This is a genomic window from Nitrospirota bacterium, from assembly GCA_013388455.1.
Lineage (GTDB): Bacteria > Nitrospirota > Thermodesulfovibrionia > Thermodesulfovibrionales > SM23-35 > JACAFF01.
Map to the genome: position 1 here is coordinate 57,672 of JACAFF010000040.1, position 57,671 is coordinate 115,342.

Sequence of the window (57,671 nt, forward strand, 5' to 3'; positions counted from 1 at the left end):
GATTATCCAGATCTAAAATAAGTTGGAAGTCATTTTTAAGGAGTTCAATATTCTTAGATACGTTTTCATCATCAATTTGTAAAAAATGTTCGAATCCTTTAATTTCTCTCATTTCAATTATATATTACTATAAACTTGCCCAAAATAATTTAGAGAAATATTTTTTCATATTGCGTTATCATGACAATAACAACAAAATAGAATCGTATGAAAATTGTGCTAACTCTAATTCTTATCTTTCTATTAATTCCTGAACTTTACGCTGAAGAATTTCTCTCACAAAGGACACGAGAGGTAGAGGTGGTCTTTACAAGTCATTTGAAAGATATATCTCAAGAGGTTTTAACAATATACCCTTTGGTGCGTGATGAACTCGAAACAGAGTTAAAGTTGAAAATAGATATTCTTCCTATGGTGGTTCTTACTAATAGAAATGACTTCAAAAAAATAGTTAGCAGTGATTTTATTATCGCATTTGCCATGCCTGATAAAAAACTTATTGTTATTGACACTTCAAGAGTATATACAAAGCCTTTCACTCTCAAAACCACACTTCAGCATGAATTATGTCATCTTTTACTACACAGACATGTTGAAAAAAAGAATCTACCCCGTTGGCTTGATGAAGGTATATGTCAGTGGGTAAGCGGAGGCATCTCTGAACTTATGGTTGAGCATCAGGAAAGGACTCTTTCAAAAGCTGTCGTCTCTAATAGATTAATCGATATTAATACGCTCGAACGATTTCCCACAGATGAACAAAATCTGGTGCTTGCCTACGAAGAAAGTAAAAGCCTGATCGAATTTATAGAAAAAAAATACGGTAAAGAGGGGATTCTTTCGATGCTCGGATATCTGAAAGAAGGCAATTCAGTCAATGAATCAATAAGCAAAGCTCTTGGATTAACAATACATGAACTTGAATCCTTATGGCATGCAGACCTGAAAAAGAAACACACGTGGTTCTTATATCTGAGCAATAACATTTACACGATACTTTTCGCTTTTGCAACCCTTGTAATGATTTATGGTTTTATACGTTTCTTAAAAAGAAAGAGGGAATATGTTGATGAGGAGCAAGACATCAACGATAGGAACATAAGATGATAATTTTTCTGGTCGGGGCGAGAGGATTTGAACCTCCGGCCCCCTGCTCCCAAGGCAGGTGCGCTATCCAGGCTGCGCTACGCCCCGAACGTGTGTATCTAATATTTCAGGATTTCCAGATAATCAGCAATAAATTTTTCTTCTTCTGCCTTAGCACGAATTTTTCTATTTCTCAAATCTTCGATTGCCTTGTCTCTATTTCCCCTGTACATGGGATCGAGTTCTATCGCACGACTTATTGCAACAGCAGCATCGTCATATTGTCCTTTCATATTGTAACAGAGAGCAAGCCCGTAATAAGAAAGATAGAAATCAGAATTCCTTTTTAGAGACTCTTTAAAGGCATCCATCGCATCATCATATCGTGCAAGTTTATAATATAACATCCCGATATTATATAATGCCAACGCCGTATTATGATATAGTGGATTTTCTATAGCAGCTTTATAAGATTCTATGGCCTCATCATGTTTTCCAATTTTTTCATAAGCATTCCCGAGGTTATTGTATACTTCTGAAAAGTTCTTATCTAAATTTAGTGCCTTTTTGAAATGAATGATTGCATTTGAATAGTCCTCAAGTTTTGTTAGATAAATTACCCCGATCATGTTATGTGCTTCCTTGTTATCAGGATCAAAATCTATAGCTTTTTGAAACTCAACAAAGGCTGGCTGTATATTATTGTTATTAAGATACGACAATCCCAATTGGAAATGTGCATCGGACTGCTGGATATCTCTTTTAGTTTTGACTGTTACACAGGAGCAAAAAAGGCAGATAAACAATAAAAAAATATAAAATAAATTTTTCAAAATCTATTCTCCTTAGAGATAACTGACTTTATTAAAGTTATCAGAAATACTCAGACAAGTAAAGGGGTCATCCTGTTTAATTCTTCCAATATCCTTGAAATTTCTTGATAGATTTCATGCCACCTCTTCCCCTTCAAGAAAAATTCGAAGCCGTCCTGAAGAAATCTTATCCTGAGATTTTCCGATTTTGCTAATGCAAATATATAATTTGGTTCAACTTTAGTTTCTGGTGAAAAGTTCACTGCTACCCTACCATGCATCTCATGCAATTTTATTATACGCAGATCCCGTGCAATAATTTTCAATCTCATAATATCGAAGAGATGTTTTACTTCATCCGGCATGATACCAAACCTATCCTCTATTTCTGATTTGAGAGCTTTTAGAGACTCGTGAGTCTTTGATGATGCAACCCTTCTGTATAAGCTCAACCTAAGTGTCACGTCTTCAATATAATCTTCCGGGATAAAAGCCTGAACATGCAAGTTTATAACCGGGTCAAACTCTTCCTCAATTTTTATACCCTTGATATCAGCAATTGCCTTCTCCAGCATTTCCATGTATAGGTCAAAACCAACTGCCTGGATATGTCCTGATTGTTCAGAACCAAGAAGATTCCCTGCTCCACGGATTTCGAGATCTTTCAAAGCAAGCCTGAAGCCTGCTCCGAGATAACTCATTTCCTGAACTGCCTGCAATCTTTTCTTTGCTTCCTCGGTAATTATATCTTCTCCGGGAATAAGAAAATAGGCATAAGCCCTAACCTTCCCTCTCCCCACCCGACCCCTTAATTGATAAAGGTCTGCAAGTCCCATCATGTCTGCTCTATTAATAATGATTGTATTGGCTGTCGGTATATCAAGTCCTGATCCAATAATAGCAGTTGATACAAGCATGTTGATTTCACCATCATAAAATTTACGCATTACATCCTCAAGTTCTCGTTCAGCCATCTGTCCGTGAGCAACAGATATTTTTGCTTCAGGGATGAGATTAATAAGATAATTTGCAATCTTATGGATGTCTCTTATCCGGTTATGTACAAAAAATATCTGACCATCCCTCCCTAACTCTCTTTTTACTGCATCTTTTATAAGTGAATCATCAAAGATAGAAACAAAACTCTTAACTGCAAGCCTTTCCTCAGGTGGAGTCTCGATCAAGCTCATATCTCTTATATCTGAAAGAGCCATAGATAATGTTCGCGGGATTGGAGTTGCAGTAAGTGTAATAACATCAACCCCTTTTTTCACTTCTTTTATCTTCTCCTTCTGGCTTACACCAAACCTGTGCTCCTCATCAATAATAAGTAAACCCAGATTTTGGAAATGAACTCCCCTGCTTAAAAGGCTATGGGTGCCTATTATGATATCAATCTCTCCGTTGGCTAAAGCTTTAATCGTATCCTTCTGCTCTCTTTTAATCTTGAATCTACTCAAATAATCAATATTTACAGGAAATGCAGAAAAGCGTGATTTAAAAGTCCGGTAGTGCTGTTCACAGAGTATAGTAGTAGGCACTAATACAGCTACTTGCATCCCATCGTATACAGCTTTGAAAGCTGCCCTCATGGCAACTTCTGTTTTTCCATATCCAACATCACCGCATATAAGTCTATCCATTGGTTTTTCAGATTCCATATCACGTTTTATATCTTCTATTGCCTGAATTTGATCAGTTGTTTCATCATAACTAAAGAAACTATCAAATTCACTATGTAATTCGGTATCAGGACTGAATGAAAAGCCTTTTCTAACTTTCCTTTCTGCATAGAGGATAAGCAGTTTTTCTGCCATCTTTTGTATCTTCTTTTTGACTCTTTCTTTTGTCCTCTGCCAGCTTTTCCCACCAAGCTTATCAATTTTAGGAACAATGCCTTCTTCAGAATGATATTTATGAATACTCGTAATGCGCTGGACAGGTAAATAAAGCCTTCCATTTTCATAGTTAATGAGAATAAGGTCTTCATTCAGCCCCTCAGTAGACTGGCGAACAAGTCCACAGAATTTTCCAATACCATGATCTTCATGTACAACATAGTCTCCAGCTCTTAGATCTTCAAGAGATGTAAGAAGTCTCGTAACCTTTGATTTTTTGATAGGCCTGTAAACCAGCCTATCCCCAAAAATTTCTTTTTCTGTCAGAATAAGGAAATTAGGAATAAAAAGATAAGATGATAACTCACCGATCGTTATTGCAACATTCCCCTTATATTCAAAGATCTCATTCTTATAGATTATCGGTGCAATTACATCTCCATCTCTCAGAATTTTTTTTATCCGCTCAGCCTGTGTATTTGAAGACGTCACTAACACGATTTTATTTTCTATCTGTAAAAACCTTATTTTTTTTACCAGATCTTCCAGATTTTTACGTTCCTTAGGCAAAATGCCCATACCCTGAATCGAAAAAACTCCTGCATCATAGCCTGAACCATCAAAGGGATAATGTGAAAGATATACAGCGTCTACAGAGATTCCCTCTTTTTCCTGTATCGAGTCTGAAATGAAAATTTTTCGGTCCTCCATAAGTTCGATTAATGGTTTCCCGTAAGGCTGCTCCTCAGATGGGAAAATAAGGAAATCCGATATTTCATCTCCTGATCTCTGGCTGTCAACATCGAAAAATTTGATTGTCTCTATTTCATCTCCAAAAAATTCAAGTCTGAGTGGTTTTTCTGAAGTAGATGGAAAAATATCCATTATCCATCCATTTCGTCTGTATTCACCTTTTTCGGTAACTATGGGAACACTTTTGTATCCAAGACCATAAAGTTTTTTTTCTATTTCAGTCCTGCCTAATGTCATTCCTTTCTGGAGAAAAAAAAGACTTCTCCGAAGTTCTTCCTGAGACAGAAAAGGTGATGATAAATTTTTAAATGAGGTTACAAGAGAATCATGGGCTCTGAGTGAATAAATAACACTTGCTCTCTCACCAGAGAGGGACGGACCATCGGGATCGGGAAGAAAGAAGACACTTTCCTTTTTCAATGCATCTCTATAAAAGTTAATATCTCTCCAGAGTTTTTGTGCGTTTTCTTCGGTTGTTTCAATATACAGGAAAGGTTTTCTACAGAGTGCAAGTAATAATGCAGATGATGAACCCTTTAAGTTAAATATTCGTTGATAATGTGTATCTTGTTCAATAAGATTTTCAAAGGATTTAAAATACATAAAAAATATGATAGATTATATAATTCATTATATCATATATTTTTAATAGCATAATTAATTGAAAGGATATAATATGAAAAGGTTATTGCGACTCGGACTCCCAAAGGGAAGCCTCCAGGAATCAACAATGAAACTCTTCAGAAAGGCAGGGTACCACATTCTCGTTTCAAGCCGTTCATATTATCCGTCGTTCGATGACATTGAGATCGAGGCAATGTTGATCAGGGCACAAGAAATGGCAGGATATGTTGAGAAAGGTATCCTTGATTGCGGACTTACAGGAAAGGATTGGATATTAGAGCAAAATGCTTCTGTTCATGAAGTTGCAGAACTCATTTATGCAAAAGAGGGCTTAAGACCTGTCAGATGGGTTATTGCTGTCCCAAATGAGTCAAAAATAAAGACATTAAAAGATCTCAATGGAAAACGGATTGCAACAGAGCTTGTTGGTTTCACCAAAAGATACCTGAAATCAAAAGGTATTAGTGCTGAAATTGATTTTTCGTGGGGTGCAACCGAAGTCAAACCCCCACATCTGGCTGATGCGATTGTTGAACTTACTGAAACAGGCACCTCTTTAAAGGCTAATAACCTCAGGATTATTGAGACCATCCTTGAGTCAAGCACAAGGTTTATAGCAAACAAAAAGGCCTGGAATGACAAGTGGAAGAGACAGAAAATGGAGAACATCGTTATGTTACTGAAGGGAGCACTTTCTGCTGAAGAGAAAGTTGGATTAAAGATGAACGTTCCCCAAAAGTCACTAAAACGCGTAATGAGTCTTCTATCTGCTATGCATTCTCCAACAATATCCCAGCTTTCCGATATTAACTGGTATGCTCTCGAAGTCATTATTGATGAAAAAATCGTACGTGATATAATCCCTAAGCTCAAGATGGCTGGTGCTTCAGGAATTGTTGAATATCAGCTAAACAAAGTTATACCATAGTTTTCCTGAACAGAAAAGGAGGAAAAGGCCTTTTTAATTTAAATGAAATTTTCGTTGACAAAAGGCCTGATTTTTGTTAATTCTTAAATAGAGGTTTATGATGAAAAGGATGAAGTTTATTCTACACTCTGTTTTAATAGTCATTGTAGTCATAATATCTATACTGTTCTGTAATCAAGTTTTTGCTGAAGAATCTCTAAAAGATATCATCGCTCAACAATATGCAATTGAGAAAGATATATGTCCTGTTGTAAAGAAAACTATACTTCAGGGTCTAAATACAAAGGATATAATCAAAACATGTGTTCAGATGGGGCATGATGTCTGTATAATTGTGAAATGTGCTATTGAGGTTAATACTAATCTTGAGCAGATTATTACTGGTGCAATTGAGGCTGGTGCTACCTCAGACGTTGTTTCGAGATGTGCGATTGACGGAGGAGCCGACCCAAAGAACGTTGCTAAAGTTTTAGAGACAGGTCTTGGATACAGCCCTCCTTTAGCAATCGGGCTTACACCTGTCGAAATCAGTTTCCCCGGGGGCAGTCCTGGTGGTGGGACTATCAGCCCATCAGCACCCTGATTATCTTCATTCTTTTAAATGTGTCTCCACATATTGTGCAAGAACCTCGTGTATTTTAGAAGGAGTTGAAATACCATAATAATGGTCTATAACTACATGGGCTATTTCATGAGCTAATACCCCAAGTTCTATATCCCTGATCGAGAGATATATAGTTTTATCTTTTGGTGAATAAAAGGCTATGTAGTCAACATCTTTGCCATATTTGTTCTTGAAGATGTTCTGGACATCTTTCTCAGAAGCCATAAATACCATATTAAATGTTAAATCTTTGGAAAACATTTCAAGAATTGTCTGCACCCTTTCTACTATTACATCAATTTTGTTTTTTACCTCATCTTCAATGCTAAGAGAATGTTTATTTTTTAAAAGGTAAGATAAGCTGCCGAGTTTAACTTCTTTATTGAATTTTTTTAAAACAGTTTCATTGTCATAAGTTACTAAAGCATATTTTGTCTTTAGTTCAAATCCTGAAGAAATCGATGTAAAAATAAAAAAAATAAAACTTATTAAAAAAACTCTGATAAGAAAAAAGTTCATATCTAAGTATCATGCTTGATCTGAAAATGGGAAAGTATTTCAGTGAGTTTTCTTTGTGAATCATGTATTTTCTGTAAGTTTGCTGAAATTTCTTTGCATCCTTCTCTACTATTTATCAGATTTGATATATCTGAAATCTGCACTTGAATTTCATCTGATATAAGTCGCAACTCTTTTATTCTGGAAGACATAATGCTCAGGAGTTGGTTCATCAGATAGGCTAATTCTTTACCCTCATCTTTTTTTCTTAATCTGACCTCAAAGTTGAAATTACCTTTTATCATCTCTTCGACCGATTTTTCGAACCTATATATAGGACCTGCAAAACGGTGTGTAAGGAACATTGATAAAATAACTACTGAGAAACCTGTTGTTACAATGAATATCCAGTGTGATTCAAGGATTTCCATCAGAAGAACAAGCGGCGTCTTGCCTATCTGAAGATTATAGTCCTTATAAACTACGGTCAGAGTATTGTAGGAAAGAAGGCTGAAAATGAGCGTGAAAATAATACTTCCACCGATTACAAAGATAAAGAAATTAAATATATATTTGCCCTGGAGTTCTTTTTTGATAAAATAGTTTCTCCTTCGCCAATGTCTTTTCATTTTCTATTTCCTCCGATTTTGACCGTTAACATAAATGTTAACTATAGCTTTTTCCCTTAGAGCCGCGACCCAGTCATTTATCATCTTGCTCTTTTTTTTCTCAATCAACATCATCCTGATCTCTTCCTTTTCCTTTGGGGAAATTATCTGTGATGAAACAGGCATCGACCTATCGAGTCTGATAACAACAAATTTTTCTCCTATTTTTATTGGCTCTGTCATATCTCCTTCATTAAGCGAAATAATATCGAATTGTAGCTCGTTGGAAAGTTCATCGAAAGAGATAATTTTTTGCTCTCCATTCTTATATTTACCTTTCTTTGCTTCCTCATAATTATTAAAATTGAAAAAAGTCATATATAATTTTCTACCCCGAAAAGAAATATATTTTTTTAACTCATCATCTTTGATGGTAAGATCAAATGATGATAACTTCCTGTCCATGAGCAACTTAATAAGAGATTGTTCGTAGAAGTTCTGGATGGATTTTCTGAAAGATTCCTCCTTATCAATACCTTCCTTCTGTGCCTCTTGAATCAATAACTCTTTTGTAATCAAAGAATTGATAAATTCCTCTTTATCCTGATAATATGGTGACCTGGTATCATAAAGTTTATTGAATTCATCATTTGAGATTATTCTTTCGTTGATTTTTATTGCAGCGTCTTCTTTTGAAGCAGGTTTAACACTTAATTGATAGCCTATGATGACGGATAAAATGAGTGATATAATAATTATGTAATAAATATAACGCATTTCATAACCTCCTTTGAAAAAGTATATCAGGGAGTCTGGAAAAAGTCATCTGGATATCTGGATATAATGCGTTGTATTAAAAAGCTTTTTCTATATTTTTTCTTGACAATTATTAAATTATATATATATTATTTTAAGTAATTTATATGATATTTAGAAAAATGCTCAGGACCAACTAACTGAATGAGCAAAAAATACTTACTGTTACCAGTAATTATTTTTCTTCTCATACCACGTATTTTATATTCATTTGATTATTATGCCCTTGGCTGCAGACCTGCTGAAGAGGCTAAAAAAAAGAAGCAAGCAATAACGGAAGAAACACCAGCACAAATCCCTCTGCAGCCAGCTGAAAAAGTTATACCCCCTACTCCTGATAAAACAAAAAAGGTCTCTCGATGCGAAATCAAGAAATATAGACAAGCTGGTATTTTCAAGACAAGAAAGGAAGCTGAAAGGTATGCAGAAAAATTAAGAAAAAGCGGTTGCAATACGATTGTCCGAATTGGCTTCACAAAAAGTAAAAAAAAGATATACAGGGTTTACGCAAAAAAATCTGTTTCTAAAACGAAAATGGTAATTTCATCTGCAAAACCACCTGTCGCAAAGGAAACCACAGTTTCTAATGTTCCTGTAAAAGAGGAAAGTCATCCCAGAGATATTGCCCCAACAGAAACAGTTTCGAAATATGTCAGTTCAGTAGAAACTCCCGAAAAGGAATCAGTTTCCATAGCAACGCTTCCTGCTGAACAGGAAAAGACCGTTCAACCGATTAAGCCAAAAGATGAAACACAATATAAGACCGTAGCAGAGAAGAAACCTCTTGAAGAAATGCCCATTGGAAGGGAAAAACCTTCATGGGATATCTTTGGCAGAAGAAGCGGCTATTTACATCCTTTTATTTCCATCACTGAATACTATACAGACAATGTCTTTAATACAAATGATGCTGAAGAAAACGATTTTGTGACCATAATTTCTCCAGGGATATGGATATCAATACCTCATATTTATGACAAGTTACTAAAGATAGAGACCTCTAATATATCACCTGGTGGCTATACACTTAGTAGGTATAAACCAGAGTATTTCAGGCGTTATCAAACATATATTTTTTATAATGCGGATATCGAGGAATTTTCAGAGTTCACTGATGAAGACACTGTAAATCACAGGTTTGAGGGATTTTTTCAATATAATTTAAAGGGTGGTCTTTCTTTCGAGGTTGTTGATCAGTATTTAGATTCACACGATGTTAGAGGCACGGGTATTTCTCAGGAACTGGATACATTCAAGACAAATCTATTCCATGGAATAGGGGTATATGATATAAGTGAAAGATTCAGGCTGCGATTTGATTATTCTCTTTTCTCTGTCAACTATGATGAAGAAAGAAATGATTTTAGAGATCGTAACGACAACTCCATCTATGGATATGTTTTCTATAAATTTCAACCTAAAACAGCACTATTTATAGAATATGAATATCTTGATATTGATTATAAAAAAGAACAGACGTCAAGCAGTATAGAACAACACTATTTTGCAGGTATCCAATGGGATGCAACTGCTAAATCAAAGGGAAGTATAAAGGTTGGATATGGTGTAAAAGAATTTTCGTTTGATAACGAAGAAGATAGTGACTTTATTCTTGAAATTCAGATTGATTACAAATTCACTCCCAAGACTTCCCTCCTTCTTCGGGCATTGAGAAGAACAACCGAAACGAATATTGCAACAACGGATTTTATTCTTTCTAATACATTTGAAGCTGAATATATTCAAAAGGTTACAGGAAAAATTACAGCTGATATAAAACTTGTTTATGAAAATGACAATTACAACGGGCTTTTGACTTTTGCAGGTGAAACAAAAGAAAGAGAAGATAATTATTTTTCGGGAATGTTTTCAATTCAATATGATTTCAGGGAATGGCTGAAAACCGCTATCGGATTTATTCATACAAGAAGGGATTCAAATTTCTCTTCTTTCGATTATAAGACCAATTCAATTTTTTTCAGAATCACAGCTGCCTTATAACCTAACAGCATCCGGGTTACCTTTCGTATATATAAATTTCAATTTGATTTTTTTTATTCTATAATATAAGTTGATGGTCACAATAGAGCGATAAGATGAAAAAATATCACTTTGTGATAATCTTTATGGGTGTTCTCATTTTATCAAATCCCTTTCATTCGTATTGTCAGGATTATATTATAGGTGAAGGAGATGTCCTCAAAATAACCGTTTATGACCATGATGATCTGACAACTGTAACACGGGTAAGTGGTGAAGGAACAATTATATTTCCATTAATTGGTAAAATTGAGGTCAAAGGCTTAACTCTCATCCAGATAGCTGAAAAAATATCAAAACTTCTTGCAGATGGATATATCATAAATCCACAGGTTAATATTTTTATCCAGGAATTCAGAAGTAAAAAGGCATTTATTATGGGAGAAGTCAACAAACCCGGGCTTTATGTCCTTCCTGGACAAACCACATTTCTTGCGCTACTATCTGAGGCAGGTGGATTGACAAAAGATGCGGGTGATAAGGCTATTATAAAAAGAAAAACAAATCCCGACAGTTCAGCTGAAAATATTATCACAGTTGATCTAAAAATGCTTATAGAAAAAGGAGATACTTCGCTCGATATCCCCATCATGGACTCCGATAGTGTATACATTACAAAGGCCGGGGTTTTTTATGTGACAGGTGAGGTAAAAAAACCTGATGCATACAAGTTCGAGGAAGATACAACTGTTATAAAAGCAATAACTATGGCAGGTGGATTTACCGATAAAGCTTCAAAAAGTAGGGTGAAGATTATCCGAAAATCAGAAGGGAAGGAAAAGGTAATAGAAAAGGCGAGTATGGATGAACCTGTTTTACCCGATGACGTGATAGTAGTTCCAGAGAGTTTCTTTTAATAATGGAAGAAAAAGAGATTCATTTAAGAGATTATCTGAAAGTTATTTATAAGAGAAGGTATACTGTTTATACCTTTTTCATCATAGTATGTGTTGTTGTAATCATTGGTACTCTGTCATCTACTCCGCTTTATAAAGCAACTACAAAAGTTCTTATTGAAAAAGTTGAGCCTTATAATCTATCAATGATGTATCCATATTATATGCCTTATGATCCAGAGTTCTATGAAACCCAGTACCAATTAATAAAAAGTAAGTCTGTAGCTGAAAAAGTAGTCAAGATGCTTTCACTCGAAAATACTTATGAGAAGTATTTCAAGGATGCAAAGAAAATATTTTCTGATGATCAAAAAACTTCAAGGACAGAAATTTTAACCAATATAATAAGCAGTGGAATCATTGTTACTCCTGTAAAGAACAGTAAGATAGTAAATATCAGCTTCCTGTCAACGAATCCTGATTTTGCTGAAATTGTTGCTAATACAGTTGCACAGGCATATATTGATGAGATTCTCGAGATGCGGATGAATGCTTCTCGATACTCTCTGGAATGGATGACCAAGAAGGCAGAGGAGGAAAAAATAAAGCTCGAAAAATCGGAGCAAGCTTTACAGGATTATATGAAGGCAAACAATATTGTTACCCTACAGGATAAGATTGCTATAACTCCTGAGAAACTTTCAGAATTTAATGCCCAATTAATCAAGGCAGAGACAAAAAGAAAAGAAATAGAATCGCTTTATTATAAAGTAATGAATTTATCACCTGATTTAAAAGATGCTGAAACAATACCTGCAATCGCATCTGACAATACAATTCAGTCACTGCGCAGTCAGATTCTGAAGGCAGAACAGAATATTGAAGACCTTTCAAAAAAATATGGACAAAAGCATCCTTCCATGATACGGGCACAAGAAGAATTAAAAATACTTGAGCAAAAGAAGGAACAGGAGATTAAAAGGGTCATAGGCACTATAAAAAATGAATACGAATTAGCCAGGGCAAACGAGGCAAATCTTCAAAGAATGCTTTCAAATACAAAAGCTGAAGCCCTTGATCTCAACGAAAAGTTTATAAGGTATGGAGTCCTGACAAGAGAGGTTGAGACAAACAGACAGCTCTATGATGCACTCATTAAAAGAATTAAAGAGCAGAGTGTTACCGAAGAGATACGAGATGTTAATGTGTGGGTTGTTGAAAAGGGAGAGAAACCTGTAACTCCTGTAAAACCGAGAAAAACTCTCAATATACTTTTAGGAATACTGGTAGGTCTTTTCGGTGGTGTTGGAATAGCATTCTTTTTTGAGTATCTTGATAATACCATCAAAACACCTGAAGATGTTGAAGCAAAATTGGGGGTCCCAGTTCTTGGCACAATCCCTCTCTTAGGAGAAAAAGATGATAATATTACAGACATAATCCTGAAAGAACCCCAATCAATTTATGCAGAGAGTTATAAAACTATCCGCACATCCATTTTTCTTTCGTCTTCTGATAAACCACCGCAAAATATACTGATCGTCAGCACAGGGCCAGAGGAAGGGAAGACCGTCACATCTGTGAACCTTGCGGTAACTATTGCAAGGTCTGGACATTCTGTTTTACTCGTTGATGCTGATTTAAGAAAACCTCGCATCCATTCAATCTTTGGATTAAATAATTTAAGTGGATTGAGTACTTATCTTGCAGGAGCTACCCCTGACATAAATACTTTATACAAGAGACCTCTTTCAAATTTTTGTGTTATCTCTTCAGGTCCGATTCCGCCAAATCCTTCCGAACTCCTTGGTTCTAAAAGAATGCAAGATTTTATAAGAATTGTAAATACAGAATTCGAAGTCATCATCTGGGATTCACCACCTCTAATGACTGTCTCAGACACTCTTATTTTAAGCAGGATCACCGATGGAACTATAATTGTAGCAAGAGCTGGCAAGACAACCTACGATATTGTGAGAAAAGGGTTAAATTTACTTCAGGGAAGACGGGAAAATGATATTCACTCTCATGTGCTCGGGATTGTTATCAATGCATTTGATATTAAAAAGGCTGATTATTATCATAAGCTTTATAACTACTACACATCAGATAAAAAAGAAATAAATGTATAATCAAAAACAAATGTCTATTAATAGATAAAAGATTCAGTTTATTTAATGAATATAGATAGACTTGAATCAGTCATTTTTCATATCTATCTTTTCCTCATAATTTTTTCTCCCATTGCTTTTGGAACTGTAGAGCCCTGGTCATTGGGGATAATGGTTTCTTTAACCATCCTTGCACTGATTTTACATCTTTATAGATGTAAGATAGAAAATAACAGATTTCTCTATAGTATACCCGGCATAATACCTTTGATAATATTTTTAGCCTATATTTTTTTTCAGGTTATACCTTTGCCTTCTGACATTATAAGATTCATCTCCCCTGAAACCTATAATATCTACAAAGATACAGTCTTTGCATACAATCCTGACACATGGATCTCCTTTTCTATCAATAAAAAATCCACTTTAATGGAATTTTTCCGAATCTTATCATATGCATCTTTCTATATTCTCAGTATTCAGCTCCTTTCAAAAAAAGAAACATTAAGAAAAACAGTCTCTATAGTAATTATTTTTATCTCAGTGCTCTCTTTCTTTGCTATACTTCAGCACCTTATTTCAAATGAAAAAATCTTTTGGTTCCGGAAATTGACACAGGGTGGAACTCCCTTTGGCCCATATGTAAACCGAAATCATTATGCAGGACTTATGGAAATGATATTTCCAATAGTTGTCAGCATGTTACTTTTTTATAAACCATATATACCTGAAAAATCATTTCGCGAGAAAATCAATGAGATATTCAGTTTGCAGAAAACAAACATATATATGCTATTAGGTTTTTCTTCGATCCTTATCGCTACATCCATTTTTTTGACTCTTTCAAGAAGTGGAATCGTAAGCCTCTGCTTGTCAATGATATTCTTTGGCTTATTATTTATTTCAAAGGGTGTTAGCAGACGGAGAGCAATTATAATAATCATCCTCTCCATTCTTATCATTCTTTCAGTTGGATGGTTCGGATGGGAACCGATATTCGAGAGATTCGAGAAGATTCGAAACCAGCAGGGTAATATAGCAGATCTCAGATTAAAAATCTGGGAAGATAGCAGAAACATTATAAGAGATTTCCCCATAACAGGAACAGGTTTAGGAAGCTTTATCTCTATTTATCAGAAATATCGAACAATACCAGGGGATAAAATTGTTGATCATGCTCATAATGATTATGTAGAAATTTTTGCTGATGGGGGATTGATAGCAGTCTTATTATGTTTCTGGTTTCTTGTCATCATTTTCTATAAATCATATAGAGTTTTCCGGAGAAGACGTGAAGTCTACTCAATATACCTATTTATCGGTAGTATTTCAGGAATCATTGCCCTGCTGATGCATAGTGTTACAGATTTTAATCTCTATATCGGGGCAAATGGGTTATACTTTTTCCTCCTGTGCAGCTTTGTTATATCAGCAGGTCATACCAGATTGAGAGAGGGATTTAATAGCACATATCTGAAAAAAATAAGGATACCACCGAATTTCTTAATTATAGCATTGGGTGTTGTTCTCGTTGCGAGTTTTCTCTTTTATGCTGGAACAATTATTGGAAAATATTATTTTTCATCAATAGAAAAAGAGAATTTACAAAATGAAAAATCAATTGAGAATCTCCAACAAATGAGCAAAAAAGCTTATAAAGCATCATTTTTTGACCCTCTAAATAGTAGATATCATTATGCTATCGCTAATATAGAAAAACTTTTAAAAAATAATCCTGCTGCAATGCACCATTATAGCATCTCAGTAAAATTAAATCCTGTCAATGGTGAATTCCTGCAGAGATATGGACTTCTTCTCTCAGAAATCAATATGTCTGCTGCTGAAACACTTCTTCGTTCAGGAATCAAGTATGAAGCTTATAATCCAGATAGGCAAAAAAGATACGCAGTATGGCTCCTGTCAACTGGACGAAAACAAGACGGAATGAAAATTATTAAAAAGGCCTTATCTATGGAACCAGAAAAAACGAGGGAATATATAACTCTTCTGATACTTCATGGACTAAATGATAATGAAATATTTAATATACTACCAGATAAAGTTGAACCGAATCTTATGTTTGCAGACTATCTTTATAAAACAGGCAAGCAAGATGCTGCTGAGAAAGCATATCTTCATTCCATCGAATTAATAAAAAAACAAGACAATATTAAATCTTCATATTTCTATCCAGTTTATAACTACTATATAAAATCAGGACGTTATGAAGATGCTCTAAAAATCTTAAACATTGCGGTAGAAGAACTGCCCCATGATATTCGGCTGAAGATAGCAAAAGGCGATGTATTAGAAAAGATCGGTCTCTTCGACAGAGCAATTGAAGAATATAAAAAGGCTTTAGATATTAGTCCTGAAAACAAGGAAGCCCAAAAAAAACTAAAAAATATTTTATCAAGGGAGCAAAAAAATTGAAATTGTTTGTTCTTTTCATTTAAATTTATAAATAATGAACCTCAATGGAGGAGTAAATTATCATGGCTGAACTTGGAAAAATAGAAAAACCTTCTGCAGAGAGTTTCTTAAACAAGCGAAAACTTTATTGTGTTGCAAATATATATTCTATTGAAGATGCTCCTGATGAATTCAAAACATTAGTTAATAAATACTGGGATGAAGTTATTCAACAGATTGATAAAATGGAGTCAGCAGGAAAGATAAAAAAAATATTCTGTGAAATTATCTATCAAAATGGAGAAGAGGCACTGAATATACTTTCAAAGATTAATGAACGCATTCCGACGTTTATTAAAAAGAAACTTGAAGAAGGAAGTACCCTATTACCATTGGAAAAAAAAGAAATTTTTGGACCTTATACAGACTGGGGTAATTGCCTCAGGGTTGTGATAACACATGAGGTATTCAAGCAGGTCTTTGAGTTTTATACTGAGTTCTCAGAGAAAAGACTTCAACATATTTTAAATGTTATAGATACAAACCTCTCAGAAACAGATGCAGGACTTCTCATTATGAAAGATGATGACAGGGCTAAACTTCAATTTCCAAAAGATATAGAGGTATTTTTAATAACACCCCCATCTTATGATGATATCATAAGGTGGTTAAGAGATAGTTTCCTGAAGAAATAATCTGCATTATTCTAATTGCATTTTTCGGGTTAAATACTATGTCCTATCTATAAAAAATATTATGTAGGTGAAGAATGAAGATTAGGGTTATTGGCTGTTCAGGTTCTGAGTTCCCGGGGCATAATACCCCTGCTTTTCTTCTTAACAGCGAGATTTTGCTTGATGCTGGAAGTTTTACGTCTGTTCTTAATGAAAGAGAACAGATGAAAATAAAGCATGTCTTTATTACACATGCTCACTTTGACCACATACGTGGTATTCCTTTTTTTACTGATAACATAATCGTCGGTAAAAAGAAACGCAACATTACGATATACAGCATCCAGCCTGTCATCAAAATAATCAAAAGACATCTCTTTAACAGCGCTGTATGGCCTGATTTTACATTGATTCCTGATTCTGACAACGCGATTTTAAACTTCATGAAGATGAAAACAGGTAAATCTCTGGAGATTAACAGTTATAAAATAACCCCCTACAAGGTTAAACATGCTGTTCCTGCAGTTGGATATCTTGTCGAAGATAGAAGAGGAAAATGTTTGTTTTATACTGGAGATACTGGACCAACAAGTGATACATGGCGCAAGCTTGGAACAAGGAAAATACATTGTCTTATCATAGATGTCTCCTTCCCTGATAGCATGCAGAAAATTGCACTCACAACAGGACATCTTACTCCAAGCCTATTAAATAAAGAACTATTCAAATTCCGAAATAAACCAGAAAAGATATGCATCACCCATATAAAACCTCAATATTACAGTGTCATAAAAAGAGAACTCGAAACCTTACGAATAAAAAATCTTAAAATCTTGCATGAAGGAGAAACTCTTATTTTATAGTGTTTATGTTACTCAGAAGTGTTTTCTTTTATTCTATCAATTAATTTCTTAATCAGCATTTTCTGTTGTTCATTCAGATCTATAAACATAATGCCCATCCCAATTCCTGGCTGACAGTATTGAACTTTTGCTTTTACTGTTATATTCTGTTCCCCAAAGGGTATAGTAATTTCAATAACATTCCCTTTTTCAAAAATCTGCATTGCAGAAACATACAGACCACCTTCACTAATATCCATGGTTGTACAATGCTTTGAGCCATCTATAATAATATCTTCATGGAAAGCATATCTTTTATATCTTCTGCGCTCTACTTCATTCTGGATAAGCATAATTATCCCTTAAAAATATTTTGAATTCCGAATTGAGAATATTTATTTTTTGCATACAAAATAACAATATACGATTGTTTTAACTTAATTAATTATACTTTCATTTTAAAATCTTTGCCATACTGAACTTGATTCAGAATCTCTATCGGCAATTTTGTGTTAATATTAAAAACAATTGCATTTTGTAGAAACATAGAGGATGGTTTTGGGAATCAGACATCGAAAAATTAGAAAACCTAAACCCAAAAAGCCGGAGATTGACAAATCAGTTGCTGAGATTGTTCGTGAATTAAAAGCAGATTCATCTGCTTCCTTAAACTACAGGGAACAATCTCTGAAAATTCACGGGCTTGTCTGCGCAAAATGCGGAAGGGAATTCAATTTCAAAAACAGGCATCTCCTTACAGTGCATCATAAAGACGGTAACAGTCAGAACAATCCTGCCGACGGCTCCAACTGGGAAAATCTCTGTGTTTATTGCCATGAAGACGAACACAGCAGAGGGCTCCTTGGGGATTATCTGACAGGAAAGAGCGAGGCACATTGAACAGAAGCAATAAATTTAACTCACTCTTTTAGGTGCCTGTAAAATTCTTCTGGTTTGAGTTCCCTGAAATCTCCATTAAGGGCAAGGTGTTTCCTGATATCCATGCAAAGATGGCATTTTGAGAAATAGCCATCTTCTATTTCTTTGTAACCTGAAGACTTTGCGAATTCGAAAAGCCCTCTCATATTGTTATCCATCAGTAAACCGAGGACAGGATATTGTTCAGTATCTATCCCCTCTTGAAGCAGTTTGTCCAGTTCCCTGCAGTCCCCGAATGATATACCTCCGCAGAAACCAGGTATATAGTTGCCATAGTTATCGAAATGGTTGTGCCAAACACGAAGAAATGGGGTTATACATTCCTGACTGAAAAAATGGTCGGCTGGATATTGAGTTGAATATTCTTTCAAAATATTTTTAAGTTTATAAGGTGCTCTTCCCATAATAAAAAATTCAACATCTCTGAGCAGGTCTTCCTTCTTCTCCAGTTTCTGATATTCCTCAAAGGGCACTCTGTCCTTTATGCCAAGATGGAGAAACCTTTTATAATATTCGAGCTGATAGACCATCGTATTACTTCCGAAGACATCAAGGCTTATACGTATCGTCCTTTTTGTCCTCTCAAAAGGGACGTATTCGAGATAGAATGGGTTAACTGAAATCATAATGCCCCTTAAACCTTTTTTCTTCAGCAGCTTGAGCTTCTCTTTCGTGGTTGCATCGTCAACAGCCCAGAAACAGTTAGTCTCTACAAAAGTTGAAGGGATATTAAGCCTGTCAGCTATCTCCACTGCCTTACACAGCAAATCAAAATACAGAAACGGCTCACCACCTGTAAAGTGGAGACCGTCACTCAGACCAACCTTCTTCGGGCCAAAAACACTCGGCATTATCTTTCCTGAAAGCTGTTTGAGTATCTTTTCGAGGTCATCTTCAGAAATAGGGTCTGCTTTCCATTTTTGCGAGCAGGCGTATATGCAGTGCCTGCACTCTGCAGAACATTTATAGGAAAGAATCAGTCCGCCGGAAGTCGGTTTTGGTATCTTCTTTACTGGCATGAAACTATTTTAGCCTCCAATTTGAAATTTTCCAACCCTTGCGCATATTTCCTGAAAGTTAAAATGCCATTTGCTCTGCTTAATTAACCTCTGCCTATCCAGTTTCTACAAGGAAAACACAAGGGGTAAGGTAAGATGAAAAAATTAGAAAACTATGGAAAAGTTAAGACACATATGCGACATTAAGGGGTGATTGTTTCTGGGGTCGCACCTTGACAAAAGACAAAGTGACCTTACGTAATCCCTTTTACTCAAAGATATAGATTGGAGAATATTTCAGTAATTTAAGTTATTCTGCAGTAGCAAAGATATATGAACGGTTTAAAAGAAGATTGAAAGAAGACACAAGATTAAGAAGAGAGGTAGAGAAAATAGAGAGACAATTGTTCTATGTCAAGGTGTGACCCCAAACAAAGCAGACCGAATTCTCACAGAACTCTTCGTGCCTAAATAATCTATAATTTTGCCTATTTCTTTTGATATTGTGGAATCATCTTTCAAATATCTGGTGATAACCGATGGGTCTTTTTGAAGATAAGATGCTATTTATTTACACTTATACCCAAATTCCCTTGCTGTAATAAATGCCCAACAGTCCTGTATCTCCTGTTGTAATACATTGTGTAAATCTGGTTTATACCCTGAAGAATTTTTGAGGGCTGATATATTTCTGAAAATCATCATCCCCTTTGAATACCCTCTGGAGTTGATTCCCACGGGTGATGACATGATAAAATGCTCCTTCATACTCTATCCTTGGCTTCCTTGCCATGCATCAAGATAGCATATCATCTGTTATCATCTATCAATTCGCAATAAACAAGTCTGACCCCATTCTTTTCACCTCCCAACCTCTATCACTTCCTGAGAGGGTTAATTGAGGAAGCTATGACTGAATTTTTCGGTTGCTACTGAAAATATTATCTGTTTGTGTATTACTTCTTCAGGCCAAACGCTATGTCTTACACCTTACACCATTTGTCTAAACCAACGGGATCAAAAACGTTAAAGAAAAGTTAAAATATGATATAATTTTTGAAAATAAGGTAAAAAGTGGAGCTATGTTTATATATTTCTGCATCAAATAAGAAACCATGAAACTTGCTATTTTCTGCGATATACCACCCAGAGAGAAATAATCGGTATTTTTAAAATGGGATATATATGGGAGAATCTTTAGAGCCTATTTCCAAAAAGTGGAATGGGATTTTTTGGTTTTGATTTTTAGGAGACCAATGCAACAGAGGGGATTCACTTTTACCAAGAAACCCTTTCTTTACAAAGGATCGATAAATTCCTCCTTGGTAATCTATCCGATAAATGATAATGGACAGAGAACAGGTACAATGCTTTTTATTGACAACAAAACAATAAAATTTATAAAGAATGCTATTAAAGAAAAAGGCATAATTCAAATGGGTGCTTGTCGTGATAATCCGCCACCTAATTCACTTGGGAAAATGCTTCAGGGGATGGGTAAATCTCCTCAGTTTCTAAGTTATGTCTTGCCTCTTTTAGAACAAGAAGGTTTTTTAACCTCTTATAAGGAAGGAAAAGCTTTTTGGGTTAAAAAAACTGCTTCTAGAGAAATAAATTCTATAAATAAGACCCAGATAGATGGAAAAGGTGATATTGAAATTCCTGATAAAGACGAATTCATAAAGGGCTGTAATGCTTTTAAAAAGCGTGAGAAGCGTGATTCTATGTATAAAGTTGCCACATTCTTAGTTAAACATTTTTGGGGTAGTCCAAGAGATATGTCCGATGCATTAGGAATTTTATTATTTACATGGAACCACGCATTCTATAGATATGGCTTGTTTGACTATGACAAGCTCGAAAAGTGTATAAAGAATAACATCCCAAAACTTGAAGAGTTCAGAAATAGAAATATTTTTAATTTAAAGAGAGATGACGAAAGAGACATCAAAAACCTTTTCAATAACTTTCATAAAGCGTTACAAATAAGTGAAGGGAGATTAAAAGGCAAATCAAGCCCGGTAGCAGTCTCAAAAGCTCTGCACCTATTAGCTCCTGACTTTTTGCCTCTTTGGGATAATAAAATAGCACAAGCCTATGGATGTTACTATTCTGTAAACCCTGCTGAAGAATATGTTAGATTTTGTAGAATAGTAAAAGCTATTGCAGAACAAGTAAAAGATTTCATATCTCCAACTGATAAGACTATTCTCAAGTTAATTGATGAATACAATTATTCAAAATACACTCAGGAATGGATTTAAAGGTGAATAAAACTAACTTAGACGTAAGCACCCTTGAAAATTGGTTATGGGAGGCTGCTTGTAAAATAAGGGGTGAAATTGATGCTCCTAAGTATAAAGATTACATTCTACCTCTAATTTTCCTCAAACGCCTTTCGGATGTTTTTGAAGATGAGATAAACAACCTTAAAGATGAATACGGAAATCAACCCATAGCTGAAGAAATAGCTTCTGAAGACCACTCAATTGTCAGATTCTTTCTACCTGTAGATGCAAGATGGACGAACATATCAAAACAGACAACAAATATCGGTGAATACCTGACAAGTGCTGTCCGTTCTATTGCTAAGGAAAATCCAAAACTTCAGGGTGTCGTTGACATAGTAGATTTTAATGCTACAGCAGCAGGGCAGAGAATTATCAGCGATGACAGACTAAAGGCTCTAATAGAAGTTTTAGGAAGATACAGGCTCGGTTTGAAGGATGTAGAGCCTGACATATTGGGAAGGGCTTATGAATATCTTTTGAGAAAATTTGCTGAAGGCTCTGGACAGAGTGCTGGAGAATTCTATACGCCCAGAGAAGTTGCAATATTAATGTCTTACATCTTAGACCCTGAACCAGGAGATGAAATTTATGACCCTTGTTGTGGCTCTGGAGGACTTCTTATCAAAAGTTATTTGCGCTTCAGAGGGAAATTTAAAAATAATTTCTCAGTTACACCTTTGAAATTTTATGGACAGGAAATATTACACACCACTTATGCTATGGCAAAGATGAATGCTTTTATTCATGACATGGAAACAGATATCGCGCTCGGAGACACTATGAATAACCCAAAGTTCCTCAATTCTGATGGTTCTCTCAAGAAGTTCGATAAGGTTACTGCCAATCCAATGTGGAATCAAGATTTTGCACAATCTACTTATGAAAAAGATGCATACAATCGTTTTATTTATGGGTATCCCCCTTCTTCAAGTGCAGACTGGGGATGGATTCAGCATATGTTTGCTTCTTTGAACGAGAAAGGGAAAATGGCAGTGGTCTTGGACACAGGAGCAGTTTCAAGGGGAAGTGGTAATCAGGGTGCAAATAGGGAAAGAGATATACGGAAAGCCTTTGTAGAAAAAGATTGGGTGGAAGCAGTTATCCTGATGCCTGAGAACCTGTTCTATAACACCACAGCCCCAGGAATCATTTTAGTCATAAATAAGAAAAAGAAGAAAAAGGGTGAAATTATTCTTATCAATACCTCAAAGCTCTTTTCCAAAGGCAGACCCAAAAACTATCTGACTGATGAGAACATTCAGAAGGTTTATGAAGTTTATTCAGGGTGGAGGGATGAGGAAGGTATCAGCAAGGTTATCAAGAATGAAGAAGCAATAAAGAATGACTATAACCTCAGTCCTTCAAGATATGTTTCACAGAATGGTGGAGAGGAAGTTTTACCAGTAGAAGAAGCAATAGTTTTGTTAAAAGAGGCAGAGGAAGAAAGGGCAATCGCTGATAAGAAGTTAAAAGACATTTTAGAAAAGATGGGATTTGAAATATGATTTCATTAATAGCTCCCCTCGTATTTTAGGAAGGGGTAGTAACCTGATGCATTATTTTATTTCTAAACAACCACCCCTGACCCCTCCTTAATCAAGGAGGGGAGTTTGGAGAAGGCTGACTCAAAATGAGAATGGGACGAAATGAATAATTCAAACGGCTTCAGAATGACAGAGATAGGATTATTGCCGGAAGACTGGGAAGTGAAGAAACTGAATCAGTTGTTTGAAATACAGCAGGGTAAAGCATTATCGCCAAAACACAGAAGGGGTATATCACCGTATCCATTCTTAAGAACATCAAATGTTTATTGGGGCAGGATAGATTTAACAAATTTAGATTACATGGATTTCTCTACAGAAGAAGTTGATAAAATGGCATTAAGGACTGATGATTTGCTTATTTGTGAAGGTGGTGATATAGGGAGAACAGCAATGTGGTCAGGTCAAATTAAAAAGTGCTGTTATCAAAATCATCTTCATCGCCTGAGACCTTTAAGAAAAAATGAAGCATTCCCCAAGTTTTTTATGTATTGGATGCAAGCCTCTATGTTACTGCTTGGATTATATGTTGGTGCAGGAAATAAGACAACAATTCCAAATCTTTCAAGAGCGCGATTAGGAGAGTTTCAGCTACCATTACCTTTCTTCTCCGAACAACAAAAAATTGCCTCTGTTCTTTCAGCCGTACAGGAAGCAAAAGAGAAAACTGAAAATGTCATTAAAGCATTAAAGGAATTCAAGAAATCCATGATGAAGCATCTTTTCACCTATGGACCTGTGCCTTACCCCCCTTCATCCCCCCTTAATAAGGGGGGAATAGAGGGGGGTGTGCCTTTGAAAGAGACAGAGATCGGGATGATTCCTGAGCATTGGGAAGTGAGTATGCTTGGCAAATATTGCAAGGTCTTAACTGGTGGAACTCCAAAAACTAAAGTTAAGGAATATTGGCTTCCTGCTGAAATCCCATGGATGAAATCAGGTGAAATTCAGGGTAGTGTTATAACTAAAATTGATACATATATATCAAAAAAAGGGTTAGAAAATTCAAATGCAAGGCTTCTACCTAAAAATACCGTTGTGATTGCCCTAGCAGGAAGGGGGAAAACAAGAGGTACAACGGCTATTCTAAAGACAGAATGTGCATGTAATCAGTCTGTAGCTTGTATGATCTCTAATGAACAACTCCACTATTATTATCTTCATTACTATCTTTCTTTTATTTACGTTTATATAAGGAATCTTACTGGTGATAAAGACAGAAGTGGTTTGAACCTACAGATAATACAGAGAATACCTCTTATTCTTCCTCCTCTCACTGAGCAACATCAGATTGCCGAATCTTTATCAGCCATTGATAAAAAGATAGAAGCTGAAAATACCAAGAAGAATTCGTTAGAAGCTCTTTTTAAAACTTTGCTTTCTCTTTTAATGACAGGTAAAATTAGGGTCAAAGACCTTGATATATAAGGGTGAATTAAAAAGAGAAACTGAATGCTATTTGTAGATTACGAAGGAAGGAACATAAGATTATCTGAGGAACGGTGGAAACATATTCAAGAAAGACATCCCGAAACAGTTGGCAAGGAAAAATTTATTGAAGAAACAATTTCGATGCCTGATTTCATACAGGAGGGAAATAAAGGGGAATTGATAGCAATCAGAAAGTATAAAAAAACCCCAATTACTGAAAACAAGTATTTTGTTGTAGTATATAAATTACAAAAGACAGATGGTTTCCTCATTACATCATATTTCACAAGGAGACCGTCTTTCAGGAGGAAATTGATATGGAAAAAATAAAACTTCCACAGGGTAAAACTGTAAACAGCTACTACGACGAGGAGGCAGATGTTCTTTATGTGTCCTTTGGAGAACCTAAGACAAGTGAAACTCTGGACACAGGAGAGGATTTGTTGATTCGCTTTGATCCTGTTACAGGGGAAATTACAGGGTTTACTATTCTCAATTTTTCAGAGTTCGGGCAGGAAATTGAAGAATTGGTCAGTGCAACTGCAACACGTTAGAATACTTTAAACAATGCCGTTAGGCAACGAAAGACAATCTGTTCAAAATCCCCTTATAAAATACACTGCCGAAATCAACTGGACTTACATAACACCCGATGATGCTCTGAACTGGAGATGTGGAGAGACAGGGCTTGTCTTCAGAGATACCTTTATTACCCAACTACAAAAGCTCAACGCTTTCATGACCCAGAGCCTTTCTGAGGAACTGCTAAAGAAAATAGAAACACTCCCGTCAAACATTGAAGGCAACCTTTCAGCATGGGAATACCTCAAGGGGTTAAAGCAGGTCTTTGTCCCCGATGAAAAGAGAGAAAGAAATGTCAGGTTCATAGATACAGAAAATATATATAACAACACCTTTCATGTCACCGATGAATTCAGCTTTACTAATGGCAGGAAGACAATACGGGCAGATATTGTGTTCCTAATCAATGGTATCCCAGTCTTTATTGCAGAAACAAAATCAGCTCATAAGATTAATGGCATTGCAGAATCCCTTGACCAGATACGGAGGTACCACAATGAAGTCCCTGAGATTATGGCTATACTGCAGATATATGCCCTTACTCATCTAATCCGTTATTACTATGGAGCGACTTGGAACACCATAAGAAAGGGTCTTTTCAACTGGAAGGAAGAACAGGAAGGAGACTTTGAAACTCTCGTAAAATCCTTCTTTGACAAAGAAAGGATAATCAGAATCCTAAATGACTTTATTCTGTTTACAAGGCAGGATGATGAACTTAAAAAGGTAGTTCTAAGACCTCATCAGATGAGGGCAGTGCAGAAGATTATTTCACGTGTTGAAGATAAAGCCAAAAAGAGAGGCTTAATATGGCATACGCAGGGGTCAGGGAAAACTTATACCATGATTGTAGCTGCCAAAGAGATAATCGAAAATCCACTGTTTGATAATCCCACCGTCATCATGCTTATAGACAGAAATGAACTTGAATCACAGTTATTTGGAAACCTTTCATCTGTTGGTTACACACAGAAAGAATTGGAAGAAATAGAGATACAAAGCAAAAGAGATTTACAGAAAGCCCTTCAGGAGGATAAAAGAGGTCTGATTGTATCAATGATACATAAGTTTGAGGGGATGCCAGAGAATATTAATACGAGAGATAATATTTTTGTCCTTGTTGATGAAGCCCATAGAACTACTGGAGGAAAATTAGGTAATTACCTGATGGGAGCTTTGCCCAATGCTACCTATATCGGATTTACAGGAACACCAATTGATAAGACATCATATGGTAAAGGCACATTCATAACATTTGGCATAGATGATCCACCAAAGGGCTACCTTGATAAATATGGTATAGCTGAATCAATAGAGGACAACACCACCGTTCCCCTTCACTATACCCTTGCACCTAACGAGCTTCAGGTGGATAAGGAAGTCCTCAACAGGGAATTCCTCGAGCTTGCCGATGCAGAGGGAATAAGTGACATTGAGGAATTGAATAAAGTCCTCGAAAGGGCTGTTAATCTGAAAAACATGCTCAAGAAAGAAGAACGCATGGAGAAGATAGCCAAATACGTTTCAGACCATTTCAAAGAATATGTAGAGCCAATGGGATATAAGGCTTTTCTTGTTGCTGTGGATAGAGAAGCCTGCACTATATATAAACGTATGCTCGATAAACATCTCCCAGTTGAATACTCAAAAGTTATAATCAGTCCAGGTTTTAATGACCCTGTTGAATTATCAAGGTTTCATCTAACTGAAGAAGAGGAGAAGAGAATAAGGGTCGCATTTAGAAAACCTGATGAACTACCCAAAATACTTATCGTAACGGAGAAACTTTTAACAGGCTTTGATGCTCCAATTCTTTACTGCATGTATCTGGATAAACCTATGCGTGACCATGTGCTCTTACAGGCAATAGCACGGGTAAATAGACCCTATGAGGATGGGGAAAGCAGAAAGAAACCTTCTGGATTTATCCTTGACTTTGTAGGAATATTCGATAATCTCGAAAAAGCCCTTGCATTTGACTCGTCAGACATTAAAGGAATTGTTCATGACATTGAGATTTTAAAGACAAGGTTTGCCGAACTAATGGAACAGGCAAAGAGTAATTATCTGCGCCTTATCAAAGATAAATCACAAGATAAAGCAGTTGAGGTAGTTCTCAATCATTTTATGGATGAAGAAACAAGGCATGAGTTTTATACTTTTTTTAAGGAAATAGCAGATATCTATGAGATACTATCTCCTGATGCCTTTTTGAGACCTTACATAAATGATTATGAAACATTAACGAGGTTCTACAGAATATTGAAAGAGGCATATGATCCAGGTATTTCTATCGACAGGGACTTCTTAAGGAAAACAGTAAAGCTCGTTCAGGAACATACTGAGAGTGGAGCAATAAAACCAGCCCTTGAGATCTATGAGATTAATGAGGAAACCTTAAAGAAGATTGAAGAAAGCAAGGCATCAGATACAGAGAAAATATTTAATCTTATAAAAAGTATCACAAAGACTATCCAAGAGAATGTTGATACTTCACCATATCTTATATCTATTGGTGAAAGGGCGGAAGAAATTGCAAGGCTTTTCAAAGAGAGACAGCTCACAACGCAGAAAACTCTGGAAGAACTTAAAAAGATTATAGAGGAGATTAATTCAGCAAAAAAAGAACAAATAGATAAGAATATGCCTGTTGAGGTCTTTGCTACTATGTGGCTGTTCAAAAAAGAGGGTGTCGTCAATGCTGAAGAAAATGCGATACAGATGAAAAAGGCTTTTGAGCAATACCCTCATTGGAAAACAAGCGAGGCTCATCAGAGAGAGATTACTAAACAGTTTTATAAAATCTTGGTCAAAGCAGGTATAAAGAATTGCGTTGATATTGTTAAAAAGGTAATGCGGATATTGACAGGGAGGACAAGATGATTACCCCTAATGAATTGAAACAGGAAGTTCTGCAATGGTCTCAACGTATAGGGGTTAAGCCTGTTGAGATACATATTCGTAAAATGAAAAACAAATGGGCAAGTTGCTCAATCAGGGGAAGAATTACCTTGAACTCCGATATTCTGAAGCTGACAAAAAAACGCCTCGATGAAGTCATAGTCCATGAGCTCCTTCATCTAAAATATCCAAATCACGGGAAGATGTTTAAGGCATTGATAAGGAGTTATCTGAAGTGATTGTTTAATCCAATAGCAATGGATGTCATTGTGACCGGATCAGTTAACATTATCTTTTATCTTCTCTTATACAAACCTATAATCTGAGTTTGTTCAATGATATGACCTTTCATTGCCTTCTCAAGGTCAGAAGTACCCGCTTCGGCTAACCAACCAATTTGTCAAACTCCTCAACAGTTATCGCAGGGAATGTTGTGAAGGAAATGCCAGTGGATTTAGTAAGGTCAACTGATACCTTCATTACTTCGGAAATCCCTGGAAAATCAACTATAAAAGCTAAGTCATAAATTCCTATTAGGGAATACATCGAGTTTACCTTTCCTCCGTTTTTCTCAATGAGACTGACTACCTTTTTTGTTCGTGTTGGAGTAATCCCCTATCTTGTTCATTTCTCCCAAAGAGGACGGAAGACATAATTCCTTTAAAGTTACGATTTAATGACGATGGAAGATGGTCTGCTGAACAATCAATGTAAGTGCTTGTTTATATGGTAGGCGCGAAGGGGATTGAACCCTTGGCCTCTTCCGCGTCAAGGAAGCGCTCTCCCACTGAGCTACGCGCCTATTATAGAGTAATTAAAATAACATTTTTAGACTCAAGTCTGTCAACCTCTAAAATTCCGGAAAAATTTGACTAAATTTTATCAATTTTTTATATTCTATACACCATGGCACAGAGCATGACAGGTTTCGGTAGTGCTTTAAATGAAGATTTTCTGGTAGAAATTCGTTCATTAAATCACAGGTTTATTGATATATCTATAAAAATGCCCCCTTCGATGAATGAACATGAAATTATTCTCAGAAATATCATTAAAGAACGGTTTAAAAGAGGCAGATTTGATGTCTCTATAACATTCGCTAACAATAAGACTCCAGTTCTCAAAATAAACAAAGAGCTGGCAAAAGAAATCTATAATGCCTACAGAGAATTACAGAAAGAATTTTCAATAGGAGGAGAAATCGGTATAGAGATACTCACAAATTACAAAGATATAATTATGGAAGAAATACAAGAATATAAAACAGAAAATCTTTTAACAGCTTTTCAAGAAGCTCTTTCGGATATCGAAACTATGAGAAAACGTGAAGGTGATCTTCTACACGATGAAATGAAGAAAAGGGTCAAATTGTTAATGAAAATGAACGATGATGTTAAAAAAATAGCTGATACTGAAGTTGTGAAATGGAAAGATAAATTTACTGATAGATTGAAGCTTATAATTGATGAGAGAATGATTGACCATGAAAGGATCATCCAGGAAGCTGCAATAATGGCTGATAAGTTGGATATTTCAGAAGAATTAAACAGAATTGAAAATCATTTAAAGCAATTTCTTGAGGTAATGAATAATGATAACAGCATTGGGAAAAAACTCGAGTTTATTTTACAGGAAATAAGCAGAGAAGTGAATACAATAGGTTATAAATCAGGAGATTATGCCATTTCCACTCTTGTTATTGAAATGAAAGCAGAAGTTGAAAAAATCAGAGAACAAGTTCAAAATATTCAATGAGAGGTAAAAAAATATGAAAAAGGGCGATCTAAGTCCAGTACTCGTAAATATAGGTTTTGGTAATGTAGTTTCTGCCTCAAAGGTTGTAGCAATTGTTACACCAGGCTCTGCACCTATGAAAAGACTCCGTGAAGAAGCAAAAAAAAGTGGGAGATTGATCGATGCAACAGAAGGACGGCGGACTCGTTCAATAATAATTACAGATAGTAATCATGTGATATTGTCCGCTATTCAGGCAGAGACAATCACACAGAGGTTTTACGAAGGGAGAGAATCTTTTGCAGCAGAAGAAGAGTAAAGGCAGTCTCTTCATTGTCTCTGCACCCTCTGGAGCAGGCAAAACAACCCTCTGCAAAAAAATTATCTCACGACTACCTAATCTGAAATTTTCTGTTTCCTATACAACACGCCAACCGCGCCCTGGAGAAATAAATGACAAAGATTACACTTTTATTTCCAGGAAAGAATTCAGAAGTATGATTGAGAGGGATGAATTTTTAGAATGGGCTGAGGTTCATGGAGAACTTTATGGAACTTTCAAGAAAAGAATTCAAGATTCACTTTTATCAGGCAATGACGTGATTCTCGATATTGATACTCAAGGAGCTATGAAGTTAAAGAAAAAAATTAAAGAAGCTGTTTTCATCTTTATACTACCTCCTTCTCTTGATGTATTGAATGAGCGACTTGAAAAAAGGATGACTGATTCACCAAAAGCATTAAAGAAACGGCTTGAAAGAGCAATTTATGAAATAAAGACATATTCTAAATATGATTATGTTATAATTAATGATATCTTTAAAGATGCAATAAGACAGTTAGAAGCAATAATCATTGCACAAAGAGCGAAAAGTGAAATGATTAATTCTCAGTGGATAAAAGAAAATTTCTTAAATCAGGGGGCAAAATAAAATGGATATAATTTCACTTCCAATAGAATATGACAATAAAAAACTGGATGGAAGGTTTAGGATTATAGCAATAGCATCACAGAGAGCAAAGGAACTTGCTGTTGGTGCCAAACCAAGAGTCAGAACAAAAGCAAGAAAAATTACTACTATCGCACTTGAAGAAACAATTAATAATACCATTGAATTTTTAACTGGCCTCGAAGCAAAAAAGGCAAGAGAAGAGGCAAAGAAATTTGACTACAGAAAACTTCTCGAAGAAAAAAAGAAAGAGATTACGACTGAAGATCTTTCAGAATTTGAAAAAGATCTAAAGGTTTATCTCCATGAGAAGGAATCAATGGATAAAAAAGCAATTGAGGGACTCTTCGCTGAAAAACGAGAGGAAGGTGCTGAAGAATAAATCCATACTTCTTGGAGTTACCGGTGGAATTGCTGCATATAAGTCTGTTGATTTAATTAGAAGACTTAAAGAGAAAGGCGCTAATGTAACTGTCATAATGACAGAAGCCGCCAAAAAGTTTATAACTCCTTTGACTCTCGAAGTTGTTTCACAGAATAAAGTGTATTCAGAACTTTTCACAGATCCCCTTTCCCATGTTTCTCTGTCTGCCAATACAGACGTAATGGTTATTGCACCTGCAACAGCAAATATTATTGGCAAGCTTGCGAGGGGTATCGCAGACGATCTATTAAGCACATCTTTTCTTTCATTCAAGGGCAAAATAATTATCGCTCCTTCAATGAACTGGAGGATGTATGAAAATCCAGCAGTTCAGGAAAACCTGAACATTATTTTATCCCACGGCATTATACAGGTTGGACCTGAAAAAGGTGCCCTTGCTTGTGGAGAAGAAGGCATGGGTAGAATGGCTGATACTTCTGAGATTATCGAACATATTGAGGCATCACTTACAGATCAGGATCTATCAGGTAAAAAATTTCTTATTACTGCCGGTCCAACCAGAGAGTACATTGACCCTATACGGTTTATCTCAAATAGGTCTTCTGGAAAGATGGGATATGCTCTGGCAAAAGCTGCTTTACAGAGAGGTGCTAAGGTAACATTAATAAGCGGCCCTTCTTCATTACCTTATCCAAAAGGGGTTAAATTTATTAATGTTGAAACATCTGAAGAAATGCTAAAAGCTGTCAGGCTGGAGTGCAATTCATCAAGTGTATTTATTATGGCAGCAGCTGTATCTGATTTCAAACCTACGGAAACAGCAGGTGAAAAAATAGAAAAATCTCAGGCACTAACTCTGAGACTCATACAGGCACCGGATATTATTACCGAGATAGGCAAAAAAAATAAAAGGCCATTTATTATAGGTTTTGCAGCAGAAACAGGGAAAAAAATTTCAAGAGCTCGTGAAAAACTAAAGAGAAAGAATATGGATATGATTATATTTAATGATGTCACAGAGGCAGGTTCAGGGTTTGAGGTTGATACAAATAAGGTTGTAATTATTGATACAAAAAAAGAGATGGAACTACCAATCATGAGCAAAGATTCTGTTGCACATGCAATCTTAGACAGACTGATTGAATTAAGAACTTGACTTTTTTTTAAATTTCGTTGAAAATTTGGGCATAGTATGGCAATTGAAGATATTGAAAGATTAAAAGAAAAAATTGAGAAAGACCCGAATTCAAAGTTATTTGTTCCATTAGCTGAAGAATATAAGAAAGCCGGTATGCTCGAAGAAGCAATTGATGTACTTACCAAAGGTCTTGAAAGACAACCTAACTATCTGAGTGCTCGTGTTTCTCTTGGAAAGATATATATGGAAAAAGGTATGTTAAATGAATCACGAACTGAATTCGAGAAAGTTATTAATGCAATTCCTGATAATTTATATGCTCATAAGAAACTCGCTGAGATTTATACTAATCTTGGTGATAAAGACAAAGCAGAAAGAGAACTTTTCGTAGTTTTAAAACTTAATCCAACAGATGAATGGGCTTTATCATGCCTCTCTGCACTTAAAGAAAAACCTTCACCACCTCAGGAACAAAGAGGGGAAAAAGTATCGACCACCGAACAAGTGTCAGAATCTCTTGAAATAAAAGAGCCTCCAGATATCTCCTTCTCCGAAGAAGAGCTTGAATTAGGAGAATTTCGTGCCCAACCAGAGGAAATTCCTGAAAAAGAAGAACCAATAGCAGAAAGTCCTACTATTGAAAAAGAACATGATGAAGAAACTGATTTATGGGAACTTCCTGATGAAGAAATCACTGAAATAAAAGAAGAAGAGACTGAAGAAAAACCGATTGAAATACCAATTAGTGAAACACCTGAAGAGATATCAGAGGTATCAGAAGTATCAGAGTTAGAAGAGCCATCTATCGAAGTTTTTAAAGATGAAGAAAAAGAATTAGAAGTGAGTGCGGTCGAAATCGAAGATATTCCTGAAGAATCAATATCTTTAGAGGGATTATTAGAGGAATCAGAGATTATAGAAGAAACAGAAGCAAAAACATCGCCTGAGATTAGCATAAATGATGCTGATCCTTATATCCTTAAAGGGCAATATTCAGAGGCTATGAATATATACAAAAAACTCCTTTCTGATAATCCTGAAAATAGACATGTTATGCAAAGGATTGAAGAGTTGAGAACACTTTTAAAGCTGCTTGGTAAAGATAGGGAGGTTTTGATTGAGAAACTCGATGATTTTCTCGAAGGTATAAAAAAGAGACGCAATGAGTTTTTTAGAAGTTCTTAAAGAAACTGTCGACAAAGTTGACGGTGCTGTCTCAGCAATTATTATTGGAACAGATGGCATATCTGTTCAGGAATATACGAATGAAAAACTGATAGACCTTACAGACCTTAGTGCCGAGGCTTCACAGATGATAAAGGACATTCATATCGCTTCAGAAAACCTTGGCCTTGGTGAAGCGAAGGAATTTTCTATTATATCGGATAGATGCGGAATCATCTTGAGAAAGATTAATGAAAACTATTACCTCGCTCTCGTAATTAAACCTGAGGGGAATTACGGCAAAGGGAGATTCATTTTGAAGACCACTATCCCCCGGCTGGAAAGAGAATTCTAAAAAGTTTCTTCTTCATCAATAAACCCAAATAATTTATTCATTGAACATACACCCTTCTTTATTTCCACCCTTGCCAAGGGGGAACGAAGGGAGTCTGGCAATGAAGCAGAGTATGCCTTTACTCCAATACGCTTCTTAGTTTATTGGGAATATACCACGGTCAACCTTAAAAACAGATTTTAGCAACTGGAATATTTCCTTTTTATTATCAGGTCGTTTGACCATTATTCTGGCATCTTTCATTACAAAGGTAAGATAAAACCCAAAATTGACTTTCTCAATTTCCTGAAATTCTCTTTCAATCGTGCCCCTCTCATCCCGAAATACTAAGCGAATCTTACGAACATCAAAATCAAGCGTCACCTCGTTGGCAAAACGCTTTTTAAACATCAGAATCACACCATAGAACGGCAGGACAAAAACAAGCGCATTGAAGATGGCGTCCACCATTGATAACTTCGCTATAAGAACTTCGAGCAAACTGAATAACAACAGGAATGCAAATGCAATCCCGTGAAATAATTAAAGAAGATACGCTCTTCAGCCGGCATATAAAAGGTATAGGTATTTTTTGTCATAAGCTGTCAGTAAAGATGATCATCTCCAGTGTAAAGCCGTGAAGCAGTTCATTGGAGTTTTTATCAATCATATCGCAGTTTGACAAATATCGCTACTTTCACTACTTTATAATATACTATATCTCCAAATTAAATATAATTTTCCCCTTACAGTATTATATCCAGGCTACTTGTTTTCACTAAATAAATCAGAATTCCCATTGCTAATCTTTGTTTTACTTTCAGCTTGACATGGATAATCATTCATGAGTTATGATTTATTGCAGGATATGGAGCGATGAAAAAAGAAATTAAGGTATTAGTTATCCACGGCCCGAATTTAAATCTTCTCGGCAGAAGAGAAAAGAATATTTACGGTACCAAATCTCTTAAAGCTATTAACAAGGATATCGAATCACTTGCCGGTGAACTCGGTATCAATGTCAAAACAGTTCAGTTTAACAGTGAAGGAGAAATACTGAACGCCATCCAGAAAGACGATTATGATCTTTTGATAATAAACCCTGCTGCATATACCCATACCAGTTTAGCTATAAGGGATGCTATTGCAGCAGTCGAAAAACCTGCCATCGAAGTTCATATCTCAAACATTCATAAGCGCGAAGAATTCAGGAGAAAGTCTTTCATCTCAGAGGTTGCAGTCGGCCAGATAAGCGGCTTCGGCCATGAAAGCTATTTACTCGCTCTAAGAGCTGCAAAAAGCATCCTGTCTGGCAGATGAAAATCTTTTCAATCTCTTTTCTATCTTATGAGCAGGTCTATCATGAATTTCTATATAGAAAGACTGCATAATCTAAGAGAACTACTCGGGAATAAAGCTGAAGGTTTTCTTGTCACAAACATTATAAATGTCAGATATCTGACTGGATTTTCTGGCTCTTCAGGATTTGTTTTTATTACTAAGAAAGCAAACGTATTTATCACGGATTTCAGATATAAAGAGCAATCATTAAAAGAAATCGTTGGGTGGGATATCGTAATTGAAAAAGGGGACAGAATACAAACAATTCAAAGGCTTCTAAAACAGCTTAATATTAAAAATCTCGGATTTGAATCTTCAGTTACATTTGAGTTTTATAAAAATTTATTAAAAATAGGAACAATACTAAAACCACTGAAAGGACTGGTCGAAAAATTACGCACTACAAAAGATAAGAATGAAATAGCCTCTATACGTAAAGCTTTGAAACGAGCAGAAATTGCTTTTCTTGAAATCAAACCATATATAAGACAGGGGATAAAAGAAAAATCAATAGCTTTACGGCTTGAAGAAAGACTTAAAAAAATAGGCTGTAGCAGAATCCCGTTCGAGATAATTGTTGCCTCAGGCAGGAATTCATCTATGCCCCATGCGAAACCTTCTGAAAAAAAATTACAACCCGGGGATCTGGTCATAATAGACTGGGGTGGAGAGGCGGATGGTTACTTTTCTGATATAACAAGAACCTTTCTTATAAAAGGAAAGAATCTTCAAAGGAAAAAAGAGATTTATAAAATCGTGTTAGATGCAAATAAAAAAGCACTTTTTCATGTTTCACCAGACAAATATTGCTCAGAGATAGACAATAAAGCAAGAGAGGTTATTAAAAAGGCCGGCTATGGAGAATTTTTCGGACATGGAACCGGTCATGGACTTGGCCTACAAATACACGAATTACCACGTATAAGCTGGAACACTAAAGAAAAGATTAAAAAAAATATGATCTTTACCATAGAACCGGGAATCTATATCCCAGATTTTGGTGGTGTAAGGATTGAAGATATGGTATTGGTAGGTGAAAAACATTCTGTTGTTTTGACATCACTTCCAAAAAGATTGGAAATCATTTAACCCTGCATACGGAGTTTTTGCTGCACAATCTCGGTGACACTCCTGAAATCTATCTTTCCACTTCCCATTCTGGGCAGATCTTCAAGCACAATAAATTGTTTAGGAAGTGCAATATTTGGTAAATGTTCAGACATCTTTTTCAAAATCTTTTTTTCGTCTATCTTTTTGGTAACAGCAGCAACTATTCTAACACCCTTAAGTGCATCAGGAACCTCAACCACTGAACAGAAAACACCCTCAGGAAGATTTTTTTCGAGCATATCCTCCATATCCTCTACCTTAACAAGTGAAACCATCTCACCTCCAATCTTGACAAAACGCTTTAATCTGCCTGCATGCCAGAGATATCCATCTTTATCAAAAAAAACCCATATCACCTGTATCGTACCATCCATGACGAATACGCATTGAGGTTTCCTCAAAATCATTCAGATAACCTTTCATTACAAGGTCACCTTTCACCATTATACGACCGACCTCTCCTACTCTACATTCTTTACCTGTTTCGTAATTTTCAATATATACATTCACATCAGGCAATACAATTCCAACACTGCCAGGCCTATTTCTTTCCGGAGTATTTACGGATATAACAGGTGATGTCTCGGTTGTACCGTAGCCCTCATAGAGAACAATTCCATGCCTTTCGTGAAACTCTTTTCTGAGAACATCAGGACATTTATCTGCACCACTTACAATAAGACGTAAACTTTTGAAATCACCCGGTTCTGATTTTCTGAGATAACCCCAGAGAAAACTTGGAGTACCGACCATTACAGTAGGCCGTTCTTCTCTTAATATGGCACAGATCATTTTGTAGTCAAGAGGATTTGCATATGCAACGATTGTCATACCAAAATAGAGCGGTGTCCATAGGTTTACAGTCAGGCCAAATACATGGAAATATGGCAGATTAGCAAGCATAATATCACTATCATACATTTTCAGCACATTACTAAAGCTCTTTATGTTTGATGATATATTCCTGTGAGTAAGCTGAACTGCCTTTGGCTCTTTTTCGCTTCCACTTGTAAAGAGTATTACGATGTTATCATCTTCATTTCCACTATGAATCATCTTGAGTAAAATTGGAATTGGCATTTTTGATTTTATAGCAGCTTTCAGCTTTTCACTTTTAGTAACTCCTTCCATAATATCTTCAATAAATATCATCCCATCGAGCACAGGGCAGTTAATCTTTTCGAGAAGGGCTTTGGAGGTAATAATTGTCTTGAAATTACATTTCCTTTGTGCATATACAGCATTGTTTGCAGCTCCAGTAGAATAATTGATCATCACCGGCGTTTTCCCACTCATCAAAGTCCCGAGAATAGATAAGGCACAGCCGACAGAAGTAGGAATCATAATTCCCAAGAAACCCTCAGGATATTTCTTAAATTTTTCTGAAAGAATCAGAGAGGCAATTAGAGCCTTTGAATAGGTAACTCTTTTGTCAGAAGTTCTATCAATAAATGCAATTTTATTCTGATATCTCTTTGCAATCTTCACAAAGTGTTGGTGTAAAAGCATATTAACCTGAAAAATGCAATTAAAATAAATATCTTAGAACATCAGATTCAACTGGATGCTCACTATATCAACATGCGCTTCGTATGATCCTTTCAACCCTCCTCGTAACATATCTTCGTCAACAGGGTCTTTATCTATCTCAGGGTCATTCACAAACAAGTGAGCATATCCGATATCAAAACCGAACATTTTCGATAGCTTATAACCAACACCAAGTGCAGCCCATATGCGGTCACTGTCTGGAATACGCGGCGTCCTGTATTGTTTACTTTTAACAGCCGAAGTATCATATGCAGTACCTGCCCTGATTGCAAGATCCCTGATCGGCAAATATGTTACACCAACCGAATAACGGTAATTATCCTGCCAATTCTCAACTGTTACATCATTGTCTTGATAAGGATTGTCAGGATTTACAACCAGTTCATCAAAAAGGCTCCAGTTTGTCCATGTGAAATCTGCCATTATCATCCATTGGGAATTAAATTGATGGAAAGCACTTATAGAAAAACTATCAGGCAGAGTAATAGTGGCTTCTGCCTCACCATCTTTGAAAATAGGAGCTGGAGTAAGTCCTGCAGGGACATCTTTATAATCAGTATCACCACGCAAAGTGTGTTCAACCCTTGAGCGATAGGCTGCACCGAAGCGAGTCTTTTTAGATAATTCAAAGAGAAGTCCCAGATTATATGTCATCCCCCAACTATCACCTTCAAGGCTTACAAATCCATCTGATGACTGAGGAGTAAGTCCAAGTGCTCTTGCAGGAATACCAAGTGGCACGAAAGCACCAATCGCATCAAGAGTCCCGAAATCAATGGCCTTAGAAAGCCTGGCTTTTAAATATTGAGCACTGAAACCAGCTCCAACACTCAATTGATCAGTTATCTTATAAGCAATTGATGGATTCATATTAACCGTTATTACCTTTGATTCGAGTGCGTGATAGCGTCCTACCCACCCCTCATCATAGTTTGTAGAAAGCCCAAAAGGAGAATTGATACCAATTCCCATGGAAAGTCGTTCACTGAATTTCTTGCTGTAATAAAGATTGGGAAGCATTACAGTAACACCACCATTGCCACCATCGTCACCAACAAGAGGAGCTCCTGTTATATGAGTTGACCCTTCATTATGAAATTTTGCAGTTGGACTAATTATATGGATACCTAAAATCATCTCCTGGCCGTCAAGTCGGGTTAAACCTGCAGGGTTATAAAAAATCGTTGTTGCATCTTCTGCAGCCGCAGCACCTCCTGCATAGGCATTACCAAGTCCGCTCACACTCTGTTCAACAAGAGCAAACCCTGCACCCAGTGCAGTACTGGATGAGATAAAGATAATAATTCCAATCAGAAATAGAAGATTTCTCGAATGAATATAAAATTGTTTTTTCTTCATTAACCCCTCCCTTTTTTAATAATTTTAAATGGGTAACAATACATATCTTAAGAATCAATGTCAAGAAAAAAATACTACATAAGATGGAAAAAATTTCAGAAAATGCTAAAATATTACACTTTATAAATGGAATAAACGGAGGTTATTATTTTGATATCTACAAGTGACTTTAAGAGGGGAATAAAAGTTGAATATAAAGGCGATCCCTATGAAATAATTGACTTTCAACATGTAAAAATGGGTAGAGGTGGTGCTATAGTCAGGACAAAATTAAGGAATCTAAAGACAGGCGCGGTTCTTGAAGAGACTTTCCGTTCAGGTGAGAAAATGGAGAAACCAGGGCTTGAGGAAAAATCTATGCAATATTTATACTCTCAGGATAACATATACTATTTCATGGATTCGGAGACTTTTGAACAGATTCCCTTGATGGAAGAACAATTAGGCGATGCAAAAAAATTTCTCAAAGAGAATATGGAAGTTAAAATCCTATACCATAAAAATACGCCAATAAGTGTCGAGATACCAACTTTTGTTGAGCTCATCGTTAAAAAAACAGACCCAGCTGGCTTTAAAGGAGATACCACTTCAGGAGGAGGAAAACCTGCAATGCTCGAGACAGGGACGATTGTAAAAGTCCCTTTTCATATAAATGAGGGCGATACAATAAAAATTGATACAAGGACATCAGAGTACATAGAAAGGGTTAAATAATGGAACTTGAGGAACTAAAAGATTTACTCGAATTACTCAAGGAAACAGATATTACAGAACTTCAGATTGAAAAAAATGGCACAAAGATAAAAATCAAAAGGGAAAAAATATTATCTTCTATAGAGATACCTCTTCATAAACCTACGGGACCAGTAACACAGGAAAAAGTCATTGAAGAGAAAGAAGATGAAACACAAAGGCTTGTAACCGTTACTTCTCCAATAGTCGGAACATTTTACAGATCTCCTTCACCTGAAGCAGATCCTTTTGTTGAAGTAGGAACCAGAGTCAATAAAGGCCAGGTGCTATGCATAATTGAAGCGATGAAACTCATGAATGAAATTGAGAGTGATGTTGACGGAATCATTGTTAAGATACTCGTTGAAAATGGACAACCTGTTGAATATGGTGAACCATTATTCCTTATAGAGCCGGTTTAATCGATAATAAAAGGAGATTCAATACTTCTTCCTTTTTTCCAAAAGGAGGTGGGGAGATTAATAAAAAAATGAAGGTGGTATTCAATTGAAACTCTTTAAAAAAATTCTCATTGCAAATCGTGGTGAGATTGCTATAAGAATTATCCGAGCATGCAAGGAACTCGGTATAAAAACAGTTGCTATATACTCTGAAATAGATAGAGAGTCTCTCCATGTTAGACTTGCTGATGAATCTGTTTGTATCGGTCCTGCCAATGCAAGTCAGAGTTATCTAAATATTCCTGCTATACTGAGTGCTGCTGAAATTACTGATGCTGACGCAATCCATCCAGGATATGGTTTTCTTTCTGAAAACTACCATTTTGCAGAAGCATGTATAACATCAGGTATAACTTTCATAGGGCCAACGCCTGAGAATATAAGGCTTGGAGGGGATAAAGCTAAGGCCAGACAGACAATGAAAAGAAAAGGAGTTCCTGTTGTTTCAGGCAGCGACGGACCAGTAATCAATGAAGAAATAGCTATAAAAGTAGCAAAAAAAATAGGATTTCCGATAGTGCTGAAGGCATCTGCTGGTGGCGGCGGACATGGCATGAAGATCGTAAAAGAAGAAAAGGATCTCGAGCAGTTATTTTATATGGCACAGAGAGAGGCTTTAACAGCATTTGGCAATAGTGAGATTTATATAGAAGAATTCATTCCAGAAATGAGACACATTGAAGTACAGATCATGACAGATAATAAAGGTAATACTATACATCTTAATGAAAGAGACTGTTCAATACAGAGAAGACATCAGAAACTTATCGAGGAATCCCCTTCTCCAATTTCAACTACTGAAAAATTTAAAAAAAGAATTGGTGAATTGGGCGTTAAAGCAGCAAGGGCTATTAAATACAGGAATGTTGGCACAGTAGAATTTATTGTTGACCAGAAAGGTAACATTTACTTCATAGAGATTAACACACGTATTCAGGTAGAACACCCTGTTACAGAGGAAGTCACTGGTATCGATATAATAAAAGAACAGATAAAGCTTGCAGCTGGATTACCGCTTGAATTCAAGCAAAGCCAGATAAGACAGTTTGGGCATGCTATCGAGTGCAGAATAAATGCGGAAGACCCTGAACGGTTTATCCCATCTCCTGGCAAGATAACATTTCTTGCAATACCAAGCGGTCCCGGTATTAGAGTCGACACAGCTATTTATACAGGTTATGTGGTGCCCGCACATTATGACTCATTAATTGCTAAATTAATTGCTCATGGGAAGGATCGTTCAGAAGCAATAGCTAAAATGAAACGGGCACTTGATGAATTCATCATAGAAGGCGTTAAAACAACCATACCGTTTCATAAAAAGGTTCTGGAGAATCCTGATTTCCTCAGTGGAAATTATAATACAAACTTTTTAGAAAAAATAAATCACAACAGCCAAGTGAACAAATAGTATGTTTTTAGATGGTCTGTGTTTTATCACTAATCGTAAAAATAATAATCTAACATGTGAAGAAATGGTAAAGCGTGCACTTAATGCCGGAGTAAGATGGATACAATACAGAGAAAAAGAAAAAACAAGACGTGAGATTTATAACATATCAGTCAGACTAAGAAAGATTACACAGGCCTTTAATGCTGTATTTATCGTTAATGATCATACTGATATAGCATATGCTGTTAATGCAGACGGAGTACATCTGGGGCAGGAGGACCTTCCTCTTATAGAAGCACGCAAAATCATTGGCGATAAAAAGATAATCGGTATATCTACTCATACTTTTAAAGAAGCATTAGATGCTGAGAATGGAGGGGCTGATTATATAGGATTCGGTCCTATTTTTCACACAACAACAAAAGAAGCTGGCATTCCGAAAGGCACCGAAATTCTTCAAGAACTAAAAAGCAAGATAAAGATACCAGTAGTTGCAATCGGAGGGATAACCCTTGAAAACATCCAATCAGTAATTAAAACAGGTGTTGATGCAGTTGCTGTTTCATCCGCAATTATAAGCGGTGATATTGAAAATAATGTAAAAGCTTTTTATGAATATATTACTGCCAATTGACGGGAGTGATTACTCCAAAAGAGCATTAAAGTTCGCTGGTTTTTTCGTAGCATCATTGGGAAAAACTATCGAAAGAATTGGCCTTTTGAGAGTTGTTACAGGACGTTACATGAAAAGTCATATCCCATTTTTTGACTTTCGTTCTGAAATATTGAAACAATCTGACTCCTTCAAAAAATTTAAACAGAGGCATATCGACTTAAACATAAAACCCTCACTGGATGAAGGTGAAAAAATACTTAAAGAGGCTGGTATCTCAATCCAGGTTGAAAAATTTATTTCTGAAGGAGAACCATCAAACGAAATTATTCGTTTAGCAGAGGAAAAAGATTTTTCAATAATTATTATGGCCAGAAGGGGTATTTCGGAGCTTACAGGAATTATACTGGGAAGCGTTACCAATAAGGTTATACATCATGCGTCAAAACAAACTGTTTATATAGTTGGCCAAAAAATTCCACATGAGATAACTTGCCCTGTAAGGAAAATTCTTATTCCAGTTGATGGTTCACCTTATTCGATAAAAGGAGTTGAACACGGGGCATTTCTTGCTAAATCATTAAGCAAATTTATCGAAAATATTACTCTTCTGAGGGTTATCAATCTTGCTTTTTATGAAACAAAACTATTGGAAGGAGTCGATTTAGAAGAAGAGGCAAAAAAAATACTTGATGAAGCTAAGCAGATATTGCTCAAAAATGATATCCATGAAGGAATTATTACTATAAAAATACGAGTAGGAAATCCTGCTGACGAGATTTTGAAGGAAGCTGATGAACACAACCATGATACCATTCTTTTAGGTCGCAAAGGACGTACTGCCTTCAAAGACTTTATTCTCGGAGGGGTTAGTTCAACTGTAATGCAGCGATGTATTCATCAGACAGTCGTTATTATAAGCAGCACATAGGAAGGATATAACAAGAACTAAATGAAAAATATATCGCCTCGTGACCAGTGGAAAACAAAGATAGGTCTTGTCCTCGCTATGGCAGGAAATGCTATAGGGTTAGGAAATTTTCTGCGTTTTCCTGGAAAGGCAGCTGCAAATGGCGGTGGCGCATTCATGATACCATATTTTATTGCCTTAATTATTATGGCTATTCCTATTATGTGGCTTGAATGGGCGCAAGGTCGTTTTGGAGGTATGAGAGGGCATGGGACAACTCCTGGGATGTTCCATGTTATTTGGAAAAACCCAATAGCAAAATATCTCGGAGTACTTGGTATATTTATCCCAACAATTATTGTAATTTACTATACTTATATTGGCAGCTGGACACTGGGCTTCGGGATTTACATTCTTTTAAATGAATTCCCTAAGGTAGACCAGTCTGTTCTGAATAATGGATTGAGCACCCCACAGATTGCAGAAACAATTCTTAGACCTTTTGATGAGTTCAGAATTTCATACACTGGAAAACCCTGTGGAGAATTTTTGCAAGTGCAATTTTTCACTTACTTTATATTTATTGCTGTTTTATTACTCAGCCTCTGGATTCTTGTCAGAGGTGTATCAAAAGGCATAGAGATATTAGCAAAAGTTGCTATGCCCATGCTATTTTTAATAGCAATAGTTCTTGTCATACGTGTTTTTACTCTCGGACACCCTGTGTCAGGAGAATTTGGACCAATGGATGGATTTTCTTTTCTGTGGGAACCGAAATGGTTTATCGAAAGAGATGGCAGACAAATATTCGTCTTGTTAGATCCTTACATTTGGTTAGAGGCTGCTGGACAGGTCTTTTTTACACTGAGTTTAGGGTTCGGGGCAATTCAATGTTATGCATCATATATAAGCAAGAATGATGATGTAGTCTTAACAGGCTTAGCTACCACATCAGCTAATGAATTTGCAGAAGTAATCCTTGGTGGTTCTCTCACTATTCCTGCTGCTGCTGCCTTTTTTGGCGTTAGCTCAGCACAGATAATTGCCTCCCAAGGTTCTTTCTATCTCGGCTTTACATCTATGCCTGCTATTTTTAGTTTTTTACCAGTAGGGAATGTCTTAGGCTCTTTATGGTTTATCCTTTTATTTTTAGCTGCATTAACATCAGTAGTTGCAATGGCACAACCAATGATGGCTTTTCTTGAAGACGAGATAAAACTAACACGTCGTCAAGCAGCTATACTTTTAGGTCTATTCTGGTTTTTAAGCAGTCATATCCCGATATTTCTCCGGGGAGGATGGCAGGTGATGGATTTCTGGGCTGGAACTTTCGGCCCTCCTCTTCTGGCGTTTGTTGAGGTCATCCTGATGATGTGGCTTTTCGGCGCAGATAAAACATGGAAAGAAATACATCGGGGAGCAGTTATGAAAGTTCCACGTTTTTTTTATTATACTGCAAAATATATCACGCCGGTCTTTTTAGGAATTATTTTTTCAACATGGATTTATCAGAATATTGCGTCTCCTTTCTTTAAAGGAAATACCTCACAAATAGCTCTTGAGGGAGTTGAAATGGGATGGGCAGTATGGGTTACCCGTCTTTTTTTGATTACAATCTTTATCGGATTGTGTTTTATTATCTTCCTTGTGTGGAGAAAAAGGGAGATTTTAGAATGACCTGGCAGGGATGGATTTTTATATGTCTTGCATGGGGTTCTGTGAGCATTATTTTTTTCTATTCGTTCTATCGCATATTATTCAATGACAGGAATCAACATGAAAGAAAAAAGAGTGTCAGGGGAAAAGAGAGCATTGACAAATAAAAGTTGAATGAAGTTTTAGAATTATGGACATTCTAAAAATTATTAAAGAAAGAAGAAGCATACGGGATTTTCATAAAAAGCAAATACCTGAAGAGTTGATTCAAAAGCTCATAGACGCATTGATATGGGCACCAAGCGCAGGCAATCTTCAGGCAAGAAGATTTTATTTTGTAAAAAATGAGAATATTAAAAAAAAGATAGCTGTAGCTGCTCTGAACCAGAACTTCATCGCTGAAGCACCTCTTGTTGTCATTGGATGCACAGACAGCCGTATATCTTTTCGTTATGGTGAACGTGGAATTTATTTATATTCAATTCAGGATGTCGCATGTAGTATTATGAATATGATGCTCACAGCTCATGCAAATGGACTCGGCTCTACATGGGTTGGCGCATTCCGTGAAGAAGAGGTAAGCAAGATTCTGAAGATGCCCAATTACTTGAGGCCTGTTGCTATTGTGCCTGTCGGGTTTCCTTCAAAGATTCCATCTCCTCCTCCGAGAGTCTCAAAACACGAAGCAGTGGAGGTAATAGAATGAAAATAGCTGTTAATACAGGCGGTGGTGATGCTCCTGGATTAAATGCAGTTATAAGAGGAATAGTTCTAACTGCACATAAAAAAGGATGGGAAGTCTATGGTATAAAATATGGGTATCAGGGGCTTATAGATACCAAACAGATTATCCGTCTCACACCAGAGTCTGTTTGGGATATTACAAACATAGGAGGCACGATTCTTGGAACAGCAAGTAAAGGTGACCCTTTCCACTATCCTGTCAAAACATCTGAAGGTAACTTAGTTGAAACTGACATTTCCGATACCATCTTAACAAATTTCAAAGCGCTCGGTTTTGATGCACTCATTGCGATTGGTGGAGATGGAAGTCTTCGCATTGCAAGCAGATTTCTACAAAAAGGCATGCCCATAATTGGTGTACCTAAAACTATTGATAATGACATCAGTTCTACAGATGTTACATTCGGTTTCGATACGGCTGTTAACACTGCCACCGAAGCTATTGATAAACTCCATACAACAGCAAAATCACATGATAGAGTAATGGTAGTAGAAGTAATGGGAAGATTTGTCGGGTGGATTGCACTTCATTCGGGAATAGCAGGTTCAGCAGATGTGATTTTAATTCCTGAAATTCCTTTTGACATAGAAAAAGTCTGCAATAAAATTAGACAGCTTGCTTTGATTGGTCAGGATTATGCAATTGTAGTAGTTGCTGAAGGAGCAAAGCCTGTTGGTGGAGAAATAACTATTGTTGAAGGAGTCCAACCTGGTGAAGCTTTAAGACTTGGTGGCATTGGTAAAAGGGTATCAGAAGAAATAAAGAAAAAAACTGGAAAAGAAACAAGAGATATAGTTCTGGGTCATTTACAGAGAGGTGGTGCTCCTACAACTTTCGACAGACTTCTTTCCTTGAGACTCGGGGCAGCAGCTGTCAGACTTGCAGAAGCTGGCAAATTTGGGAATATGGTTGCACTTCAATCGACTAAAATTATAGATGTACCCATTGAAGAGGCAATTGGAAAGATGAAGTCTGTGCCTCTAAATTCTGATGTCATGCAGACAGCACGTTCTTTAGGAATAAGCTTCGGTGACTAACTGGAACCTCATAATGTAATTGGTATTTTATCCTGACAAATCTTGAGACAATGCTAAATGTATAGAGCGTATAAAATTGTCTATCAAAAAAGGATTAAATAATCCTTCATCTTTTGTTTTCATGACTACAAGCGCTTCCTTTATGTCTAAAGCTTTCCGATAGGACGTTTTTACAGTTAAATTATCAAAAGAATCTGAAATCGCTATCATCTGACTGCAAATATGTTGTTTTATATTACTTGCTTTCAGTTTTGGGTATCCTCGCCCGTCATATCTGAGATGGTGCTCAAATGCAACTATAGGAGCAAGATGCGTAAGACCGTCTATCTTTGCAAGATATTGAGCTCCATAAACTGGATGGAGTTTCATTACATCGTTTTCTTTTACCTCAAAAAAAGACTCTTTTTCAATAATCTCTCTGGGAATAAATAATTTTCCAACATCATGAAGAAGTGCAGCAAGTCCTATATCTTGATGAAGTTCTTCTTTAATCCCAAGTGTCTGAGCTTGAAACAGAGTAAGTATTGCAACATTTGTTGCATGGATATAATCTGAAGTGCTATGCGATTTTATAGGACTCAGTAGTTTCAGTATATTAATCTCTTTCTTCAACTTTATAATAAATTGAACTACTATTTCTTCAAATCCCACAACATGAAGCTTTTTAAAGGGTGAAATTCTTGAAAATTCATTCTTAATTTTCATAAGTTGTTCTGAGGTAAAAGAGGATGAGCTTTGCTCGGATAATAAATCTCTATCAAGTGAAACCCCACCAATATGAACGTCAACAACACCTACCTTTATATGTGGAGAGGATTGAGCTTCTTTCCCTGCAACTGAAATATCAACAATAAATCTTTTCAACTCCTGAAATGTAATCCCTCTAAAGAATTCAATATGTGTAATCCCTTTTCTTTTAAGTCTTTTTAGCAGGTTTTTCCCATGAATTCCTGTTTCTCTGGCAGGACTATTATTGATGATAAGATCGTTTTCAATTATCATTATTTCAAAATGATCCGAACCTTTAAGAAATTCATTTAGTATAGAAAAGGCTTTCTCGGTTAATTCAATTATAAAGTCATGATCTTTTGAGTAAAGGGCACAGTTTGATATAGCAGACATAAAAACTGATATGAATTCTTTCAAACGCTTCACTTATCCTTCCTTTTCTTTAAATAACCTTGAGGACTCTTCTCTTATTAAATCGTTTTTAGATTTTAAGCCGGCTTCAACTAAATCTTTTACTAAATGATAAGGATAATTTTTAAGTGTCTTATATATCTCTTCTTTCAGATGTTCCATCATTTTCCCAAATAAGATACTTTTGCCTGAAAGCAAGTCCCGTAAAGTATTCAGTGCCTGGATATCACCTATATCCCCAAGAGCTTTGACAATCAATTTTTTTCGAAGAATATCTTCTCCGATCATATCTTTCTTTTTGAGCAATTGAATTAAATCGCTAACAACTTCCTTTATTCTAAAAGCGCCCGATAGAGCAACAGCCTGTTCAAAGAGGTCATTTGATTTTGTGTATAATAATTTTTTTATTAATTCTTTGGCATAGGTATCTCCTGCATTCAATAAATATTTAATGGCTGGAATGCTTACCTTAAGATTATCGTGAAGGCTGAGCGGTCTTATTGAATCAATTGCTTCTTTGCAATCAATCTCATTGAGAATATAAATCATGTTTCTTTTTACAAACCACCTGTCATCTTCAAGTCGGCGTATTGCTTCAGGAATCACTTTATTGCCGAATTGCTTAATCAGCTCCATCAAAAAACGTCTGATAATAAGTGATTCTTCCTCAGCAAGTGCATCCATCAAATAAGGTATAATTTTTTTATCGTAATAATCGCATATCATCGATACTTCTTTTCTCTGTTGTCTTCCTAAAATCCTGAAAGAATCAATCAATATTTTAATAAATTCAGGAGAATGGTAATACTGAATAACCTCTGAATTTATTGAAACAAATCTGTATAAAGCTTTATTCAATTCTATTGCTTTGAGTATTTCGAAAAACTGACCAAACTGGCCAATCCACAATAATTGTTCAGTCTGTTCTTTAAGGATATTCATGAATGACTGATATTCTTGTTCTGAAACTGTTTCTGAATACATCATCTCAAGAATAAGCTGGATAAATCTCTTCTCTATAAGGTCTTCATTAAATTCATTTCCGAATTCAATTAGATGTAGCGACTTTAATACAGAGGCATCGTATTTTAAAAGTGACTGGATCTCTTGAAGATCATTCATGCTAAGAGATATTCCTGTCTCTTTATCGTGTGTCTCATCGCTAAAAAACTCTTCATAATTTGAGAGTAAAAATTCATCATCTCTCAACTCGTCTTCATCGATATATATCGTATCAGATTTATTCTCAACGCTGGTTGACAATGATAATTTTTTGATAAGTTCCATAAGAGGTTCTGGCACCGTGACCCGCTGTTCATTAACAACATTAAGAAAATCCTCAATTTCTTCAATCGATATATTCTTCATTGTTTGATAAGTTGACTCAGTATCTTTCGAAAAGGTTTTCACTGCAGATGAGAGAAACTGCTTTTTAAGATCAGGCCTTAGATTATTTACTAATTCTAATAATCTCTTCAGATTATTACTTGAAAAAATATGTTCAGGGGAACTTCTTATGTAAGTTGCTATTACCTTATCATATGCTTCTTCTTTCAGATTTCGAACTGCAGTTTTGTTTAATATCTTTGCAAGTAATTCGGGGGGTATTTCTCTTAATTCATCAGATACTTTTTCATTCTGTAGCTTACCTTCGAGCAAGCCATATATGTAACGTTCCCATAGAGATACATTATTAGATTGTTGAACTATTTTTTGATCAGTTTTCAAAAATTTACTATAATCTGTAACACCAATTTCGATATGATTAAGTTTATATTTTTGATAAACTCCCTCTAAATTATTAACATTCAGGTTGTCTGTCTTTTCTGTGAGAAAACTATGAAAGTTGTAAAGTTCATCTTTTGTGATACCATTTTTAAATGTTATATATGCGATATTCATTTTGCTGAGTGAAAGAGCAAATTCTCTATAAACAGGATTTTTTCTGTCGAGATGATATTCATCTAAAATAATTGTATCTTTTGCAATGGCAAATGTAATCCTTGGTCTAATTTCAAAAAGCTGATTAAGGAATTTGAATGCACGATTTATTGCTCTTTCTACTGATGGGTGACCTTTTGGATAGATTCCCACGCTTCGTCGTGAAATATTAAGCTCAATTATGGCATAACTCAGAAGCTTTGCATCAAGTGGTATCTTATCAAAATCTTTAGTCATAATCTTTAATTTTTTAGTAAAAGAATATCTTAATCATTCAATTTTATTATCTTTTTACGGAGCTTTATATACCATAACACGGTTTTTGCCTTTAGATTTTGCCTCATAAAGCGCCAAATCGGCACAATTGATAACTTTATTGATTGTGTCTCCATCTTCCGGAAATGTTGCTACTCCTCCACTGATTGATACAAAACCGAGAGGTTGTTTTTCAAAGTAATTAAAAGTATAATGAGATATTTGTTCTCTAAGTCGGTCTGCATATATGTAGGCATCTTCTTTTGCTATGCCGGGCAGCATGACTATAAATTCTTCTCCTCCATATCGAGCTACAATTGAATTTTTTCTACTCGAACTGCGTATAAGTTTACTAATTTCTATAAGAAGTTTGTCGCCTGCATCATGACCATTTGTGTCATTATAATGCTTAAAATTATCTATATCTAATAAAAATAATGATATTACAGTCCCATCATGACTTGATTTTTCTACATAATGCTGTGCCATCTGGAAAAAATAATTACGGTTATTCAACCCTGTTAATGGGTCTGTATTTGCCTTATGTTGTGCGTCATTGAGAAGTATTTGGTTAAATAGTGCCACCCCTGATATATCTGCAATCATCTTCAACAGTTCACTTTCATTTCCAATCGGGTTCTCTATTTCTCCAATACCGATAACACCAAGGAGTCTGTCTTTAAAGATAATCGGGACTGCCATCCAGAACTGTGTTTTTGCATTTCTATCACTCTGTTTTTGAGGATACATCCTGCTGAAATCCTCTCTCATCATTATAAACCGGTGTTTTGCAACAGCACCTATGAGATCTTCCCCCAGCGCATACGAATCTATTTCCTGTTGCGGCATACCATTCATATAAACTCTGTTAAGCTTATTACTCAATGCATCAAATAGATACACTCCAATTTTATCAGTAAGAACAATATTTTTTACCATTTCGATAATAGATACAATTATCTCCTGTAATATCAACGTTGTATTTAGACGCTGAATAATATACGGTATCTTAAACATGAAAGACAGATAACGGCTATTAAGTTCGACTAATTTATTTATTTTTAAATTAAGATTTATAATTTGACGATCTCGATCAATGATTTCCCTCATATATGAATTATCCTGATTTTTCATATTCTTTTCCTGTTTACCGTTCACATGCAAAGATCTTCTCAAAAAATATATAGAAATACTTATTATAACGATTATTAATCCTATTATCAGATAACTTATAGGCACCCTGAACCCCTCAACTCTTTTTTATATATCTTAATTTTAGTATTGAAGCATATAATTAAAAAATCAATCCTACTTTCGTAGGGTTTAAGAATAGAAAACTAAGAATTTCCAAATTAAAAAATTACCTTTCTTCTTCAGTGAGTTCCCTCAATTCTAAAATCTTTTCCTTCATATCCTCAGGCATTGGGCTTGTATATTCAATATAGAGGCCATTTATTGGATGAGTAAAACCAAGTGTTTCTGCATGCAGCATCTGTCTCGGGAATTTAATTTTTACAACCCTTTTCCCATTAACCTTTGCCTCAACCTCGATCTTTTTACCGTAAATCCTATCTCCAAGCACAGGATGTCCAATAGAAGCAAAATGTACTCGAATTTGATGTGTGCGACCTGTGCCAAGTCTTGCTTCAAGTAGTGTTGCGATATTAAACCTTCTAATAACCTTCCAGCGTGTGACAGCTTCCTTGCCTATCTTCACACGGGTTGACATTTTTTTTCTGTCATATTTAGACCGTCCTATAATGGATGTAATTTCACCATGATCTTTTTCAAGGTTTCCATGCACAAGTACGATATACCTTCTATTAATTGTCCTGTGTCTAAATTGTTCAACGAGTTTGTAATAGGCTTCGTCACTCAACGCAACGACCATGATTCCGGAAGTGTCTTTATCAAGCCTATGCACAACCCCTGGCCTTAAAGGGCTACCGACAGTTGCAAGTTTCCTTCTATGGTATGCAAGAGCATTCATAAGCGTTCCATGGCTATGTCCAGCACCAGGATACACAATCATCCCGGCAGCTTTATTAATCACAATTAAATGATCATCTTCATACAGGATATCAAGTGTTTTTGGCTCAGGGACAAGTCCTTCGGGTTCTTCATGAGGCATAGTGATTGCAATCTCATCTCCCACCCTGACTTTGAGGTTCTGACTTGCAGAGCGCTCATTAACAAGGATATTCCCGATCTTTATAAGCTTCTGTATTTGAGAGCGGGTAATCCCTGTCTTTTTTGCGAGGAAGGTATCAATCCGCTCACCACTCTCTGACAATTTCACAATGATATTATTAAATGACATAAATAATATGCCTCTCATTCAGCCGAATAAAATAATTTATTACTTCATCTCGCAGGTTGATAATGTTCATTTAAAAGGATTTTTTATTACAACTCCCTGGATTGTCTGACCATCGGCAAGATCTTCCGAAAAAATAGCTTTTGCCCCACTTCCTATTGCAGAAGCGATGATTAGAGAGTCCCAGAATGAGTATTTGTATCTCTCCTGTATTTCTGTCGCCCTTATCATTATGTCCACATCGATCAAGACTACATCCCATCTGGAAAGTCTTTTGATTGTTTCCCGTACAACCGCCACTTTCAAAGGCCTTGGTATTTTCTTTGTCAGTGTAATGAAAAACTCCTGTAAAACCTGAGTGCTTATAATCCCAAGCCCCGAGTGCCACAGGTCTTTCATAAGACTCACAGCAATCTTATGCTTTTTATCTGCATCTTTGTCATATGCATACACAATTACATTTGTGTCTACAAACACTTTATCGTCATTCATGCAATTCCTCTCGCGAGCAGGGCATATGGCCACCTGTACCCAGATTAAAGCCTTTTTCCATAAGTCTTATTTCCTGTTCCATAGCTTCCTTATACCCTGTATCCTTTTTGATCTTTTCCTCAAGGGATTCCCTTATCAGGGCACTTAACGATTTATCTTTCTTCATAGCCAGCATCTTAGCCTTTTTCAGCATCGCTTTGGGAAGTGACAATGTTACATTCTGACGTTCCATACAAACCTCCTCTTATTTATCACATAATTATGTGTATCACATATTAATGTGATATGTCAAATGCACCATGGACATGTCAAAATAATTATTTAACTTATTTGCTCCAAGATGCAGAAAAAACTCCAAGAAAACCATTACTGCATTAACCATTTATAACTTAATGTCCGAACGTTTAATTAAGCCAGAATGAATATATTGATTGATGATGAAAAATTTTATATACTGTGCAAACAGCATTATGGTTTGTTCGTAATCTTTACAAAAGGAGCATTTATGGAAAAATTTTTTCTTGATAAAACCAATACCGCATTAGTCATTATTGATATTCAGGAAAGACTGGCTTCTGTTATGAAAGTAAAAGAAACAGTTATACAAAACTGTCTTCATCTTATTGAACTTTCAAAGACATATGGTATCCCAATTATCCTCACAGAACAGTATCCAAAGGGACTCGGTCAGACTGTTGAAGAAATACGGAAAGCATTACCAGAATATAGACCTTTAGAAAAAATGACCTTCACCTGTTGCGAAGAACAGTCATTTTTGGATGAAATTGAGAAACTCAATAAAAGAACAATAATAATTGCAGGGATGGAAGCCCACGTCTGTGTCCTCCAGACATGCATATCACTACTAAAGAACGGATATAACGTTCATGTTGTAAAAGATGCAGTCAGTTCAAGGACTAAAGAAAACTGGAAAGCAGGCATTGAATTTATGCGGGATGCCGGTGCTGTTATAACATGCACTGAAATTGTTCTGTTTCAGATATTGAAAATAGCAGGCACAGAAGAGTTCAAAGCAATATCAAGACGGATTAAGTAGCCTATCTTATAAATTTTTTCTTTGATAATAATTTTATCACCTTTTCAGCTGGCAAAGGCTTAGATATGATATTCCCCTGAACTTCATCGCACTCAAGAGATCGAATAATTTTAAATTGTTCCTTTTTATCGATGCCTTCTGCTGTTACCCTCATGTTCAAAGTATGTGCCATAGCTACAATTGTTCTGGCAATAACCTCTTCGGCATTATTAAAGGAAACTGAAGAAATAAATGGCTCTATAATCTTCAATTTGTTCATTTGTTAATTCAATCTCAAGCAGCTTCGGATCAAGTTTTATATCTTCAAGAACTCTACTCACTGTATGAACAATATCCTGTTCATGAATCTGAATACTCAAATAAAAGCTTCTTTTCATAACTTCTTCATATTACCTTCAATATTTCTTCATATTTTTTCATTAGAGTATAAAAAAGAAATTATTCATAAATCTTACATATCAGAAAGGAAAAGAAATGGCAAAAAAAAGTAGATTTTTCAATATCAAAACAATTTTTCTAATCATGAGTATTATTACAATAATGAGCCCTATTTCTGACTTCACTTTTAACTCATATGTTCATGCAACAGAGACAGGAATACCTTCTAAAACCATAGATATCCTCTCGAAGACAAATGAGGCAATAGCAGCTATTGCTGCTGTTGTTAAGCCTTCTGTTGTAAATATATCATCAACAAAAATCATTAGAAGTAAAAGTAACAACTCTTTATTTCCTGATGATCCGCTATTCAGAAAATTTTTTGATGATAGTTTCAGATTTTTTGAGAGACCAAGACAATTCAAACAGTCATCACTCGGTTCAGGTGTAATTGTTGACCAAAGTGGGTATATTCTTACAAATAATCATGTAATTAAAGATGCTGAAGAAATAAAGATCAAATTATTTGATAAAAGAGAATTCACAGGCAAGGTCATCGGGACAGACCCTAAAACAGATCTCGCAGTCATCAAGATTGATGCAACTGATTTGCCGGCAATTAAGTTCGGAAACTCTGATAACCTTAAAGTCGGTGAAACTGTTCTCGCTATCGGAAATCCATTCGGCCTGAACGAAACAGTAACATCCGGGATTATAAGTGCAATAGGCAGGGCCAACGTAGGAATCGCTGATTATGAAGATTTCATTCAGACAGACGCGCCTATTAATCCGGGCAATTCTGGTGGAGCTCTTGTCAATATAAAAGGTGAGTTGGTTGGAATCAATACAGCAATTTTCAGCACAACAGGAGGATATCAGGGGATTGGGTTCGCAATTCCCAGCAACATGGCAAAAGCAGTCATGCAAGATCTAATTCAAAAAGGAAAAGTTGTAAGAGGATGGCTCGGCGTTACTATACAATCGTTAACTCCGGATTTATCAGAACAATTCGGGATTAAAGATGAAAAAGGTGTTCTTGTAGGAGATGTGATTGAAAACAGCCCAGCAAAACAGGCAGGGATAGAAAGAGGAGATGTAATTATTGGGTTTAACGGTAAAAAAGTTGATGATGTAACACAGCTCAAAAATCTTGTGGCAAATACTCAACCTGGCAAGAAAGTGGCGGTTGAACTGATTCGAGAAGGAAATAGGAAGACATTGATGGTAACAATTTCTGAACTCCCGTCAGAAATTACAACAGTAAAAGAATCTTATGATAATCTATTGAAAAATGTCTCTGTTCAGGAACTCTCTCCCAAGTTAAAAAAGCGTCTGAATATACCGGAAAGAATCAACGGAGTAATAATCACAGATATAGAAGACGATAGTCCAGCAAAAGGTCATTTAGAAAGAGGTGATATAATAATTGAAATAAACAAGGTTCCTATAAACAGTTTGAAAGATTACGAATCAGTTGTCTCGAAAATTCAAGCTAACGAAGAAATCCTTATTCTTATATCCAGACAGAACTCGACTTTCTTCGTATTGCTATCTGAAAGATAACATGAATAACAGATATGACAGAAACATCAGATAGTTTGTCATAAATCGAAAGGTGGTGGCAAAAAATGAAAGCCAGAAAATGTATAAAATGCGATAATTCAACACATCAGGAAGATGGTGTATGCGTTATTTGCAGATTAGGGATCAAACAAGTCTACAGCGACTTGATCGACCTTTTAAAAAAGGATAAGAATTTCAATTTTCGCAGATTGAAAATTGCAAAAATTGGTTAAGTAATATGTATTTTTGGTATTTAGTTAGAAGAGCCCTTTGATTGCTTCTTTGGCAAAATTTAAAAGATATGAGGGGAATACTCCAATAAATAACACTGCAACAGTTGTTATTCCAATAACAATTCCAGTGCCTGGAGATTTTGTAAGTGTTACTTCCATCTTTGGATCACGCATATACATGAACATTACTATTCTGAGATAGAAGAATGCAGATATAGCACTGAAAATAACAGCAATTACAACAAGCCACGTATAACCTGCGTTGATGGCAGCAAGAAACACATAGAGTTTACCAATAAAGCCTGCTGTTGGAGGTATACCAGTTAGGGAAAACATAAATATAAGCATAAGGGCTGCTGCCAGTGGATGATGTTTTGCCAGTCCTTCATAATCATGAATATTTTCACCCCTGAAACCCTCGCTTCTCAACATGATAATCACAGAAAACGCGCCAATATTCATAAAAGCATAAATCATTAAATAGTTCATCATACTTGCAATGCCTTCATTGTTTGCTGATATTACGCCGAGCAGCGCATATCCCGCATGGGCAATTGAAGAGTATGCAAGCATCCTCTTTATATTTGTCTGTGAAAGAGCAACAATATTTCCAATACCCATAGTTAGAATTGATAAAATAGCGAGTATTGTTGTCCAGTCCAATTTAACAGATGCAAAAGCTATCATAAAGACCCTACCAAGAACAGCAAAACCAGCGGCCTTTGGCCCAACCGACATAAATGCAGTTATTGATGTAGGTGCTCCTTCATAAACATCTGGGGCCCACATATGGAAAGGAGCAGCTGCTATCTTGAAACCGAATGCGACTGTAAGCATAAGCACAGACAGCAACAGAGCTGAGTTACTACTGAGACCTTCTTTCTCACTGATAAAAGCTGCTATCGCACTGATATCAGTAGTGCCTGTTAATCCGTAAATGATTGATATGCCATACAGCAGGAAGGCTGATGAAAATGCTCCAAGGAGGAAATACTTCAATGCTGCTTCACTTGAACGTGCTTCATGCCTTATAAAACCAGCCAGCACATATGTGCTTAGAGCCATAAGCTCAAGGCCAAGATATAGCACAATAAGGTCAGCAGCAGAAGCCATTATCATCATGCCTATAGTCGAAAATAAAATAAGACTGTAATATTCTCCATAATTTACTTTTTCGATTATGATATATTTCATTGAGATTAAGACCGACAGAATCACATTGATAAAGAAAATAAATTTAAAGAACATACTATATCCATCAGCAATATACATTCCTCCAAAGGTAGCACCGGATGAACCAACGAGTGACAATGCTATAAGTGCAACTCCTGCAATACTGACTAATGCAACAATTTCCTTTCTCTTTATGAGAAGATCAATAAGCAGTATAATCAGAGCAAAAGCAGTCATGAGAATTTCAGGCATTACAGGACCAAGATTGGGAAGAGGAAAGTTCATCTGATTACTACCTCCATAATAGTTTTTGCTATATTTGCTTCTTGAGTAGTTGCTAA

At 36.0% G+C, this 57,671-nt stretch carries 59 protein-coding genes, 2 tRNA genes and 1 pseudogene (2 of these 62 cut by a window edge); 37 read left to right on the plus strand and 25 right to left on the minus strand.

Annotated features, from left to right (window positions below):
- Positions 1-112, minus strand: the 5' end (the start) of a protein-coding gene (locus tag HXY53_09310; protein NWF76745.1) for a hypothetical protein. Its footprint begins 620 nt before the window's first position; only the first 112 of its 732 coding nucleotides appear in the window; the start codon lies at positions 110-112; its stop codon lies beyond the left edge, outside the window.
- 104 nt (positions 113-216) lie between these two features.
- Between HXY53_09310 and HXY53_09315 the strand changes: the two genes are divergently transcribed.
- Positions 217-1,107 (plus strand): hypothetical protein, encoded by an 891-nt coding sequence (locus HXY53_09315; protein ID NWF76746.1) that lies wholly within the window; start codon positions 217-219, stop codon positions 1,105-1,107.
- A gap of 9 nt (positions 1,108-1,116) precedes the next feature.
- On the opposite strand, the gene HXY53_09320 is transcribed toward HXY53_09315, so the two are convergent.
- The 3 genes from HXY53_09320 to mfd all read right to left on the minus strand — a co-directional run bounded on the left by HXY53_09320 (position 1,117) and on the right by mfd (position 5,092).
- Positions 1,117-1,194, minus strand: a tRNA-Pro gene (locus HXY53_09320).
- 11 nt (positions 1,195-1,205) lie between these two features.
- Positions 1,206-1,919, minus strand: coding sequence for a tetratricopeptide repeat protein (locus HXY53_09325; protein ID NWF76747.1), 714 nt, complete (start codon positions 1,917-1,919; stop codon positions 1,206-1,208).
- Between the two features lie 50 nt (positions 1,920-1,969).
- On the minus strand, positions 1,970-5,092 hold the full coding sequence (gene mfd, locus HXY53_09330) for a transcription-repair coupling factor (protein ID NWF76748.1): 3,123 nt from the start codon (positions 5,090-5,092) through the stop codon (positions 1,970-1,972).
- A gap of 73 nt (positions 5,093-5,165) precedes the next feature.
- On the opposite strand from mfd, the gene HXY53_09335 reads away from it, so the two are divergent.
- Both HXY53_09335 and HXY53_09340 read left to right on the plus strand, forming a co-directional pair.
- Positions 5,166-6,041 (plus strand): ATP phosphoribosyltransferase, encoded by an 876-nt coding sequence (locus HXY53_09335; GenBank protein ID NWF76749.1) that lies wholly within the window; start codon positions 5,166-5,168, stop codon positions 6,039-6,041.
- 109 nt (positions 6,042-6,150) lie between these two features.
- Positions 6,151-6,624, plus strand: a complete 474-nt coding sequence (locus tag HXY53_09340) for a hypothetical protein (protein NWF76750.1) — start codon at positions 6,151-6,153, stop codon at positions 6,622-6,624.
- A gap of 6 nt (positions 6,625-6,630) precedes the next feature.
- Here the strand turns inward: HXY53_09340 and HXY53_09345 are convergent, their stop codons facing one another.
- The 3 genes from HXY53_09345 to HXY53_09355 are packed head-to-tail and all read right to left on the minus strand — an operon-like array spanning position 6,631 to position 8,528.
- Positions 6,631-7,164: a hypothetical protein gene (locus HXY53_09345; protein ID NWF76751.1), complete on the minus strand. Its 534-nt coding sequence runs from the start codon at positions 7,162-7,164 to the stop codon at positions 6,631-6,633.
- Between the two features lie 2 nt (positions 7,165-7,166).
- On the minus strand, positions 7,167-7,772 hold the full coding sequence (locus tag HXY53_09350; protein ID NWF76752.1) for a methyl-accepting chemotaxis protein: 606 nt from the start codon (positions 7,770-7,772) through the stop codon (positions 7,167-7,169).
- A gap of 3 nt (positions 7,773-7,775) precedes the next feature.
- Positions 7,776-8,528: a hypothetical protein gene (locus HXY53_09355; protein NWF76753.1), complete on the minus strand. Its 753-nt coding sequence runs from the start codon at positions 8,526-8,528 to the stop codon at positions 7,776-7,778.
- A 183-nt stretch (positions 8,529-8,711) separates the two neighbouring features.
- On the opposite strand from HXY53_09355, the gene HXY53_09360 reads away from it, so the two are divergent.
- The 6 genes from HXY53_09360 to HXY53_09385 all read left to right on the plus strand — a co-directional run bounded on the left by HXY53_09360 (position 8,712) and on the right by HXY53_09385 (position 17,503).
- A complete protein-coding gene (locus HXY53_09360; protein ID NWF76754.1) occupies positions 8,712-10,568 on the plus strand; it encodes an outer membrane beta-barrel protein in 1,857 nt (618 codons plus the stop codon).
- A 95-nt stretch (positions 10,569-10,663) separates the two neighbouring features.
- Positions 10,664-11,464, plus strand: coding sequence for an SLBB domain-containing protein (locus HXY53_09365; GenBank protein ID NWF76755.1), 801 nt, complete (start codon positions 10,664-10,666; stop codon positions 11,462-11,464).
- Between the two features lie 2 nt (positions 11,465-11,466).
- Entirely contained in the window at positions 11,467-13,575 is a 2,109-nt protein-coding gene (locus HXY53_09370) for a polysaccharide biosynthesis tyrosine autokinase (GenBank protein NWF76756.1), read from the plus strand.
- Between the two features lie 45 nt (positions 13,576-13,620).
- On the plus strand, positions 13,621-15,987 hold the full coding sequence (locus HXY53_09375) for an O-antigen ligase family protein (GenBank protein ID NWF76757.1): 2,367 nt from the start codon (positions 13,621-13,623) through the stop codon (positions 15,985-15,987).
- Positions 15,988-16,049: 62 nt separating this feature from the next.
- Complete coding sequence (locus HXY53_09380) at positions 16,050-16,661, plus strand: hypothetical protein (protein NWF76758.1); 612 nt, start codon at positions 16,050-16,052, stop codon at positions 16,659-16,661.
- 74 nt (positions 16,662-16,735) lie between these two features.
- A complete protein-coding gene (locus HXY53_09385) occupies positions 16,736-17,503 on the plus strand; it encodes a 3',5'-cyclic-nucleotide phosphodiesterase (GenBank protein NWF76759.1) in 768 nt (255 codons plus the stop codon).
- An 8-nt stretch (positions 17,504-17,511) separates the two neighbouring features.
- Here HXY53_09385 and HXY53_09390 read toward each other — a convergent pair whose 3' ends face one another.
- On the minus strand, positions 17,512-17,835 hold the full coding sequence (locus tag HXY53_09390; GenBank protein NWF76760.1) for a PilZ domain-containing protein: 324 nt from the start codon (positions 17,833-17,835) through the stop codon (positions 17,512-17,514).
- A 199-nt stretch (positions 17,836-18,034) separates the two neighbouring features.
- On the opposite strand from HXY53_09390, the gene HXY53_09395 reads away from it, so the two are divergent.
- Complete coding sequence (locus tag HXY53_09395) at positions 18,035-18,382, plus strand: HNH nuclease family protein (protein NWF76761.1); 348 nt, start codon at positions 18,035-18,037, stop codon at positions 18,380-18,382.
- Positions 18,383-18,402: 20 nt separating this feature from the next.
- On the opposite strand, the gene HXY53_09400 is transcribed toward HXY53_09395, so the two are convergent.
- Together HXY53_09400 and HXY53_09405 are read right to left on the minus strand one after the other, a co-directional pair.
- Positions 18,403-19,440 (minus strand): radical SAM protein, encoded by a 1,038-nt coding sequence (locus HXY53_09400; protein NWF76762.1) that lies wholly within the window; start codon positions 19,438-19,440, stop codon positions 18,403-18,405.
- A 634-nt stretch (positions 19,441-20,074) separates the two neighbouring features.
- Positions 20,075-20,212 (minus strand): hypothetical protein, encoded by a 138-nt coding sequence (locus HXY53_09405; GenBank protein NWF76763.1) that lies wholly within the window; start codon positions 20,210-20,212, stop codon positions 20,075-20,077.
- A gap of 529 nt (positions 20,213-20,741) precedes the next feature.
- On the opposite strand from HXY53_09405, the gene HXY53_09410 reads away from it, so the two are divergent.
- The 7 genes from HXY53_09410 to HXY53_09440 all read left to right on the plus strand — a co-directional run bounded on the left by HXY53_09410 (position 20,742) and on the right by HXY53_09440 (position 28,407).
- The gene (locus tag HXY53_09410) at positions 20,742-21,683 is read left to right on the plus strand and encodes a hypothetical protein (GenBank protein ID NWF76764.1); all 942 of its coding nucleotides are present in this window, start codon (positions 20,742-20,744) and stop codon (positions 21,681-21,683) included.
- A complete protein-coding gene (locus tag HXY53_09415) occupies positions 21,674-23,215 on the plus strand; it encodes an SAM-dependent DNA methyltransferase (GenBank protein NWF76765.1) in 1,542 nt (513 codons plus the stop codon). Before HXY53_09410 ends, HXY53_09415 begins: the two co-directional genes overlap by 10 nt.
- Before the next feature lie 141 nt (positions 23,216-23,356).
- Positions 23,357-24,682, plus strand: coding sequence for a restriction endonuclease subunit S (locus HXY53_09420; protein NWF76766.1), 1,326 nt, complete (start codon positions 23,357-23,359; stop codon positions 24,680-24,682).
- Positions 24,683-24,706: 24 nt separating this feature from the next.
- Positions 24,707-25,015 (plus strand): hypothetical protein, encoded by a 309-nt coding sequence (locus HXY53_09425; GenBank protein NWF76767.1) that lies wholly within the window; start codon positions 24,707-24,709, stop codon positions 25,013-25,015.
- Positions 25,003-25,239: a DUF2283 domain-containing protein gene (locus HXY53_09430; protein ID NWF76768.1), complete on the plus strand. Its 237-nt coding sequence runs from the start codon at positions 25,003-25,005 to the stop codon at positions 25,237-25,239. The genes HXY53_09425 and HXY53_09430 overlap by 13 nt, the downstream gene beginning before the upstream one ends.
- Positions 25,240-25,252: 13 nt before the next feature.
- A complete protein-coding gene (locus HXY53_09435; protein NWF76769.1) occupies positions 25,253-28,150 on the plus strand; it encodes a type I restriction endonuclease subunit R in 2,898 nt (965 codons plus the stop codon).
- On the plus strand, positions 28,147-28,407 hold the full coding sequence (locus HXY53_09440; GenBank protein ID NWF76770.1) for a M48 family metallopeptidase: 261 nt from the start codon (positions 28,147-28,149) through the stop codon (positions 28,405-28,407). Before HXY53_09435 ends, HXY53_09440 begins: the two co-directional genes overlap by 4 nt.
- 145 nt (positions 28,408-28,552) lie before the next feature.
- On the opposite strand, the gene HXY53_09445 is transcribed toward HXY53_09440, so the two are convergent.
- The gene (locus tag HXY53_09445) at positions 28,553-28,780 is read right to left on the minus strand and encodes a GYD domain-containing protein (GenBank protein NWF76771.1); all 228 of its coding nucleotides are present in this window, start codon (positions 28,778-28,780) and stop codon (positions 28,553-28,555) included.
- Positions 28,781-28,895: 115 nt separating this feature from the next.
- Positions 28,896-28,970, minus strand: a tRNA-Val gene (locus HXY53_09450).
- Positions 28,971-29,074: 104 nt separating this feature from the next.
- On the opposite strand from HXY53_09450, the gene HXY53_09455 reads away from it, so the two are divergent.
- The 7 genes from HXY53_09455 to HXY53_09485 are packed head-to-tail and all read left to right on the plus strand — an operon-like array spanning position 29,075 to position 33,894.
- Entirely contained in the window at positions 29,075-29,923 is an 849-nt protein-coding gene (locus tag HXY53_09455) for a YicC family protein (GenBank protein NWF76772.1), read from the plus strand.
- Between the two features lie 13 nt (positions 29,924-29,936).
- On the plus strand, positions 29,937-30,221 hold the full coding sequence (locus HXY53_09460) for a DUF370 domain-containing protein (GenBank protein ID NWF76773.1): 285 nt from the start codon (positions 29,937-29,939) through the stop codon (positions 30,219-30,221).
- Positions 30,202-30,834, plus strand: coding sequence for a guanylate kinase (gene gmk, locus HXY53_09465; protein ID NWF76774.1), 633 nt, complete (start codon positions 30,202-30,204; stop codon positions 30,832-30,834). The genes HXY53_09460 and gmk overlap by 20 nt, the downstream gene beginning before the upstream one ends.
- A 1-nt stretch (position 30,835) precedes the next feature.
- On the plus strand, positions 30,836-31,234 hold the full coding sequence (gene rpoZ, locus HXY53_09470) for a DNA-directed RNA polymerase subunit omega (GenBank protein NWF76775.1): 399 nt from the start codon (positions 30,836-30,838) through the stop codon (positions 31,232-31,234).
- Positions 31,158-32,393, plus strand: a complete 1,236-nt coding sequence (gene coaBC, locus HXY53_09475; protein ID NWF76776.1) for a bifunctional phosphopantothenoylcysteine decarboxylase/phosphopantothenate--cysteine ligase CoaBC — start codon at positions 31,158-31,160, stop codon at positions 32,391-32,393. The genes rpoZ and coaBC overlap by 77 nt, the downstream gene beginning before the upstream one ends.
- A gap of 36 nt (positions 32,394-32,429) precedes the next feature.
- The gene (locus HXY53_09480) at positions 32,430-33,560 is read left to right on the plus strand and encodes a hypothetical protein (protein NWF76777.1); all 1,131 of its coding nucleotides are present in this window, start codon (positions 32,430-32,432) and stop codon (positions 33,558-33,560) included.
- Positions 33,538-33,894: a roadblock/LC7 domain-containing protein gene (locus HXY53_09485; GenBank protein ID NWF76778.1), complete on the plus strand. Its 357-nt coding sequence runs from the start codon at positions 33,538-33,540 to the stop codon at positions 33,892-33,894. Before HXY53_09480 ends, HXY53_09485 begins: the two co-directional genes overlap by 23 nt.
- 135 nt (positions 33,895-34,029) lie before the next feature.
- Here HXY53_09485 and HXY53_09490 read toward each other — a convergent pair whose 3' ends face one another.
- A complete protein-coding gene (locus tag HXY53_09490; GenBank protein NWF76779.1) occupies positions 34,030-34,344 on the minus strand; it encodes a hypothetical protein in 315 nt (104 codons plus the stop codon).
- Positions 34,345-34,761: 417 nt separating this feature from the next.
- Here HXY53_09490 and aroQ point away from each other — a divergent pair, with 417 nt between their 5' ends.
- On the plus strand, positions 34,762-35,193 hold the full coding sequence (aroQ, locus tag HXY53_09495; GenBank protein NWF76780.1) for a type II 3-dehydroquinate dehydratase: 432 nt from the start codon (positions 34,762-34,764) through the stop codon (positions 35,191-35,193).
- A 42-nt stretch (positions 35,194-35,235) separates the two neighbouring features.
- On the plus strand, positions 35,236-36,303 hold the full coding sequence (locus HXY53_09500; protein NWF76781.1) for an aminopeptidase P family protein: 1,068 nt from the start codon (positions 35,236-35,238) through the stop codon (positions 36,301-36,303).
- On the opposite strand, the pseudogene HXY53_09505 reads toward HXY53_09500, so the two are convergent.
- A pseudogene (locus HXY53_09505) lies at positions 36,300-37,833 on the minus strand (AMP-binding protein). The gene HXY53_09500 and the pseudogene HXY53_09505 sit on opposite strands and share 4 nt — an antisense overlap.
- Positions 37,834-37,866: 33 nt before the next feature.
- On the minus strand, positions 37,867-39,234 hold the full coding sequence (locus HXY53_09510; protein ID NWF76782.1) for an outer membrane protein transport protein: 1,368 nt from the start codon (positions 39,232-39,234) through the stop codon (positions 37,867-37,869).
- A gap of 150 nt (positions 39,235-39,384) precedes the next feature.
- Between HXY53_09510 and efp the strand changes: the two genes are divergently transcribed.
- From efp to HXY53_09550, 8 genes are all read left to right on the plus strand, one after another.
- Positions 39,385-39,948, plus strand: coding sequence for an elongation factor P (efp, locus tag HXY53_09515; protein ID NWF76783.1), 564 nt, complete (start codon positions 39,385-39,387; stop codon positions 39,946-39,948).
- Complete coding sequence (gene accB, locus HXY53_09520; protein ID NWF76784.1) at positions 39,948-40,388, plus strand: acetyl-CoA carboxylase biotin carboxyl carrier protein; 441 nt, start codon at positions 39,948-39,950, stop codon at positions 40,386-40,388. The genes efp and accB overlap by 1 nt, the downstream gene beginning before the upstream one ends.
- An 85-nt stretch (positions 40,389-40,473) precedes the next feature.
- Complete coding sequence (gene accC, locus HXY53_09525; GenBank protein ID NWF76785.1) at positions 40,474-41,838, plus strand: acetyl-CoA carboxylase biotin carboxylase subunit; 1,365 nt, start codon at positions 40,474-40,476, stop codon at positions 41,836-41,838.
- A gap of 1 nt (position 41,839) precedes the next feature.
- Positions 41,840-42,454 (plus strand): thiamine phosphate synthase, encoded by a 615-nt coding sequence (gene thiE / locus HXY53_09530; protein NWF76786.1) that lies wholly within the window; start codon positions 41,840-41,842, stop codon positions 42,452-42,454.
- Positions 42,432-43,364 carry a universal stress protein gene (locus tag HXY53_09535; protein ID NWF76787.1) on the plus strand — a complete coding sequence of 311 codons (933 nt, stop codon included), beginning with the start codon at positions 42,432-42,434 and terminating at the stop codon, positions 43,362-43,364. Before thiE ends, HXY53_09535 begins: the two co-directional genes overlap by 23 nt.
- 21 nt (positions 43,365-43,385) lie before the next feature.
- On the plus strand, positions 43,386-45,020 hold the full coding sequence (locus HXY53_09540; GenBank protein NWF76788.1) for a sodium-dependent transporter: 1,635 nt from the start codon (positions 43,386-43,388) through the stop codon (positions 45,018-45,020).
- A 169-nt stretch (positions 45,021-45,189) separates the two neighbouring features.
- Positions 45,190-45,705: a nitroreductase family protein gene (locus tag HXY53_09545; GenBank protein NWF76789.1), complete on the plus strand. Its 516-nt coding sequence runs from the start codon at positions 45,190-45,192 to the stop codon at positions 45,703-45,705.
- Entirely contained in the window at positions 45,702-46,781 is a 1,080-nt protein-coding gene (locus tag HXY53_09550) for a 6-phosphofructokinase (protein ID NWF76790.1), read from the plus strand. The genes HXY53_09545 and HXY53_09550 overlap by 4 nt, the downstream gene beginning before the upstream one ends.
- Positions 46,782-46,808: 27 nt before the next feature.
- Here HXY53_09550 and HXY53_09555 read toward each other — a convergent pair whose 3' ends face one another.
- The 6 genes from HXY53_09555 to HXY53_09580 form a co-directional block, all read right to left on the minus strand.
- Positions 46,809-47,936, minus strand: a complete 1,128-nt coding sequence (locus HXY53_09555) for an HD domain-containing protein (GenBank protein ID NWF76791.1) — start codon at positions 47,934-47,936, stop codon at positions 46,809-46,811.
- A complete protein-coding gene (locus tag HXY53_09560) occupies positions 47,937-50,099 on the minus strand; it encodes a HEAT repeat domain-containing protein (GenBank protein NWF76792.1) in 2,163 nt (720 codons plus the stop codon).
- A 54-nt stretch (positions 50,100-50,153) separates the two neighbouring features.
- Positions 50,154-51,275 carry a sensor domain-containing diguanylate cyclase gene (locus tag HXY53_09565; GenBank protein ID NWF76793.1) on the minus strand — a complete coding sequence of 374 codons (1,122 nt, stop codon included), beginning with the start codon at positions 51,273-51,275 and terminating at the stop codon, positions 50,154-50,156.
- 202 nt (positions 51,276-51,477) lie between these two features.
- Positions 51,478-52,437, minus strand: a complete 960-nt coding sequence (locus HXY53_09570) for an RluA family pseudouridine synthase (protein ID NWF76794.1) — start codon at positions 52,435-52,437, stop codon at positions 51,478-51,480.
- 66 nt (positions 52,438-52,503) lie between these two features.
- Complete coding sequence (locus HXY53_09575) at positions 52,504-52,926, minus strand: PIN domain-containing protein (GenBank protein ID NWF76795.1); 423 nt, start codon at positions 52,924-52,926, stop codon at positions 52,504-52,506.
- Positions 52,919-53,158, minus strand: coding sequence for a CopG family transcriptional regulator (locus HXY53_09580; GenBank protein NWF76796.1), 240 nt, complete (start codon positions 53,156-53,158; stop codon positions 52,919-52,921). The genes HXY53_09575 and HXY53_09580 overlap by 8 nt, the downstream gene beginning before the upstream one ends.
- A gap of 273 nt (positions 53,159-53,431) precedes the next feature.
- Here HXY53_09580 and HXY53_09585 point away from each other — a divergent pair, with 273 nt between their 5' ends.
- A complete protein-coding gene (locus HXY53_09585; protein ID NWF76797.1) occupies positions 53,432-53,983 on the plus strand; it encodes a hydrolase in 552 nt (183 codons plus the stop codon).
- 1 nt (position 53,984) lies between these two features.
- Here the strand turns inward: HXY53_09585 and HXY53_09590 are convergent, their stop codons facing one another.
- Together HXY53_09590 and HXY53_09595 are read right to left on the minus strand one after the other, a co-directional pair.
- Positions 53,985-54,242 carry an EAL domain-containing protein gene (locus tag HXY53_09590; protein NWF76798.1) on the minus strand — a complete coding sequence of 86 codons (258 nt, stop codon included), beginning with the start codon at positions 54,240-54,242 and terminating at the stop codon, positions 53,985-53,987.
- Positions 54,193-54,360, minus strand: coding sequence for a hypothetical protein (locus HXY53_09595; protein ID NWF76799.1), 168 nt, complete (start codon positions 54,358-54,360; stop codon positions 54,193-54,195). The genes HXY53_09590 and HXY53_09595 overlap by 50 nt, the downstream gene beginning before the upstream one ends.
- A gap of 97 nt (positions 54,361-54,457) precedes the next feature.
- Here HXY53_09595 and HXY53_09600 point away from each other — a divergent pair, with 97 nt between their 5' ends.
- A complete protein-coding gene (locus HXY53_09600; protein ID NWF76800.1) occupies positions 54,458-55,924 on the plus strand; it encodes a DegQ family serine endoprotease in 1,467 nt (488 codons plus the stop codon).
- A 65-nt stretch (positions 55,925-55,989) separates the two neighbouring features.
- Positions 55,990-56,157: a hypothetical protein gene (locus HXY53_09605; protein NWF76801.1), complete on the plus strand. Its 168-nt coding sequence runs from the start codon at positions 55,990-55,992 to the stop codon at positions 56,155-56,157.
- 24 nt (positions 56,158-56,181) lie between these two features.
- Here HXY53_09605 and HXY53_09610 read toward each other — a convergent pair whose 3' ends face one another.
- Positions 56,182-57,615 carry an NADH-quinone oxidoreductase subunit N gene (locus HXY53_09610; GenBank protein NWF76802.1) on the minus strand — a complete coding sequence of 478 codons (1,434 nt, stop codon included), beginning with the start codon at positions 57,613-57,615 and terminating at the stop codon, positions 56,182-56,184.
- Positions 57,612-57,671, minus strand: the end of a protein-coding gene (locus HXY53_09615) for an NADH-quinone oxidoreductase subunit M (protein NWF76803.1). The gene runs 1,482 nt beyond the window's last position; 60 of the gene's 1,542 nt are visible here — the last part of the coding sequence; the start codon falls outside the window, past its right edge; the stop codon is at positions 57,612-57,614. Before HXY53_09615 ends, HXY53_09610 begins: the two co-directional genes overlap by 4 nt.

Bases quoted from the DNA above. Each gene is read 5' to 3' on its own strand.
- mfd (NWF76748.1), bottom strand. From the start codon at position 5,092: ATGTATTTTAAATCCTTTGAAAATCTTATTGAACAAGATACACATTAT.
- HXY53_09335 (NWF76749.1), top strand. From the start codon at position 5,166: ATGAAAAGGTTATTGCGACTCGGACTCCCAAAGGGAAGCCTCCAGGAA.
- HXY53_09340 (NWF76750.1), top strand. From the start codon at position 6,151: ATGAAGTTTATTCTACACTCTGTTTTAATAGTCATTGTAGTCATAATA.
- HXY53_09345 (NWF76751.1), bottom strand. From the start codon at position 7,164: ATGAACTTTTTTCTTATCAGAGTTTTTTTAATAAGTTTTATTTTTTTT.
- HXY53_09350 (NWF76752.1), bottom strand. From the start codon at position 7,772: ATGAAAAGACATTGGCGAAGGAGAAACTATTTTATCAAAAAAGAACTC.
- HXY53_09355 (NWF76753.1), bottom strand. From the start codon at position 8,528: ATGCGTTATATTTATTACATAATTATTATATCACTCATTTTATCCGTC.
- HXY53_09360 (NWF76754.1), top strand. From the start codon at position 8,712: ATGAGCAAAAAATACTTACTGTTACCAGTAATTATTTTTCTTCTCATA.
- HXY53_09365 (NWF76755.1), top strand. From the start codon at position 10,664: ATGAAAAAATATCACTTTGTGATAATCTTTATGGGTGTTCTCATTTTA.
- HXY53_09370 (NWF76756.1), top strand. From the start codon at position 11,467: ATGGAAGAAAAAGAGATTCATTTAAGAGATTATCTGAAAGTTATTTAT.
- HXY53_09375 (NWF76757.1), top strand. From the start codon at position 13,621: ATGAATATAGATAGACTTGAATCAGTCATTTTTCATATCTATCTTTTC.
- HXY53_09380 (NWF76758.1), top strand. From the start codon at position 16,050: ATGGCTGAACTTGGAAAAATAGAAAAACCTTCTGCAGAGAGTTTCTTA.
- HXY53_09385 (NWF76759.1), top strand. From the start codon at position 16,736: ATGAAGATTAGGGTTATTGGCTGTTCAGGTTCTGAGTTCCCGGGGCAT.
- HXY53_09390 (NWF76760.1), bottom strand. From the start codon at position 17,835: ATGCTTATCCAGAATGAAGTAGAGCGCAGAAGATATAAAAGATATGCT.
- HXY53_09395 (NWF76761.1), top strand. From the start codon at position 18,035: ATGGTTTTGGGAATCAGACATCGAAAAATTAGAAAACCTAAACCCAAA.
- HXY53_09400 (NWF76762.1), bottom strand. From the start codon at position 19,440: ATGCCAGTAAAGAAGATACCAAAACCGACTTCCGGCGGACTGATTCTT.
- HXY53_09405 (NWF76763.1), bottom strand. From the start codon at position 20,212: ATGGCAAGGAAGCCAAGGATAGAGTATGAAGGAGCATTTTATCATGTC.
- HXY53_09415 (NWF76765.1), top strand. From the start codon at position 21,674: ATGGATTTAAAGGTGAATAAAACTAACTTAGACGTAAGCACCCTTGAA.
- HXY53_09420 (NWF76766.1), top strand. From the start codon at position 23,357: ATGAATAATTCAAACGGCTTCAGAATGACAGAGATAGGATTATTGCCG.
- HXY53_09425 (NWF76767.1), top strand. From the start codon at position 24,707: ATGCTATTTGTAGATTACGAAGGAAGGAACATAAGATTATCTGAGGAA.
- HXY53_09430 (NWF76768.1), top strand. From the start codon at position 25,003: ATGGAAAAAATAAAACTTCCACAGGGTAAAACTGTAAACAGCTACTAC.
- HXY53_09435 (NWF76769.1), top strand. From the start codon at position 25,253: ATGCCGTTAGGCAACGAAAGACAATCTGTTCAAAATCCCCTTATAAAA.
- HXY53_09440 (NWF76770.1), top strand. From the start codon at position 28,147: ATGATTACCCCTAATGAATTGAAACAGGAAGTTCTGCAATGGTCTCAA.
- HXY53_09455 (NWF76772.1), top strand. From the start codon at position 29,075: ATGGCACAGAGCATGACAGGTTTCGGTAGTGCTTTAAATGAAGATTTT.
- HXY53_09460 (NWF76773.1), top strand. From the start codon at position 29,937: ATGAAAAAGGGCGATCTAAGTCCAGTACTCGTAAATATAGGTTTTGGT.
- rpoZ (NWF76775.1), top strand. From the start codon at position 30,836: ATGGATATAATTTCACTTCCAATAGAATATGACAATAAAAAACTGGAT.
- coaBC (NWF76776.1), top strand. From the start codon at position 31,158: ATGAGAAGGAATCAATGGATAAAAAAGCAATTGAGGGACTCTTCGCTG.
- HXY53_09480 (NWF76777.1), top strand. From the start codon at position 32,430: ATGGCAATTGAAGATATTGAAAGATTAAAAGAAAAAATTGAGAAAGAC.
- HXY53_09485 (NWF76778.1), top strand. From the start codon at position 33,538: ATGAGTTTTTTAGAAGTTCTTAAAGAAACTGTCGACAAAGTTGACGGT.
- HXY53_09490 (NWF76779.1), bottom strand. From the start codon at position 34,344: ATGGTGGACGCCATCTTCAATGCGCTTGTTTTTGTCCTGCCGTTCTAT.
- HXY53_09500 (NWF76781.1), top strand. From the start codon at position 35,236: ATGAATTTCTATATAGAAAGACTGCATAATCTAAGAGAACTACTCGGG.
- HXY53_09510 (NWF76782.1), bottom strand. From the start codon at position 39,234: ATGAAGAAAAAACAATTTTATATTCATTCGAGAAATCTTCTATTTCTG.
- accB (NWF76784.1), top strand. From the start codon at position 39,948: ATGGAACTTGAGGAACTAAAAGATTTACTCGAATTACTCAAGGAAACA.
- thiE (NWF76786.1), top strand. From the start codon at position 41,840: ATGTTTTTAGATGGTCTGTGTTTTATCACTAATCGTAAAAATAATAAT.
- HXY53_09535 (NWF76787.1), top strand. From the start codon at position 42,432: ATGAATATATTACTGCCAATTGACGGGAGTGATTACTCCAAAAGAGCA.
- HXY53_09540 (NWF76788.1), top strand. From the start codon at position 43,386: ATGAAAAATATATCGCCTCGTGACCAGTGGAAAACAAAGATAGGTCTT.
- HXY53_09545 (NWF76789.1), top strand. From the start codon at position 45,190: ATGGACATTCTAAAAATTATTAAAGAAAGAAGAAGCATACGGGATTTT.
- HXY53_09550 (NWF76790.1), top strand. From the start codon at position 45,702: ATGAAAATAGCTGTTAATACAGGCGGTGGTGATGCTCCTGGATTAAAT.
- HXY53_09560 (NWF76792.1), bottom strand. From the start codon at position 50,099: ATGACTAAAGATTTTGATAAGATACCACTTGATGCAAAGCTTCTGAGT.
- HXY53_09570 (NWF76794.1), bottom strand. From the start codon at position 52,437: ATGTCATTTAATAATATCATTGTGAAATTGTCAGAGAGTGGTGAGCGG.
- HXY53_09575 (NWF76795.1), bottom strand. From the start codon at position 52,926: ATGAATGACGATAAAGTGTTTGTAGACACAAATGTAATTGTGTATGCA.
- HXY53_09580 (NWF76796.1), bottom strand. From the start codon at position 53,158: ATGGAACGTCAGAATGTAACATTGTCACTTCCCAAAGCGATGCTGAAA.
- HXY53_09585 (NWF76797.1), top strand. From the start codon at position 53,432: ATGGAAAAATTTTTTCTTGATAAAACCAATACCGCATTAGTCATTATT.
- HXY53_09590 (NWF76798.1), bottom strand. From the start codon at position 54,242: ATGAACAAATTGAAGATTATAGAGCCATTTATTTCTTCAGTTTCCTTT.
- HXY53_09595 (NWF76799.1), bottom strand. From the start codon at position 54,360: ATGAAAAGAAGCTTTTATTTGAGTATTCAGATTCATGAACAGGATATT.
- HXY53_09600 (NWF76800.1), top strand. From the start codon at position 54,458: ATGGCAAAAAAAAGTAGATTTTTCAATATCAAAACAATTTTTCTAATC.
- HXY53_09605 (NWF76801.1), top strand. From the start codon at position 55,990: ATGAAAGCCAGAAAATGTATAAAATGCGATAATTCAACACATCAGGAA.
- HXY53_09610 (NWF76802.1), bottom strand. From the start codon at position 57,615: ATGAACTTTCCTCTTCCCAATCTTGGTCCTGTAATGCCTGAAATTCTC.